This window comes from Paenibacillus hexagrammi (assembly GCF_021513275.1).
GTDB classification, from domain to species: Bacteria; Bacillota; Bacilli; order Paenibacillales; family NBRC-103111; genus Paenibacillus_E; species Paenibacillus_E hexagrammi.
Genome location: NZ_CP090978.1, coordinates 115,343 through 173,013, shown reverse-complemented (window position 1 = coordinate 173,013; position 57,671 = coordinate 115,343). Strand labels below are relative to the sequence as shown.

The following is a 57,671-nucleotide window of genomic DNA, read 5'->3' as shown; positions in this document are numbered from 1 at the left end:
GGCGGCGCGATAGGATCATGTCCTGCTTGATCCTCGATATGAACCTCAATTGGAGTGCCTAGCCAGCACGACAGCTCTTCTTCCCATTTCATCGCCTTCACCTCTTCTGTAAGCGGCAGCAGCCCGCATCAATTTTTGGAGTCACCTGCACTTGGTAGCCTTGAAGATGGTCCCAGCAGTCCTGCACCGGCACTGTATCACGGCTGCTCTCTCTGAAATCCTCGATATACCGCAAAACCTCTTCCTCCGATTCCCAAGCCGCCAAGCCTTTGACCTCAGCTACGGCAATGTCTAGCCCAGCTTCTTTTCGGCAATCGATATACCAGGTTCCGCGTCCGGCGAATAGCTTCCGAAGTTCCCCCTCGATTACATCTTGGAAAGGTTCAGGCGCATGCTCACGAATGAAGCAGAGATCCAAGGAGAATTCACACGGCATCGGTCCATCTTCCTTCCTGCTGTAAGCCTCTTTGCTTGGTAATATCGCTGAACATGCCCGCGTAGTACACCACGTCTCCAGCGTCATTTCTTACTGCGCTTATGGTCAGCCATTCCAGATAAATCTCGCCGCTTTTTTTGCGATTCCAAATCTCACCCTGCCAGAAGCCTTGCCCGCGCAGCGTATCCCACATCGTATCGTAAAAGACGCGGTCCTGCTTTCCGGACTTCAGCACGCTTGGCGTTAAACCAACCACTTCATTCGCTTCATAGCCGGTCAGCTCGGTAAAGGCCGCATTGACCGAGCGGATATTACCGCTTAAGTCCGTAACCATGATACCTTCTACAGTGTTCTCAATAATTTTGGACGATAAACCCAGCTTCTCCTGATAATACATCCAGATGATGAGGATTAAGCTCGCCAGCGCCACTTCGGATAACGCCATGAAACCGATGGCATAGTGACCTGTCAGCTTGAACAGGAACGTGAGCATTAGCGGCGGGAAGAAGCCTCCGAGGCCTCCCATGGCGGAAATAATACCGTTGGCAATACCTGCTTGTTTCGTAAAGTACATAGGGACCAGCTTGAAAACCGTGCCGTTACCCGTTCCCGCGCATACAGCGATGGTCAAACAGCCCACGGTATACCAGGTCATGGAAGGGGCGAAGGATAGCAGCACTCCGGCTGCTGTAAAACCGGCAAACAAGAACATCAATATTTTAAAAGGATTGAATTTATCTCCCAGGTATCCACCGATTGGACGCATCGCTGTGGCGAGAGCAATGAATCCTGCTGTGCGCATGCCCGCATCTACCTTGGATAGGTGAAAGCTGCTGACCATGAAATTCGGTAAGTACACCGTAAAGGCTACGAAAGAGCCAAAGGTCAGGAAGTAGAATAAGCATAAGAACCAAAGCTTCGAGTTTCCGGCTACTCCTTTGATCTGTTCAACAAGAGAAGCTTTAACCGACGGTTCTTTGCGGTCTCCGGCAAAAAAATTCAATGCCGCCATGACAACCACCAGCACGCTGTATACCAGAACTGTTTTGGACCAACCAATTTGGTTCGCAACAATCGGCGCTCCAAACGTAGAAATCGCAGTTCCCAGGTTACCGACGCCGTAGATTCCGTTCACAAAGCCGTGCCGTTCTTTTGGGTAATATTTCGGCAATGATGTTACGCCTACGGAAAATACCGCTCCGCCGATACCAAGGAAAAGACCACCGATGATTAGATCCATGAAGGAATCCGCCTGGCTGACCCAATATATAGGCGCAAGCAGAATCACGAAGCTAATCGCGAACAGCTTGCGTGCACCGTACCGATTGGTCCAGTACCCGATGGGAATCCTCATTACAGAACCGATCAGAACGGGAACCGCTGTAACCCAAGTAAGCTGCGTTGCTGTGAGATGAATCGTTTCTTTAATAAACGGCATTAGGGATGAAAGGATGACCCATACCATGAATCCGGCTATGAGACTGACCGTTTGCAGCGGTAATTGTATTTTTTTGATCGTATTCATTGAACATCACGCTCCCGTTGATAGATCCATAAGGCGATTGGAAACAGCATAGCATTGCAGACAGCATAGAAAATGACGGTGCGATAGTGTTCAAAATAATAGGCATTTACTGCCTTCTGGGTGCAGATAATGTTGAGAAACAGCACGACGCACAGCAGAAGAACACCTAGGTAGCTACGCTTCATAACGCTTCACTCCTATCGCATAAATCGCGCCGCTTTCCTGCTTCAGCAGCACCTCGGGCAGAGGGCGCTTTGGAGGTCCGGCTGTTGGAATGCCGGTTCTTGCATCGAAGATACCGTGATGGCAGGGGCACACCATCTCATCCTGCTCCTTGCTCCAGAACACGGGGCATTTGAGATGCGTGCAGGCATTTTGGTACGCTTTATATTCATTGTCACCGAGCCTGATCAGCAGCGCCGAATCATGCTCGCCCGGATACGCAAACTCCACTGCGTCCCCAACCTGGAGGGAACGGATATCGGCGATCTTGAGCTTCGGGTATGCTTTCTTCTTAAGACCTGTAAGCTCCCGTGCAGCCAAAGTTCCCCAAGGGAGCGTGGAAACGGCGAACACGCCCGCCGCTCCTACCAGCGTCTTCATAAATCCGCGGCGATCCAGCTTTCTCTCATCGTTCTTGCGAATATTATGCGTATAATTATCTTCCTGAAAGGGACTGTGATTGTTGTCGCGCTTATGGCCTTGTTGATGTTCTTGTAGATGTTCTCGTTGATGTCCTTGTCCTTGTCCCAGTTCCTTTTCCTGTGGCATACAGGTCACCTCGCCTTCGGTAAATTAGAATAACTTTTGCTTGCCTTGCAGAATGCCCGGCAGGCTGATCTTCACATTCGTTTCCCCTTCGAGCGGGTCAAACGGCTGATGACTGGCCGTCCATTTGCCTAACTGATGGGCGGCTTTCTTGGCTGCGAGTTCTTCGTCCGTTAACCATTGCAGCGTATTCGTCGGGCAAACGGAGGCGCACATGGGGAGGAATACCCTCCTTGGTACGGTCGTAGCACAAATCGCATTTATACATCAAATTCTGTTCTTCATCTGAATTTTGGAATACCATAAGGGCAAGCGATCGTGCAGTTCTGGCAGCCGATACACTTCTCAACTAGCGCCGAGAGAACGGCACCCTCTTCTGTAATTTGGATCGCTTGAGCCGGACAGCTCCGAGCGCAAGCCGATCACGCAGTGCAGACACATCAGCGGGGATGGTCTGCCGTGACACGAAAGGATCTACCTCGTACACGTAATTGCGGTTTCTTTCGTCATGGCCTCCGCACTGCGTGCAGGCAGCCAGGCAGCTGCGGCAGCCGATGCAGTTGTCCATTTCAATATAGAGATGCTGTTTCATCGGGTGCTCATCCTCTCCGGTTGCTTTTCAATTTGAGCTGCGCAGGCTTTGAATTCCGGCATGCGGGACATCGGGTCCAGCGCCGGGATCGTGAGCAGATTAATGGATTGCTCGTGTCCGAAATGATACGGTACAAACACCGTATCTTTGCGAATCGCTTCGATGATTTTCACTTTATAGAAAGCCTCGCCGCGGCGAGTGAACAGCCGGACGACTTCATCATGCTGAATGTTGTACTTAGCCGCTGTTTCAGGGTGAACCTCCACATAAGGCTCCGGGCACATGTCCCGCAGAAAAGGAATTCTTCTCGTCTGGTTCCCGGACAGATAGTGATATACAACCCGGCCTGTCGTCAGGCGCAGCGGATACTGCTCGCAGGGCTCCTCGGCCGGCGGTCTGTAAGGCAGCGCGCACAGCTTGGCCTTGCCGTCTGGGTGGTAGAACTTGTGATCGAGGAACATATGCGGCGTTCCCGGGTCTTCCTCACTGCGGCACGGCCAGAAGACGCCGTCTTGCTTCTCGATCTTCTCCCAGGTTGCGCCGTAGTAATCGGCGTAACCGCCTTTGGAACGAGCGAGGCGGAACTCGTCAGCTACGTCCCTGGCGCTCTTCAGATACCGGAAGTACTGTCCCCGTCCAAGGCGCTCCGCCAGCTCAACCTCGATGAGCCAGTCAGGCTTCGATTCGCCGATCGGCTCCTGCGCCTTGTTGATTTTAATAATCCGTCCTTCGAGATTCGTTACCGTCCCTTCGTCCTCGGACCAGGTGACCGATGGCAGCACAACATCAGCGAATTCAGCCGATTCCGATAAGTAAATGTCGGCGCACACCATGAAGTCGAGCTTCTTGAGCGCTGCGCGCACATAATTCTGATTCGGCGCAGATACCGCCGGGTTCGAGCAGAGCAGGTACAAGCCGCGAATCGTCTGCTGCTCCATCAGCTCGAACATCTCATATGCCGATACGCCGGGCTGAGGCATCTCTTCAGGGGTGATGCCCCATACCTTGCACACTTCCTCCACATGCTTGGGATTCGTCAGCTTGCGGTAACCAGGAAGCAGGTCGGACTTCTGTCCGTGTTCTCTTCCGCCCTGGCCATTGCCTTGTCCGGTGAAAGTCGCCACGCCCGCCTTCGGACGGCCAATCTTGCCGGTAACGAGGCACATATTCGTGTAAGCCGATACATTATCCGCTCCTTTATGCTGCTGCTCGATGCCCCGGGCAAACATGACGATGGCATTGGGCGCTTTGCCGTAAATTTCGGCAGCGCGGATCAGCTTTTCAGCGGCGACGCCAGTGATTTCGCTCGTATATTCAGGTGTGAATTCCTTCACAACCTCTTTTAACTCTTCAAAGCCGTTGGTGTGGTCGGCTACAAATTTCTCGTCGGCATACCCGTTTTGAATCAGCAGGTTGACCATGCAGTTGGCCAGCGCCAAGTCCGTACCCGGTCGCAAATCCAGATGGACGTCCGCACGGCGGGCAATCGGCGTCTCACGGGGATCTGCTACGATCAGGTAGCCGCCCCGGTTCTGCACTTCCCATACCCGAAACATCGAGGTTGGGTGGCATTCAGCCGTGTTGCTGCCGGCAATAAACAAGCAATCCGTCTCGTGCAAATCCGTCCATGGCAGCGTCGAGCCTCTGTCTACGCCAAGACTGCGGAGGAAGCCTGCAGCGGCACTGGACATACAGAACCTGCCGTTGTAGTCGATGTAGCGCGTTTGCAGAGCAACCCGGGGCAAATTTGCCGGTCAGGTAGCATTTCTCATTCGTCATCGAAACGCCGCTGAATACGGACAGCGAATCCTTGCCGTGCTTGTGCTGCAGCTCTTGAAATCTTTTCACGATCAGGTCGTATGCCTCTTCCCAGCTGGCTTCCCGGAAACCCTCCTTCGTTCCTTTGAGCGAAGCGTCATCACGGATCAACGGGCGCAGCAAGCGGTCATCGTGATTGGTCTGTTGATAGGCGGTTACGCCTTTCGGACACATTTTGCCTAGGGTAACGGGCCAGTCATATCTCGGCTCAACGCCGATAATGGTATTCGTTGATTTATCTACACGAAGGTTCATCCCGCATTGCATCCCGCAGTAGGAGCAGTGTGTGGGAACCAGCTCTTCATTCGGATGGTTTTTATTAGCGATGACTTTAAAAAATTTATCCTTTGGCATTCTGGTTGGCCTCCTTGACGCGAATCTGGTGAGTCGGAATTCCGGTAAAGCGAGACATTCTGTATTTGCGGCGGCATGGCAGACACAGTTCAGCCAAATGGAAGCCTTCTTCGGTCTTGAATTCGATATCGTTAACCTTCAGCACGTTGATTACGTCATTGGACTGCTCCACCGAGACGAAGCCGTTGCCGCATACCTTGCAGCTTTTGGTCGCTTGCTCTGCGTAATGCTGACGGTAATTTCTTGCTAACACGCTCATGGGACGGAACGGGATATGCGCCAATTTACCGAAAGGAATATAGATGAGCGTCACGATCACTGACCATTGATGAATCAGCGTCACAACCGGATGGCCGTAGCCATGCAGGAAGATGTTGCAGAAGGTGAGCGCTAGCCCCGTAACACTGACAAACAGCAGCATATATAAAGGAAGAAAATCATAAATCAGCGTCTGCTCAGCTCTCGCCTGCATGTTCTTGATTCTGCGGTACAGCGCCATACATACACCGCCGATGACCATGAAAGCCGTAATGTTCAAAGCGTTGTAGAACAGAAATCCGAGCATGCCGTCCGCCTTGATTTTCATGATGTTGATGCCAAAGCCCACAACCGTGTAGGTTCCGTTCTCGCTCATCGTGAAGTACATCCAACCGAATACGAGAGGGAAGGTGACGAATGCCGATAGCACACAGCCCCATCCCAGCAGCACGTGCTGCGTCCAGCGATACCAGCCGCGGTTCCAGATGAACCGGTACGTGAGCAGATGCTCTGTGGCTGTCTGAGGAGTGCTTTTGCGAAACAACAGCTTGATGCCTTTTTTCAAAATAATCTTGGTCGGGGGACGCTCTCCCCACGCGATAAAGCGGTAAAAGAACCCGCATACGAACACAACCGTGCCTACCATGTATCCATACAAAGCCAAATCAACATGCGTAAACATTCTTGATCCGATGCCCATCAATATGACTAACCCGCATACGGTGAGGAACACGCTTTTGGCGAATTTTGATGCGAATGCTCGATCCATACTTATCATTGCTCCTTCGCTGATTGATCATCTGTATGTATTAAACCATGGGGAGGCGGTACCGCACTGTGAGGGAAAATCACTGTGGGCGCGGATAAATTTGGAAGTAGTGTGGCTGAGGTATAAAACGTAGATGATTCGAGCCATAACAAAATGGCTCTCTCCAGATCCACTCAGATCTAGAGAAAGCCATTATCATAAAACCGCGGCGCAGCGCGCATCTGTTCAATTATTCGTCCTGACACTCGTTCAAAATTTCCTCCGCAACCGGCAGCACCGTCTCTTCTTCCGCTAGCAGATGATCCTCCACAACGGAGCATGCCACACAGAGCAGCGAGACAGCCTTCTTCAACTTAGGCAGGCTTGCCGTCTCACACTGTTCCGCATAGGCCAGAAACGAGCGTACGAATCGCTCCGTCTGCTTGTGCTCCTCCTCCAAGACCCAAGCTGATGTCAAAAAGCTAGGCTCCAATCCCTGGGAAGCATACCCGGCCAGCACGGGCAGCACTTCCGCCTCTTCCCACTCCTCATGCTCTTCCAGCTTACACAACAGCGTCTCCATCTCCTGCTTGATCTCTCTCAAGAGCTTTCTTGCTTCTTCGGTGCCCAGCTTGGCTGCCATATGACCGGTTAGTTCCTGAACGTGCTCCAGCTCTCTTTTTAACGCAACATGCTCCTGCTTCAACCGTTCCAACACTTGCTGAAAGCGAGCGCTATGCGCTTCTTCATACGAATATTCCATATCCATGATCATGGTAGAATGCCTCCTCCAGTCTGCTAATGGCACCATTGTAAGTCTTCCTTGCCGTTTGCACTGTGAGATCCATCACAGGCCGCGATGTTGATTTCGTGATTTACATCACTGCATGAGGTACGCGGGGGATTTACACTAGTAGGGGTCCAACTAACTGAGATGGAGGTCTTTACCGTGAATCCTATAGAGAAGAGCTCTTCCGATTCGGATGCGTACATGCTGAACGCTAAATTTCTACTGATTCTGCTTGTTGTCATTGCCAACTTCATCGAGCCATTGATTCATCAACATACAGCCCTGCATACCTTATATCTGGGCATTTACACGTTTCATATTCCGATGTTCGCCATGGTGACTGGCTATTTCTCCAAAAGCTTTCACCTCGACATCCCCGGGATCAAGCTTGCAGCATATCTTCTACCACTATCTCGTGTTTCAGAGCTTGTACTCCCTGCTCGATGTGCTTATCTTTCATGCACCGGGCGTCCGGTACTCGTTCTTCATGCCTTACTCACTGCTCTGGTTCCTGTTCAGCCACTTCTGCTGGAAACTGCTTCTACTGATCTTTGCGAAAATAAAGCATCCTTTCATCGTGTCCGTCCTAATGGGAATCGCCGTCGGTTACGCTCCTTTTATCGGAGCATGGCTGAGCTTTTCGAGAACCTTTGTCTTCTTCCCATTCTTTCTAGCAGGCTACTATTTTCGGTCAGAAATGCTTCCAACTGCATTAGCGGCCAAAATAAAATGGGCAGGCGCAGTAGGCACCGCTGCGTTGCTACTATTCGCATACGTGCATCCGATCGACCCCAAATGGCTTTACAGTAGCTTTACATTCCGCGAGTTGGGATTCACCGCCTGGTATGCCGGTATCTACCGATTGGGCGTTTACGTACTTGAGGTCTTTGCTTCCTTGTGCTTCCTCAGTCTGGTTCCCCTGAGAAGAGCCACTATGACCGAATGGGGCAACCACACTGTGTATGTATTCCTGCTTCATGCCATCATTACAAAGACCGCCATCGCAACGGGAATCTTTGCTCATATTCAAAGCCCGCTCCAAATCGCGGCTGTCTTCCTGATGGCCGGTCTGCTGACCTGGGTGCTGCTGCAGGAGCGTATCCGCCGACTAAGCCGTCCGCTGATCGAGCCGGATTTAGCCTTCTGGGAGCGCTGGACGGTGAGCAGGCATCGGATGTAGGGGCTGTACAACCGAAAACCTCCTGGTCTGTTTTATGACCGGAGGTTTTGTACGGTCAGTGCTTTCGTCATGATCCAATCTATTTGCTCCTCATCACCCATATAAAAAGAGTGAGACCCCGTTGTAACAAATCCTTTCTTTGCATAAAAGTCAACAGCATTTCGATTCCTTTCCCACACTCCTAGCCAGATCATCTTTTTGTGCTGCCTTAGAGCTACTTCCTCTGCTTTATTGATTAAATAATTACCGAGCCCTTTTCTTTGGAATTTGGATTGTATATAAATCCTTTCAATCTCAAGCGCTTCTTCCCCCATAGCTTCTGATTGGGCATCATCCGTATTGACCTTCAAATAACCGGCAAGCTCATCATCCGCATAGATGAAAAAGAACTCCGAAGCGCTATGGGACAATTCTGTTTGCAGCTGCTTAAAGTTAAATGCCTTGTCCAAGTAAGCTTGCATATTTTCCGCCGAGTTCTGCGCTTGGAAGGTATCGTTGAAGGTTTTCACGCTTATTTCTTGGAGTGCCTGCAGATCGTCTAAGCTGCATGATCGTATTTGTATGTTCATCTCAGTCCTGTAGCTCCTTTATGTCACATTCATATATTCGCTTGTTTCCCTTTTTTACGTAGTCCCAATCTTTTTCAACGTTTTTTCTGACTCTTTGCAGCAGTTGGAAGACGGTTTCCACTTCACTTTCGGTGAATCCGGATAGGGCAACCCGATTGGAGTGATCATGTTCTCCTTTGATAAAAGGGTACACGGATTTCCCATGCTCTGTGGGAAAAAGTCTCTTAATTTTCTTGTTATCCGGGTCATCCTTCTTTTCAATAAACCCGTTCATTTCAAGCTTCTTGATAGCACGCGCAGCTGTAGTTCGGTCTACCTTTATCAGTTCAGCCAGCTTTTCTTGAATCATTCCCGGAAGCTCACAAATGCGGACTAGATACAGATACTGTCCTTTTGTAAGATCATATTCTTTGAACTCTATATTGCTGATCGAATCTAGTGCTCTGGCAATCATTCCGATCTCACGTAGGATTTCTTTCATAGATGCAGCTCCATTTATTGAATATTGAATTGGTAACAAGATCTTATTAGATTTTTGTTGTATTTGCAACAAAAATTATCTGAAGATAACCATACACACTCCTTAGTGCGGCTATATGCTAATACGTGAAAAAAGATCGCTAACCACCTGGCCAGTCTGGCCGGGTAGGGCGATCTCATACATGCTAGATACGACTTATTTGATAATTTCTACGATAACGCTCATTCATCACTTTTCCTTAATGTCTCTTCAACATACGTACTAACACACGGCATTTGCTGGCCTATAATTTGAAACAAGTTCAATAAATTTATCCAAGTTGGAAAATATTATTTCTTCATTTGGTGTGTAATCTAATGTATCCCACCCCAGCTTGGATTTTGCACCTTCTATAACCTTTATTAGGAAATATTTTTCATTCTCATAATTCGCATACTCCCAAGGGATATCCTCGATATCAAAACCACCGCACCCAAGACCTCTTACTTCAATATCGTGTTCCAAGAGCCATAATATTAATTCTTTTTCTTTTGTTGTAGTAGCTAAAATAGAACCACTCAATCCCAAAACCGTAAGAAATACAGTAAAACCTCCATTACTCATTTTTAAATCAATATTCTTCGACCGATTGCAAACGTAATTACCCACCTATAATAACCCCCTTAATCTCTACCTTATCTCTGTGGTAAAGCATTAACGCATTATAGTCTTAAAACAACAAAAAGCCCCCATAGTAGACTATTTTAGAGGGCTTTCTCTGCAGACCAGCTATCAATTTGTTTTTTTACATTCAACAACACTACAGGTTGCAACTTCCCGAATTTCTTGATCACAATAGACTGTGACAGCGTATATATTTTATCCGCACGAACTGCTGAGATGACTTTAAGCTCGCCTTCAGTCATGTCTTCATTGGTTATGATAACCTGATACTCACGATCTGCAACATTAGATGTAATAGCCGCAACGATAACGTCTTGGTATCGCTGATTATAGTCACTGTTTGATAAAACCAAAACAGGTCTTCTTTTTTGCGAGGTCAGATCACTGAAAGGGATGGGAATCAGCACGATATCGCCTTGACTAAGCATCGTTCCAAACCTCGTCGTCGATATCGTTATGCCAAAAATCCAAGCTGCTCTCGGCTGCTTGACTAAGCTCTCTCAGCATGATGTTTTCCCTCTTCATTTTCAAGTATCCGATAAAGTCCGCAACTTCTTCCATGTCCTGCGGAGGAATATCTGAGATGAGTTTATACAGTGTTTCCTTAGTTACGCTCATATCCTTCACGCTCCCAGCGTAATTACTTTGGGTTCAATCTAACGCAAATATAGCCTTATTATATCATATGCAGCAGCACATATGAATCAACACGAGCATTTGTAATGAGCTCATTCATATTAATCACAACCCCCACTCGTCGCTTTACCACTATCGATGATACGGTTCTCCATAACGGGGGATCGGCGAAAAATGATCGAGAATTGTAAATAGACAAAGACTGCCGACATTTTGTCGACAGTCTGGAGCACCAATTGAACGCAGGAGACCCACTTCGCATTTTTCATGCAATCAACCTTGCTTATGAGTAATCGACTCTTTCAAGACCTCTCCGAAACTTTTCGGGGACCTGCCGATCAAATGAGCCAGAGCAGGATCGACTTGAGCGAAATCACCCTGACGGCTAGCTAGAAACATCCCCATCCGCATATTTATACTCGCTTCCGGCACACCCTGAGACAGCATGCGCTCCCTAAACTCTTCGTCTGACACAATAGTTCGACGGATATTCCGCCCCAAGACTTCGGATGCAATTGTCGCAATTCCCTCCATGTCAATGGCTTCGGGTCCCGTTAGATTGGGGGTCATACCATACCATTTCTGCTCACTTATGATCGCCGCTGCAGCTTCGGCTAAGTCGGAGTGGGCAGTCCAGGCAACTGGACCGTCCACTGGAGCGATCAATTCCCCTGTTCTTATTGCTCCATCGATCATCATTAGTGCCATTGAGGCGTAATAGCCATTACGGAGCGACGTGAAGGCAACTCCTGAATCCTCCAGTAGTTTTTCGGTGGCCGCATGGTGAATCATGGGGGCGAAGTGTGATGTTGGGGAAGAACCCATGTGACTAGTGTATAGCACCCGACTAGCCCCTGCCTTCTTTGCCGTGTCAATCGCGGTTAGATGCTGCTGAATACCATGCGGGATTTCAGCTTCGCCCATAATGCCGGACGAAACGATGAGAACCTGCGACGCCCCCTCAAAGGCATGGTGCAGAGTCCCGGCATCGTCAAAGTCGCCCCGACGGACACGAACTCCACATTCCCGAAGCTCTTGTGCCTGATTCGGTTCACGGACGCTGACACCGATCTGCTCAGCAGGAACACGCTTAAGTAACTGCTCTACCACGGCCCGCCCCAATTTCCCGTTAGCTCCGGTAACGATAATCATAACTTACAACATCCCTTCTTTATGTGTGATCGTGTTTATACGCGAACAGTCTTACCGTTTCTAAATTGCATATTTGGAAAAGAAGCGCCGGCGATCTCCTGCTCTGGGATCGCATCTTCAATTTCCATGACATCATCTTCAGTCAGATGAATATCAAGTGACTGCAAAGCTTCTTGAAGATGAGCCGTCGATACGGTACCGATAAGCGGTATGATGTCATCTCCTTTGGATAACATCCAGGCAAGCGCCAATTGGGATAACGTCATTTGTTTTTTTACGGCGATCTCACCCAATTTATGAGCCAAAACAACGTTTTTTTCAATATTCTCTTCATAAAACAACGGAACGTAGCCGCCTTTGCTCCTTTGGATTCGCTCGTTTGTCCAATGACCGGCAAGAAGACCATGAGCCAACGCCCCAAAAGCAATAACGCCGATACCCAGTTCCCTCGAAGTCGGCATAATATATTTCTCGATGCTTCGGTTAAAAAGTGAGTATTCGACTTCCACCCAGCTGATCGGATGCGTGGCATGTGCCCTTCTCAACGTCTCTGCGTCAACCTGGCTGACTCCGATCTGCCTGACATAGCCGGCCTTAACCAGTTCGGAAATGGCGCCGATCGTTTCTTCAACAGGGATACCCAGATCGATTCTTGCGGGCTGATAAAGATCAATATAGTCAAGATTGAGGCGTTTGAGCGAATAGGCGAGGTAGTTCTTAACATGATGAGGGGAGACGTCCAGTCCGTACAAGGAGCCGTCCGGCGTATTCAATGCCCCGAACTTCAGCGATATAAAATAGTCATCCCTTTTGTACCCCTTTAGTGCTTCGGCGATAACCATCTCGCTTCGGCCTGCGCCGTAAAAATCCCCTGTGTTGAGATGATTGATTCCACTATCAAAAGCGGCATGAATGGCGGCAATACCAGCACATTTGACAGCTTCATTGACATTTGACAAATGAGCGCAGCCGAGTCCGATTCTGGAAAGCTTCAGTACGTTATGCCGATTATTCAACACGACCAGCTCCTAAACTTATTAATATTAAATCATGTAGCCATCTACCTAATTGTTTAAAAAAAGATTAACAGCCGCCGGTAACTTCATCACTTCGAAAGCTGTTTCTCGACATTCTCAAAAGCACGGATCAGCAGAGAAGCAAACATGGCTTTTTCGGCATCAGACATCCCTTGTGTGATCAATTCTTCGGATTTCGAGAAGGCATCACTCCTCTCAGTAAGAAATTGTTTGGCTTTATTAGTGATTTCAATCCGGAGGTTGCGTCCGTCGGCAGGATTGCTTCTGCGCGTGATAAAACCGGATTTCTCCAGACCGTTTAATAGATTGGTCACAGAGGGACCGCTAAGTGCCATCGTTTTCTCAAGAAACTTCCGGTTGATTTCGATGTGCTCCTCTATGGATTGATGAATATGAGACAGGAGAATCGCTTGTGAACTGTTCAAACCATGATCTTTCAGAAGCTGATCGATGATTTCCCGGACCCGTTGTGCGATAAGTTTAATGTATAGGCTATAGGGGTACATTTCGAAAACACTTGGCATATATTTTTCCCTCACATTATGTAGATGTCTACACTATAAATTGGTTGTTTTATTTTGTCAATTCCAAAAAAAACAATATTCTTTGTTGGACGATTAATCTCAACATAGTCTAGAATTTATATGCGTCACTTGTAATACGGTTCCCCGCGATGTATGTAACGGCAAGTTTTAAGGCCATCCTTTTACGAGATGGCCCTTTCGTTGATTCGCTTTTTCAACTATCGTATCCACACGAAAACTTTATGGTACCGAAGGATCTCCACCGTCACCATATTAGCCGGAATGCCTGCCGAATTGCGCGGACGGCTCGGATACATCGACGTCAACATGCAGGTACTCGCTTTTCAACAGGGGAATGATCTTTAAGCGTAAGATTGCTCGCGAGATGAATATCGCCCGTTATCCGCGATGGTTGTCGAGCTGCTTCTCTAAGAGCAGCTCCGCAGCATTCCGGAAATAGTCCGGATCAAAATCGGACTTATCCAAGTATCTCTTCATGACGAATCCGTCATACAACATCCTCAGCTGCGCAGTCAGCTCCTCAGGCTGTCGTGCCCCGCCTTCCCCTGCAAGCTCTTTAACCCTAGACCAGAAGCTCCGCTGAATGCCCAACAATTTGACGTGGGCGGGGTGATCAGGATCCGGGAATTCGACCGCCGCATTCAAAAACGGACACCCCCGGTAATTCGGCGTCTTCATCTGTTCGGTCACATCGCGAATGAGGGCGTCGAGCTGTTCCTTAGGGGAGCTCGGATACATCTGCCTCATCTTCTCCAGTTTTTCTACTTTCAGTTCATCCCTAGATTCGAGATAAGCAACCATCAGGTCATCTTTCGTCGCGAAACTTCGATAGAAGCTTGCCTTGGCTACGCCGGATTCCTTAATAATTCGATCAATACCAACCGCCCGTATTCCCTCCATGTAAAACAATTCAGAGGCGACCCTCAGTATACGATCTCTAGCCGATTCTTTGTTCATCCCAGACCCCCATCTCTATATGAATTTGGAAAAAGGTGTATTGACATGAGACAGATCTGTCTGTATCATTTTATCGTGATGAGACAGATCTGTCTCATCCATTATATGAAATCCTCTCGCCTCCAGTCAATCGAGCGAGTAGTGAGAAAGGGGAACTTTCTATGCCCAATACACTTTCGGACGCTTCCGCCCAGTTGGCCCGGTCTCGTGATCCCGTCTCCGAAGGGAGACGGACGCAGATCGCGTCTAATGCTGCCGGCTCTGCTTTTGCCTGTATTTATGGCAGTATCGAATGCGTTCATCGTGAACGTAGCCACGCCTTCGATCCAGAAAGGGCTCGGGGCCAGCTTCGCCGATGTACAATTCATTCTCACCGGGTACACGCTAACGTTCGCCGTTCTGCTGATTATCGGCGCCCGGCTGGGTGATCGGTTTGGACGCCGCAGAATGCTGTTCATCGGAGTGGCCTTATTCACAATCGCTTCTCTGTTATGCGGCTTATCTAGCCACGTTACGATGCTCATTGCGTCGCGTGTTTTGCAAGGCGTCGGCGCCGCTCTGTTTATGCCGCAGGTTTTATCTCTTATTCAAGCCAATTATACTCCGGAACGTCGAGGTACGATCTTCGGCATATATGGTGCTACCCAGGGAATCGCAGCGACGGCCGGGCAGATCATCGGCGGGCTGCTTCTCCGCATGCATTTGTGGGATCTGGATTGGAGAACGGTGTTCCTGATCAGCGTCCTGCTCGGGGCTCTGATATTGGCCCTGATTCCGTTTATTCCGGAGTCCAGCTCGCCGGACCGCGCCAGACTGGATTGGATTGGAGCCGCACTCGCTGCGGCCGGCCTGCTGATGCTCGTCTATCCGCTCGTGCAGGGACAGCGTGAAGGATGGCCCTCCGGCCTCGTCGTCAGTTTGCTCTTGTCGGCCCCTGTGCTGGTTTTGTTCGCCTGGTACGAACGGCGGCTGTTGCGCCGCGGTCGGCTCCCATTTATGAATGTCGATCTCTTTAGACATAAGGTGTTCACGTTCGGCATTCTCGTCGTACTGCTATTGATGTCATCGCAGGGCGCCTTCTTCCTTGTCACCGCCTACATGCTTCAGCTTGGACTTCATTTCTCGGCTCTGCAAGCAGGTCTTGTAATTGGGTCGATGGGAATGGGCTATTTCCTCGCATCGCTGTTCTCTTCCCGAGTCGCCGCGAAGCTTGGAGCCCATGTGCTGACCGTCGGTTCCATCTTGACGACAGCAGGTTACCTGCTGCTTAGCTGGGCGGTCCGAACGACCGGAGTCTCTTCCGATATCGGCGTATGGATCCCGGCTTTAGCTGCACTCGGTATCGGTCAAGGCTTCGTCGCCGCGCCACTGACTAATATCGTTTTGGCGAAAATCCGCACAACGGACATCGGCTCCGCATCCGGTGTCATGACAACCAGCATACAGATCGCCTCTACGATCGGAATCGCCCTGATCGGCATCGTTTGGCTTAGCGCTCTTGGAGCACATACCGGGTCGGTCTCCGCCTATCCCGACGCGTTTAACATTTGCCTGTATGTGCTGGCCGCCGCCACTGTGCTCATCCTGCCGCTGGCATTGATGCTGGCTGGGCGAAACGGTGTTCGTCGATCGTGAAAGAAAAGAAGCCCACCGTGCAACGAGGCCACTGAAGATTTTGCTTTCTCTTGCCATCGATCGCTAATGGAGATTAAAAAAAGGACATCCGCTTTCAGTTTACAGAGCGGATGTCTTTTGTTTTTGGCATTTATCGTCTATTTCGGGAGGTTCAGCACGAGCAACTCACCCGACGCAAAGCCGAAGTCGAGCGGCTAAAGGCAGACAGCACATCCAAACCCATCTCGACAAAGAGCCTTTCCAAGCCTACAGCGAGATTTTCCGAAAAAACTTGCTGTTACACAGACCCTTACTTATTCCTCCGCTGAAGAAGGCGGCAAACGTTGTAGACAGCGTAGGAGAGATTCTCAGAACCTGCTGAGAGCGCCTGCTCCAGTGATGAGGACTCCCGCAAAATTCCGATTATCGCCGTAAATCCACGATCGTACAGCGGTTCCACTCCTTCGCCAACCCGGCCCGCAAAAGCAATCACAGGTACATCGTGGGTAGATGCGACGGAAGCGACGCCCAACGGCGTTTTTCCGAAAAGTGTTTGTCCATCGATACTGCCCTCACCGGTAAATACGTAGTCGGCTCCCACGATTTTCTGCTCCAGCCCGGTATACTCTATGACCAGATCGACGCCTTTCTTCAGTTCAGCTTTCAAGAACGCCATCAGCCCAGCTCCAAGCCCCCCTGCCGCACCCGCGCCGGGCGCCGAGGCGATGTCGATACCGAGAAACTCGTTCATTTTCTTTGCAAAATGGACAAGACTCTGCTCGAGAGCTGCGACCATCTCCGGTGTCGCCCCTTTTTGTGGCCCGAATACAGCCGATGCTCCGTTAGGACCGGTCAGGGGGTTGGTGACGTCGCAAGCGACTTCAAAAATTACATCCTGAAGTCTGCCATCCAGTCCGCTGACATCTATGGTTTCCAGTTCTCCGAGCGCCCCTCCTCCAAAGGGCAGTTCCCTACCCTTCGAATCACGGAATGAAACACCCAGCGCCTGCAGCATGCCGGCCCCCCATCGTTGGTCACACTGCCGCCGATCCCCATAATCATTCGTTTAACTCCTCGATCGAGCGCGTGCCTGATCATTTCGCCGGTTCCAAAGGTCGTGGTGATCAGAGGATTTCGCTTCTCTTTTTTAACCAAACCAATGCCGCTGGCACTCGCCATCTCCATAATCGCCGTCTGACCGTCTCCAGAGAGTCCGTATGATGCTGTAATCCTGTCGCCAAGAGGACCCATGATTTCGACGGATACCATGGAGCCGTTCGTATAATCGACCAGTGACTCCACCGTTCCTTCTCCTCCGTCGGCCATCGGAACGAGGACGCATTCCGCTTCAGGAAACACCTTGCGGATTCCGCGTTCCATGGCCTGAGCCGCCTGCCTGGCGGTCATGCTCTCCTTGAACGAGTCTGGTGCCAGTATAAATTTCATATGATTTTCCTGCGTCATCATGCGAACCCATACCTCCATTATTTGAATACATGCTCGATCAATTCTCCTACATCATGAATAAATTATAGTAATATAAATGGGGCGTGGTTGCATCAAGAATTGTGTTATCTAAATCCACTCCGATGTGCATATGATCAAACCCTTTCTATTTTGAAAAATGAACGAAGCTTCTCATTAAAATGAACCATTTCCGCAGGCTAACAAGTTCCATGCTGCCAACTGAGGGATCGACCTACTACGCATATCCGAAGGCGTGATCGCACAAATTTGTTTAGGCTTACCCCATTTTCCGAAAGTAAGTATAGCTCTGACCTCCAGGGGTTCCCCGTCGATCTCGAAAACCAGATTTGCATGACCCGTACAATAACAACCATCATCAAACTCCGCATGAACATTATTGAAGGAAATGAGCCGAACCCCTACCTCCCCGGCTAACCGAGCCCATGCGCTCACTTGGTTCCCTTCTGTTTTCTCTCCTTCCCACCCCAACATTGCTGCTGCTTTCTCATAATTTTGCTCTTGAACCGCACTAAGGAATGTCATGGTTTGCCTCTGTAATCCAATTGGATTCCAAAACAGTGTGACCTTGTACAGAAAACATGCTGCAAAGAACACAACTAATAAATACCCTATAGTTTTTATCAACTGAAGCCTCACCGACATCCCCTTCCAATTACATACATTTATTTCCATTATATCATGAATAAAATCGATTCCCGCAAACGCAAAAAAGCCGCCACTTATCAAGTGGCAGCAGCTTGTCGATATAGTTCGGTCCATTTTAAGATTCCGTAGATTTTCTCCTACAGCTGTTCCAGATCGGGGCTTCGAAGTACTTCTAGCCTTGTCTATTCCTAACCTTCGGAAGCTTCGTTAGCTGCCCTCTCCCCCACCAGCACAACATCGCCATCTAGCCGCAAAGGATACACGCTCACTCGTCCGGTGTCCGGCAGTTGAACCTCTCCGGTCAGCAGGCTGATTTTGCAATCGCGAAGCGGACAGTAGACGTACTCGCCGCTGACGAGTCCTTCCGCTAAAGGACCGCCTTTCTTATGGCCGGTCCGATTCTCCAAAGCGTACAGCGTACGTTCCGCTACCCGAAAAACCGCAATCTCGGGACCGCCCTCGATGTGGACGACTTTGCCCAGATGCAGAGGGAAATCCTCCACATTACCCACAGAATGGTAGCTCACCTGATTCTCTATTTTCACAATCTCCATACCGTTTCCCCCTTACTTCACTTGAAGTGTTTCATATAGCTGATGCTGCAGACCTTCCTGCTCGACGACTTCCTTCCATGGGTCATGCAGCCCTTGCAGCGCCTGCTCGATCCGTTCAACAAGCTCTTTCCGGCGCTCGAGATTGTCCACGATTTCCTGGATAATCGCTTGCAAGCCGATCCGCTCAATCCAATCTGAGGTGCGCTCGCCGTATTTCCCGGTTTCCCGGTAAAATTGGATAAACGCGCCCGCCAGCTCGATCAGCTCTTCGTCTGTCTTCACTTTGCACAGCAGGTCTGCCGCTCGCAGCTTCACGCCGCCGTTACCGCCAACATAGATCTCCCAGCCGCCATCGTTGCCGATGATGCCAAAGTCCTTGATCTCCGCCTCAGCACAGTTGCGCGGGCAGCCGTTCACCGCCATTTTGAATTTGGCGGGCATCCAGAGACGTTCGAATTTCTTCTCCAGCAGGATTCCCATGCTGATCGAATCTTGTGTACCGAATCGGCAAAATGTCGAGCCGACGCAGGTTTTCACCGTACGGATCGCCTTGGCGTAAGCATAGCCTGAAGGCATGCCCAGCTCCTCCCAGACGTGGGGGAGATCCTCTTTTTTCACACCTAATAGATCTAGTCGCTGTCCGCCCGTCACCTTGACCATCTTCACCTCATACTTGTCGGCGACATCAGCGATCTTACGCAGCTGTTCAGGTGTCGTAACACCGCCGTACATACGAGGAACAACTGAATATGTGCCGTCCTTCTGGATGTTGGCATGCAGCCTCTCGTTCACAAACCGTGAGTCCTTCTCATCCTCGAATACTTCCGGCCAGACCATGCCGATGTAATAATTGATCGCAGGGCGGCACTTCGTACAACCCTCCGGATTGTGCCACTCCAGCACGTTCATGACTTCCCGCACATGCGTCAACCGCTTATCCCGAATGGCCGCGATGACATCCTCCCGGCTGTGGGTCGTACATCCGCAAAGCGTCTCTACTGCGTTCTTGCTGCCTTCGTACCGATCCCCAAGCGTGAGAGCAAGAATTTGCTCCACCATCGGCTTACAGCCTCCGCATGAACGGCTTGCTCCCGTGCAGGCCTTGATTTCGTCCACCGTGCTAAGCCCCTGATCAGTGATGGCTTGAACGATCATGCCTTTGGTTACACCGTTACATCCGCACACAATTTCGTCAGCAGGCATCGCGGTGACAAAAGCCAGCGGATCGGCTCCCTCAATATGTGCGGAACCTGTAAGCTGCTCATGAATCTCGCGGGTCATCGCCTCTTCCGCCTTGACCCATTTAAACAGCTGTGCGGAATCGTGAACGTCACCGAACAAAACACAGCCGACAATGCGATTGTCGCGGAGCAGAACCTTCTTGTACGTTTTGCTCCAATTGTCTTGTGTGCGAATCACGTCAAGACCGGGCGCATCCTGGAACTCACCTGCGGAAAAGACATCAACGCCGGATATTTTCAGCTTGGTCGAGACAACCGAGCCTTGGTACGGCTCCGTAGGCACACCGCACAGATGCTTCGCAAGTACGCTGCCCTGCTCGAACAGCGGCGCAACCAAACCATAGCTCACACCGCGATGCTGGTTGCACTCGCCTACCGCATACACATGCGTATCACTCGTTTGCATGTAATCGTTCACGATGATCCCTCTGGCCGTCTCCAAGCCGCATTCACGCGCGAGCGCAGTATCGGGCACAATACCGGCCGCCATCACAAGAAAATCCGTTTCCAGCTCGGTGCCGTCTTCAAAACGTAAGCTCTTAACTCGTTCATCGCCGCTAATTTCGACCGTCTTCTTATTCATCAGAAAACGCAAGCCCTGGCCTTCCAGCTCAGCTCTCAGCATGGTGGAAGCCGTCGTGTCCAGCTGCCGCTCCATCAGATCGGAGAACAGGTGCACGACCGTCACTTCCATCCCTAGCTTCAGAAGTCCCTTTGCCGCCTCGAGTCCCAGCAGCCCGCCACCAATTACCGCTGCCTTCCTGCAGGTGCTTGCCGCTGCCTTCATCCGTTCACAGTCCTGCACATCTCGAAATCCGACAATACCTTCTTTATCTATGCCTGGTATAGGCAGCATGAACGGCTTGGAGCCTGTTGCGATAAGTAATCGATCATAGCTGACGGTAGTTCCGTCACTCATGTGAACAAACTTCGAAGCTAAGTCGATCCTCTCAGCTGCAATACCTGCGCACAAGGTAACACCATTACGCTCATACCAGGAATAATCGTTCAAAATCATTTCATCAAACGTCTTGCTTCCTTCCAATAAGTAAGACAACTGAATCCGATTATAGTTAGGGTGCGGCTCCTTGCCGATCACCGTTATTTCATACTTATCCGGGTCCAGCTTCATGATCTGTTCAATGGTGTTCATGCCGGCCACACCGTTACCGATCAGCACCAGCTTTTCTCTATTTGTCATCTCCATACCCATCTTTATTGTCCTCCTCGTAAAGCGAACTGAAAGAGCTTATAGTCCTATCATATAGCGAGCAGAAGAATACCGAAGTGAGAAACATCACACTGATTGTTGTCAAATATGAAGAAAAGAAAAGACAGCCTCGCCCATTCACGGGAAGACTGTCTGTACGTTCATCGGCTGTTTCTACGCTGTTGTGATTAAGCCGTAGGTGCCGTCGCTGCGGCGGTATACCAGCTCCGTCTTATTGGAATCACTGTTGAAAAACAAATGAAAATTGTGATCAAGCAGGTTCATTTGAAGAATGGCTTCCTCAATGTCCTCCGGCTTGTGAGGAATGGTTTTGATTCGGGCTACCTCAAACTTGGGTTCGTTCGTTTCCTGATCATCGCTGAAGAACTCCGCTTCTTCTAGTACGCCGGAATGACGGAGTTTGTGCTTGATCTTATCCTTCAGCTTGCGCGCCTGTCTTTCCAGCTTATCTGCAACCACATCGATAGAAGCATACATATCGCTTCGTTTTTCTTCTGCCCGCAGCACAACTCCGCTGCCAACGACTGTCGCCTCCACGACGTGAAGCTGTTTATGGCCTTGAAGAGAAAGCGTAACATGCAGCTCGCAGGTATCTTCGAACCACGTATCGAGACGTCCCAGCTTGCGTTCCACGTATTCGTGAAGAGCAGAAGTGACGGTAAGATGTTTTCCATGAACGATTACTTGCATAACCTCATCCCCTATGAGAAAAATAATTCAAGATCCGTTAATACTTGCTCCGTTAGAGGAAGAATCATTTGTTCTTCCATCGTAATATGGTCATTCAGGATCAAGCAGGCCTGCACCAGATGGGAAGCCGCTTCGCCCAGACGTTTTTTTACAATTAAAGGTGACAGCTCGATAACGGCCTCATGAAAGGATTGAATGAACGAAACGCCTAGCTGATGGTCTTTCTCGAGCACCCAGAAGGAAGGCAGGATAGACGGTGCCGATTCCCGGCGGAAATAATTCATAAGGAAAGGAAATAGCTCCCGGTCCTCCCACTGAGCATGACGCTCCAGTTCGTCCATTAACTGAGCCGTCAGTCCTCTCAGCTGCCCTAGTAGCTGCAGTCCTTTCACTCCGTCATCAAGCATCATCACTTCCTTGGCGCTGGCTTCCAATAATCTCAATTGCTGGCGCAATTGCTGGTGCTCTTCCTTCAGGCGATCGGTTGCTAAAGATAGCACATCCGGGTTGGATGATGCGAGGCCCATGCAGTAGCTTTCAGCATGTACTTCCATGTCGCTTCCCTCCCAAGTTCTTCACTCTTCAAGCTTGATGTCTTCAGTATAGCTCTGTAAAAGGAATGCCGCTGTGCGATACATCACACCAATTGCTTTCAACTGCGCCATTTTTGAGTTGTATGCGTCCAAACAACCCTCAATCTTTAAATGTCAGTATTGTGAAATTTATCACATGAAGAACCGTAGGAAAAGAGTATGATGAAATCAAGAAGGAGAGGAGAGATGATTATGACGATCCCGGCTAAGATTGCAACCAAGAATCTGGAGGATTTACTACGTGATGAATATTGCTGTGAATATGGGCAGGTATTCGCGGAACGCGCAGGCGGGTTGACGATTCTTAATGAGGATGCCACGGCTGAGAAGCAGGAGCCTGTAGGAGAAGAACATTCGAAAGCGGAGCACATTGAATATTTGCACCGCATTGGACTTCAGGAGGAATACCTGCTGTGACACGTTCCTGTCTAGCTGTTTATGAGTAGTGCCGGTGATTGCGCCGGCACTATTTGTTGTTCGCACAAAGCTGCATGTTGGCAGCGTGTTCATTCGTACCCCCTGCCGAGTGGATTAGGACTTCCCGATTGCTGGCATAACCCCTCACGCCAGACGGTTTGTTGTCTCGGGTGTTCGTCCCCCTTCTCTTCAACTGGATAAAAGCGAGCGTACATTAACCCCCTGACAGGACAAAAGCCTTCAATAGAAAGACAAGTATCCGCCCAAGTAGCGACCGGGCGGTATGAATTTCAAATTATTTAGCTTTGAGGTTCTTACCATTTTAGCAGGGCGCTTCAGGGTGTTATAAAATTTCACGGAATTTTACGGGTTTTCACGGTCTTTCAATGACATCTAACAGCGTTTCTCAACGATATACCGTTTTACACCATTTCACACTGTTTCATGCTCATTCTGCGCTGCCTGTATGCCCTGATCAATGATCATCCGCGCTCTGGCCACGTCCCGTTCCGTCGGCTCCGGGCATTGATCCAGCGGATACTCCTTGCCCATCTGCTGCCACTTGTAGACGCCCATGCGGTGATAAGGCAGCAGCTCCAACTTCTCTATATTGCTAAGTGAGCCAATGAATTTCCCCAGCTCGGATAAATCCTGATAGCTGTCCGTCCAGCCCGGCACAAGCACATGCCGGATCCACACAGGCTTGCCGATCTCGCTCAGATGCTCCGCGAAGCGCTTGATCCGGTCGTTCGGCTGCGCGGTAAGCTCAATATGCCGCTGCGGATTCAGCTGCTTCAAGTCGAGCAGCACCAGATCGGTGACCTCCAGCAGCTCACGCGCATGGCTTGGCTCGCAGAAGCCATTGGAGTCCAGCACCGTGTGCAGCCCCCAACGCCGTTTGCACTCGGCAAACAGGCGGGCCAGGAACGGAGCCTGCAGTGTAGGCTCCCCTCCCGTTACCGTAATGCCCCCGCCCGAACGGCGGTAATATTCAAGAAACGGCTCGATTTCACTCAGTATTTCCTCTACATCCATTTGTCTGCCTGCATTCATCTCCCAGGAATCGGGATTATGGCAATACTTGCACTGCAGCATGCACCCTTGCATGAAGAGGACAAAACGGATGCCCGGACCGTCAACGGTGCCAAAGGTGTCGAAGGAATGTATGCGTCCTTTCATCGGTCTGCCCCCTCTCTAACGTGATATCCGAGTGACTTATCTGAGTGCTGCCACTTTGATATCACGTTGAATGTTGATTCTATCTATATAGAAGCTTTCTAACTTACATCGTTCCGTGGAACGTACGGTGAATGACATCCAGCTGCTGTTCGCGAGTCAGCTTGATAAAGTTAACAGCATAGCCCGAGACGCGAATGGTAAGCTGCGGGTACTGCTCCGGATGCTCCATCGCATCCAGCAGTTGAGCCCGATCAAACACGTTGATATTAAGGTGATGGCCTTGATTAGCCATATAGCTGTCCAGCATGGCCACGAGATTGGTGATACGCGCTTCCTCTTCCCGTCCAAGCGCCTTCGGCACGATCGAGAACGTGTTCGAAATCCCGTCCAGACAATGCTCGTAAGGGATTTTAGCCACGGATGCTAGCGAAGCTAACGCTCCTTTGCGGTCGCGGCCATGCATCGGGTTCGCTCCCGGCGCGAACGGCTCTCCGGCTTTACGTCCGTCAGGTGTGCTGCCTGTCTTCTTCCCGTACACGACGTTCGAGGTAATGGTCAGCACCGACATGGTTGGTGTCGCATTCCGATACGTCTTATGCTTGCGGATCTTGTTCATGAACGTTTCGGTTAATTGAACGGCGATCGCATCCACGCGCTCGTCATTATTGCCATACTGCGGGTACTCGCCTTCAATTTCAAAATCTACGGCAATCCCCTTCTCATTGCGGATCGGACGAACCTTCGCGTACTTGATCGCACTGAGCGAATCCGCCACAACCGATAGACCGGCAATACCGGTAGCCATCGTACGGAGAATTTCACGATCGTGCAGCGCCATTTCCAGACGTTCGTAGCAGTACTTGTCGTGCATGTAGTGGATGACGTTCAGCGTGTTGACGTAGAGCTTCGCCAGCCACTCCATGATGATGTCGAATTTCTCCGTCACCTCTTCGTAGTTCAGCACCTCCGATGTGATCGGAGTCAGCTCAGGCGCCACTTGGATGCCCAGCTTCTCGTCGACACCGCCGTTAATGGCATAGAGCAGTGCTTTGGCCAAGTTGGCGCGGGCGCCGAAGAACTGCATCTGCTTACCAATGCGCATGGCCGATACGCAGCACGCAATACCGTAGTCGTCTCCGTAATAAGGGCGCATCAGATCATCATTCTCGTACTGGATTGAGCTGGTCTCCGCCGAAACCTTGGCGCAGTACTTCTTGAAGCCTTCCGGCAATTGGGTCGACCACAGCACCGTGAGGTTCGGCTCAGGAGCCGGTCCGAGATTGTAGAGGGTATGCAGAAAGCGGAATGAATTTTTGGTCACACGCGCTTTACAGTCAGGCCCATACCGCCAATCGACTCCGTCACCCAGGTAGGGTCTCCGCTGAACAGTTCATTGTAGTCCGGTGTGCGAAGGAATTTGACGATCCGCAGCTTCATGACAAAATGGTCAATCAGCTCCTGTGCGGCTTCCTCTGTCAGTGTGCCTTCCTTCAGGTCCCGCTCGATATAAATGTCCAGGAAGCTGGACACACGGCCCAAGCTCATCGCGGCACCGTTCTGTTCTTTAATGGCAGCCAGGTAGGCAAAATACAACCACTGCACTGCCTCTGCAGCATTTGCTGCAGGTGCGGACAGATCATAACCATAGGCCTTCGCCATTTGCTTCAGCTCGCCCAAGCTGCGGATCTGCTCCGACAGCTCCTCTCGAAGCCTGATCACATCTTCCGTGATCGAATCGACCTCCAACTGGAGGAGGTCGTTCTTCTTCGCCTCGATGAGCTTATCGATACCATAGAGAGCGACGCGCCGGTAATCTCCGATAATACGGCCGCGGCCGTAAGCATCCGGCAGGCCGGTAATAATGGCCGCTTTACGCGCGGTCTTCATCTCTGTAGTGTAGGCATCAAATACGCCCTGATTATGCGTCTTACGGATGTCCGTAAACAATTGCACGATTTCTTGCGGAAGCTTATAGCCATAAGCCTCACACGCATCAACAACCATGCGGATCCCCCGAAGGGCTGAACGGAGCGCTTCAGCGGGGCGTCGGTTTGCAAACCGACGATCTTCTCTTTATTTTTGTCGATGTAACCGGGAGCATGTGCTGTAATCGTAGAAATGGTGTTCACATCTACGTCCAGTACACCTCCGTTCGCTCTTTCCTGAGCCGTCAGCACGCTGATCATCCGCCACAGCTCGGTAGTCGCTTCCGTAGGACCGGCGAGGAAGGAATGATCCCCAACATAGACAGTCATATTTTTATCGATAAAATCTTTCACATCTACGCTTTTCGCCCATTTTCCGCTGGTAAAGCCTCTCCAGCTTCCCATCTTTACATCTGATTCTTGTATGGCCATAACGGCAACCCTCCTGAATGTAACTTACTCAAACTTACCGTAAAAAGCGTTCCGGTAGATGTCCGCCAGCTCTGTAACAAGCGGCATGCGCGGATTCGCGGTTGTACATTGGTCCTCGAAAGCCCGGTCCGCCAGATATTCGACGCGTGTTTCGAACTGTTCGGCTTGAAAGCCTAGATCTTGGAACTTCTCCGGAATACCGAGTGTCCGGTTCAGCTTGCGAATCGCTTCGATTAAGCTGTTCACGCCTTCTTCGGTTGTTCTAGCAGGCAGCCCCAGCATGCGGGCAATCTCAGCATAGCGCTGATCAGCCACAAAATGATCGTATTTCGGGAACGAAGTGAACTTCGTTGGCTTCTGCGCATTGTAGCGGATGACATGCGGCATGAGAATCGCATTCGTACGGCCGTGCGCCGTATGATATTCGCCGCCCCATTTGTGCGCCAAGCTGTGGTTAATGCCCAGGAAGGCGTTGGCGAAAGCCATACCGGCAATGGTCGAAGCGTTATGCATCTTCTCTCTAGCAATCGGGTCAGCGGTCGCGAACGACTTCTCAAGATTCTGGAACACCAGCTGGATGGCCTTCATCGCCAAGCCGTCGGAATAATCATTCGCCATTACCGAGACATAAGCCTCAATCGCATGTGTGAGAACGTCCATACCGGTATCGGCTACGGCCGTTTTTGGCAGGCTGTATACATAATCCGGATCAATGATCGCTACGGCCGGTGTCAGCTCGTAATCGGCAAGCGGATACTTGGTATTGCCTTTTTGTTTGTCAGTGATGACGGCGAATGAAGTCACTTCCGAGCCTGTGCCTGATGTCGTCGGAATCGCGACGAACTTGGCTTTGCGTCCCAGACGCGGATATTTGTACACCCGTTTGCGGATGTCCATAAATTTTTGCTTCAGCGCATCGAAGCTCGTATCCGGATACTCATAGAACAGCCACATCGCTTTAGCTGCGTCCATAGGGGATCCGCCGCCCAGGGCAATGATGCAGTCCGGTTGGAAGCCTGCCATTTGTGCACGGCCGCGTTCCACCGTGTCCACCGAAGGATCGGGCTCCACATCGGAGAACACTTCAATATACACCGGAAGCTTCCGCTTGCGCAGGTAGTACTCCACTCGCTCTACATAGCCGAGCTTCACCATCATCGGATCGGTGACAATCATGACGCGCGTAATGTCGGGCATTTTCTCCAGGTACTGCGTAGCGCCCTTTTCGAAATAGATTTTTGGCGGTATTTTAAACCACTGCATATTCACGGTCCGGTAAGCCACCCGCTTCACGTTAATCAGGTTGACCGCACTTACGTTCGAAGTCGTGGAGTTATGTCCATAGGAGCCGCAGCCCAGCGTCAGAGACGGCAGGTTTGTATTGTAGATATCCCCAATCGCCCCGTGTGTAGAAGGGGAATTGACGATAATGCGTCCGGTTTGCAGCTTGTTGGAAAAAGCTCGAATGACCTCTTCATTCTGGGAATGAACGACGGAGGAATGCCCCATGCCGCCGAATTTGACCACTTCGACCGCTCGATCGATGCCCTGCTCCGCATTTTTCACTTTGTAGCAGGCCAGTACAGGGCTTAATTTTTCGGCAGATAAAGGAAACGCCTCGCCTACACCGCCTAGCTCTGCTACAAGAATCTTCGTTCCAGCTGGAACCGTAATGCCAGCCATTTCAGCAATCTTGACAGCGGATTGACCGACAATGACGGCGTTCACCGCGCATTTGTCAGAGTTAATGACGAGCTTGGAGACAGCCGCTGTCTCTTCCTTGTTCAAGAAGTAGCAGCCTTGGTCCGCCATAAGCTTGCGTGTATCTGCAAACACTGCCTCTTCGATAATGACAGCCTGCTCGGAGGCGCAGATCATGCCGTTGTCAAAGGTTTTGGACAAGATCAAGTCGTTCACGGCCTGCTGCAGGTTGGCTGATCTTTCAATGAAGCAAGGCACGTTACCGGGGCCTACGCCCAATGCCGGCTTGCCTGTGCTATAGGCCGCCTTCACCATGGAGGAGCCCCCTGTCGCGAGCACCAGCGCCACATCCGGGTGGTTCATCAGGAGCTGCGTGGCTTCTACAGATGGATGCACGACCCACTGAATGCAGTGCTCAGGCGCCCCGGCTTTCACGGCCGCTTCAAGCAGTGTTGCCGCTGCTGCCGCGCTGGATTGCTGGGCGGATGGATGGAAGGCGAAGATGATCGGGTTGCGCGTTTTCGTTGCGATCAGTGACTTGAACATGGTTGTGGAAGTAGGGTTGGTTACCGGTGTAACCCCTGCGATAATCCCAACTGGCTCGGCAACCATTTGGTAATTTTCATAATGATTTTCTTCGATAACCCCAACGGTTTTATTGTTTTTGATACTGTGATAGATGTACTCGGTTGCGAACAGATTCTTCGTGATTTTATCCTCGTACACGCCGCGTCCGGTTTCTTCTACAGCCAGCTTAGCAAGAGACATGTGCCGATCCACGCCGGCCAGCGCCATCTGCTGCACAATATAGTCAACCTTCTCCTGATCCAATTTCAGAAATTGCTGCTGAGCCTGCCTAGCCCGTGCCACCAACTGATTGACCTCTTCTTGAGCCGTCAATTGTTCGTTTACTTTCGCTTCCTTCATCGCCATTGATCATCCACTCCTTCATAGGGTTCCGTGCTGTCTTTGTCTGCGAGTTCATGCTTTTAGCTTAAGCCGATTCCAGCTTTCCAACTATGAGAAAAATCACAGCCCACTCCTATTTTATTGACCATATTGTGAATGTTTTCACAATCATTATGGAAGAGAAGGCGACAGCTCCAAATCTTGAATTCTGCCGCCTTTTTATTCACTTTTTACCACGTGATAAAGCCCTTCGAACCTGGTGTCGTGCTGGTGATCATATCCATCAGCGGAATCGTATACGCCACTAGAATGAGCAATACAGACAAACTGATCCATAGGCGCCAATGGTCCAAATAAGCTGGCGTTGCTTCCGCCGATTCCATCGCCTCACCGAGCGGATATTCCTCCACGCCTTTCGGGGCGCGAAGCAGCGCGAACACGTTGTATACCATGAGCAGTACGCCGATGAAGAGAACCGTGCCTCCAATTGCCATGAACACATAATACGGCATCCAGGCAGCCGCATCGGCATTGCCTTCGTACGTCGTAAATGCCGTTCTTCGCGGAGCTCCGAAAAGACCTACCAGATGCATCGCACCGGACATAAAGAACATGCCGACACACCAAATGATCGTTTGAATGATACCCAGTTTATTCATCCGTGGGGTCAAAACGCGTCCTGTTACTACTGGCAGCAGCCAATAGGTGATACCAAAGAACGTAAGCGCCACACTGGTTGCCACCGTTAAGTGAAAGTGACCGGTTACCCAAAGCGTATTGTGCACAACAGCGTTCATTTGGTTACTAGCATTGATAAGTCCCCCGGCCCCTGCCGGAATAAAGATCAGCATCCCCATGAAAGGAGCGAAGAAGCGCACGTCCTTCCAAGGCATGACTTTTACCCAGCCGAACAAGCCTTTGGCTCCTTTGGCACGGCCGTTCAATTCGAAGGTTGCGAACAGGGAGAACGCCGTCATGAGAGATGGAATCACAACCATGAACGTCAACACGACCTGCAAGTACTTCCAAAACGAGCTGATGCCTGGCTCCATCAATTGATGATGGAAGCCTACCGGAATCGAGAACAGCAGCAGCAGAATGAAGGAAAGTCTAGCCAGCGCGTCGCTGTAGATTTTGCCTCCGATGATCTTTGGAATAATGACATACCAGCAGATATACGCAGGCATGAGCCAAAAATAAACAAGCGGATGTCCGAAATACCAGAACAGCGTGCGGCTCAGCATTACATTGATGGTTTCCACCCAGCCGAAAGACCAAGGAATCAATTGAATGAGTACCTCAGCAGCTACACCGATGGTGGCGATTTGCCACATCAAAAAAGTAACAACAGACATAAAAGCGAATAAAGGAGTCAGCTTGCCCTGATGCGTTTGCTTCCAATATTTATACTGCCAGAAGATACCCCAGCCGCTAATCCAGCTTCCGACCACCAACAAGGCTAATCCGATGTAAAAGTAGGGCGAAGCCTTCAGAGGAGCGTAGAAGGTATACAGTACGCTGGCTTTTCCTGTTAGAACCATGATGACACCTAGCACAGTTCCTGCCGTCATGAAAGCAAACCCGAGCCAACTCATCCGATGGACAATCGGCAGCAGCTTGCCGCCCAGTGTATAAGAAACACCGGAATAGAGGAAGCCTATAATAAAATATGTGGTAAAGACGATCGCCATCAGTATGCCATGTGCTGTCAGCAGCTCGTAATATCCGATCCCGTAAGGAAGCTTGACGGTTCCGCTCTTGACCATAGTCTGCAGCAGACCGGCGATGCCACCAATCAGCAGCGCGATAAATGCGACAAGGATATGGGCAACGACCAGCTTGCCGTCCTTCAGATCGAATCGATGATGGTTTGTTCGGTTTAAATCCAAATTCACTGTGACCCCCTGCCTTTCTTCGAATATACGTTATCTCACCGTAATCGTCGTTTTCATGTATTCGTGAGCTCCGCCGCAATATTCATTGCAGAGAATTAAGTACTCACCTGGCTTTGTAAATGTATGAGTGACATGGCTAACCTCACCGGGGACAATCATCATGTTCACATTCGTTCCGGGAATCGCGAACCCGTGCACAACATCCTGACTTGTGACCGTAAAATTCACCGTAGCTCCGAGAGGGATTTCCATCTTGTCGGGAGCATAGCCGAACGTGAACGCCGTCATGACGGCTTCATATTCATTGTCACCAATTTGATGGAGTCCCGGGTTATCAAAAGGCGCCGTCTCCTGTACCTTGGCCGGATCCAGTTGGTGATGGTGCTCACTAGGCGGTTTGACACCCATCGCAAACGCGGATACGCCAAGTATGGCTAAAAAGACAAATAACATCGTAATGCCGATCGTAAGCCAAATTTTTTCAAGTTTATGAATATGCATAGAACCCCCACCTTCTTTCAAGCTGATCTTTGCTTATTGCCTTATTGCCTGGATAGAAACAGGATAAACACGGCTCCCCAACTCCCCACTAAAAATAGCCCCAACAGCAGCACCGCTGCAAACGTACCGCTGAGTACCGGCTCTTTGTCCCCGTTTTCCCGATCTGTCCCTTGTGATACTCTTCTCTGGCTGTTCATACCGGTCACCTCCTGCAAATCTGATCCATTATTTGAGACCATTGTACGGCATCATCTGCTCCGTCCACTGTGATCTTCCTCACAGCTTCACACTCAAATCCTGAACAACTCGTTACATTACACAGCCTTCAGCTTCATAGCTTCGTAATCTGCCAAGGTCTTGATGCTGGACACAAAGCTGAGATCCACACCATTTTCATATAAAAATTGATCCCCCAGCTCACACCAAAACATGTGCCTCAGCAGCACAGAAAGCTTGCTTTCGCCCTGGCGCAGAAGCGGCTCGATCGCGGCAGCGCATGCACGATCATAGATGCCATGCAGCGGATATAGCTCCCCTGCCACAAGGGGAACCGCTGCCTCAAATCCATCCAGCTTCCTGTTTAGCAAGAGCTCGGCCGCTTTGCTGGAGATGAACGGCATGTCGCAGCCAACCGCCCACACGGAGGAATACTTGGCCAAAGACAATGCGGCATGCAAGCCGCCAAGCGGTCCGTGACCTTCGAAAAAATCGGAAATAATCCGGACGGATCGGTCTACGATAGGCAAATAAGGCCTTGGATCGTTCGTCACAACAATAAGTTCATCGCATACTTCACTCATCCGCTCCATCTGCCGCACAATCAACGGTCGACCGGCAAATGGAAGCAGCGCCTTCAGTTCTCCATTCATCCGGCGATTCTCTCCACCCGCCAAAATAACTCCTGAAAGCATGGTCATCACTTCTCCTTTTCTGATTCGTATACATCCAATTTAGGACGAATGACGGAGCGTGTAAGTGAAGAATGTCACACGGACTAATGGGGATACTGTGATATAAATCACACCTCCACGTTGCTTGCGAAAGATACATGCTCCGTATACTGGGCTTAGAGATAGACGTTCTATAATTATCAAATCACAGAAGTACAGCAAGCAGCCGAAAGCAAAAACACCTGCTCCCTCTCCTCAGCAATGAGTAGAACGAAGCAGGCGCTCCATGTTTATTTTTCATCCATTGGTTCCTCTTTATCTCAGTCTTGGTTTGGCATGAAATCTTTCAACTGCTTTATCAAACCACTTGTGAAGGTAAGGCAAAATCAAGTGGTCCACGCCAAATTTACCGGCATTCGCGCCTGCCGCAATGATGAAAAAATCCGAGGAACGTTAACCATGGGTTCGTGCTAACCGTACCGGCAAACATGTACATGAAGTTCATCAACAAGCCGAAGAAGATCGCTGTTGTCGTTAATGCGCCAAGGATCAGACCAAGACCGACAAGCAGCTCGCCCCATGGGACCATAACATTGAAGACACCGACGTGAGGCAGCGCGAAATTTTTCAGGAAAGCTACATAGTTGCCGTACACCATGTCTGTCGTTCCAGTCTCCAGCACCGGCTTGGTGATAGCGCCCTTCAGGAATCCTGTTGCATCAAAGGCCTTCTCTCCGGTAATCTTGTGCCAGCCCGCCACCATCCACTCCCAGCCAACATACAGCCGGACCATCGTCAAAATAATTGCTGCGTAATTGTTTTCTCTTAACCATTTCATCATGTGAACCATCTCCTCTGTTCTTTATGGCTTTATTGTACCTCCGATAAATTCGTCTGTATGTGAAATAAATCACATGAAGATGGTTTTTTAAGATAACTTTTATGAAGCAAGGCCTATGCTCATCTATACCGATGCTATCCCCTATCATCAGAAAGGCAGGCATTCACCTGTATGAAATGTCACAGCAGCAGCTCCTTCGGTTCCGTTAAGATAAAGCTACGTAAGACCCCTCAAAGCGAAACTTTGCATTCGTGGAAACTTCAGGCACTTTGCGGGCCGGGGAGCCCCCATTTTAACACAGGAGTTGAATCTGTTTATGAAAAAGGAAATTTCCGTACACTTCAAGGTTATCCACAAGGACCATAGTTCAATATTAAGAGGTATCTTCTTCTTGGAAGAAAATCAACAGCCTAGCTTGCTAGATTATGAACAGTGTCTGCGGGATTGCGGTCATGATGTGATGCTGATCGACAAAGAACATGAAATCTTCAAAGCCTATCGGCCTGGCGAGGAATATCTTATCCATATTCTGCATGAAGAGAATGATCCGATCCGGGATGCTGCGTTGGAGAATATGGCGAGGAGCTTGATGAGGTAGCCTAGAACCCGTAATCCAGACAATCCGCAGACCATTGCAAGAGAACACTTTCCCCTTTCAACATCCAACTAATTTGCTGTCCATAAGAAAACACTCTTTAGCCCTCATCCGAGTCATGAATCGCCTCGATGTTGGTGCTAAAGAGTGTTTTTGATATCTTTATGGCTTAGGCGGATAATTGCCTTCCAAGCAAATAATGAAGTTCATCGCAACAAAGGGCTGCATGTTATTATGAGGCTGCGACGCGCCCGTAACTCCCAGCGCCAACGGGCTTAGCGGAGTATCGATATTCATGGAATATATCGCTTGTCCTCTCCCTGCAGCTGAGCTTGCCCACACCGCTTGTGTTGGACTAGCTCCAGTCGGCGTGAGTTCCGCATTGATTGCGTGGGTATGATTTGGAATCTGCGTCTCGTCAAGCGTTACTGTCGCCGATCCGCCCAATTCTCCGACTGTACGAGGCGTTAGTCCAGGACCTGTGCCTTGATGCACCGGAGCGGCTCCGCGGAAATCTGGCAGCGCAAAAGTTGTAGTACCGTTTCCACCGTATATAGCTCCAATAATCGAGAAAAGTGCCGGATTCTGTGAAACAGGCAGCAGACTTCCATCACACAGCGCCCATCCACTTGGTGCGTAATTACCTGCAAATATGCGAATTTCTCCAAGATAAGGATCCATAAACCTTCATTCCCCCTAGTTAGCTTCTTGGCGGGAAGATTCCCGTTAATGCGATACAGTAGTTTAATGTCGTATACGGCTGCATGTTACTATGCGGTTGGCTGCCGCCGCTTACTGATAAGCTGGAAGCACTCATTACATCATTGGCTGTAGCTTGATACAGATTATAGTCGTTTGAATTCGTCCCCCATGTTGCACCAGTTGGCTTAAAGGAAATTGCCGTATCGGAGCCGCCGGTTGCTTGGTGCGTATGCATCGGCATTTCATTAACCGTCAACGTATGGGCAGCTTCGCCGCTATTTGTTCCATAAGGCACACTACTGCTTCTGTGAATCACTACCTTGCCCTGCAGGTTTGGAAGAGCGAAGGTCGTTCTGCCATCTCCTCCGTATGTCGTGCCGATGAGTGAAAACAATGCCGTATTTTGCTGGATAGGCAGTAACTGCCCATTGCACATGGCCCAGCCTTTAGGTGCGAAATTAAATGAAAATGCCCGGATTTCAGCCAAAAACGGTTCCATGGTACTCCCTCCTTGTTCTCAATTAATATTGGCTTGGAAAAACGCCCTCAGTAGCAATCATGAAGGTTACCGTCAAAAACGGCATCATGTTATCATGAGACTGATTGCCCCCTACGGAGCTGATTGCTGCCGGATTCATTGCCGTGTTAGGCGCTGTCGTAGAGTACGGCGTCACGTTGCTAGCAGAGCTCGTCGCCCAAAAGGCGTTCGCAGGGCTTGCAGATGTCCCCGTTACGTTGGAAGCATTAGGAATGTGCGTATGGACAGGCATTTGATCTGAAACTAATGTGACCTTCTCCGTCCCTGCCATTTGCCCAAGCGTGTATCCATTGCCCATGTGAATGGGAAGTCTTCCTCTAAGATCAGGCACAGCAAATGTGGTTTGGCCGTCCCCGCCGTAAGTAGTCCCAATTAAAGCAAATAACGCCTGATACTCATTAATATTCAGCAGCTGGCCATTGCACATTACCCATCCCACAGGGGCATAGGTGCCACTAAACATGCGAATTTCTCCTACATATTGATCACTCATAACACTGCTCCTCTCATAACCGTAGAATGGGACAGCTCACTGCCTGCAAGCTTGTCAACAAATTCGTTTTCTTTATCGACAGTCTTTGGCAGCTTACTCCCCCTGTTTAAGCAAGTTAAATACAGCCTCGTACGTATAACCCTCCGTATCTTTGCCAACCGGAACAAGCATCCAATCGACCGCGCCTAATGTCTCGTGTTGAAGGCCGTACAAATTCTGCTGAAGTGGAGCGGCTAGCGGACCTCTGAACAATAGGGAAAATTGTTCCACCCAATCATTCGTGCCCCTGTCCTCAACTTCCGTTAACTGCAAAGTCAGAGGCTCTCCCTGCGGTCCAACTAGCTGGAAGCTGCTGCCTCGCAAATTGACGGCCGCGGACAAAGATATCATTCAACACTGCCTCCCTTCTCAAGGTATGGATTCCGGATCATCTCTCCGCTACCTGTCATTCCAAACCATAGAAAGATAAGGAAAGCGCTCTCCATCCATCTGAAACCCTAGACGGGCATACAGGTGCTGCGCTGGATTGTGCTGGAGGACATGCAGGCGCATCTCTTTGCTAATCTCTCTGGATTTCTCTTGCAGGTCGGTAATCAATCGGGTACCAATTCCTTGATTGCGATAAGCCGGCAGAAGAATAATATCGACCAGAACAATCGCTTGTGAGGTTACAGCACTGGATATCTGACCAAGCCTTTCAGTACCTCTGTATATCACCTGCTGCTGCAGATCCGTGTACTGTGCGCGATAAGAACGCTGCTGAGTGTCAAATTGCATCCGCAAAAATGCATGCTGCTGTGCTCCGTCCCAAGCCAGAGCACTTAGCTCTTCCCGCCTAGATTCTGCGTACAACTCGTACAGAAATAACTCATCGCCCGCTGTGGCTGGCTCCAATCGAAGCATAGGGTCTCCCTCTCATTCACTTGATTTGCTAGACAATAGTAGCAGGTAATTAATGCCAAAGTCCTACATTCATATTGATGGAAAGCGCGAAAGTTGTCAATTATCTGAATACAAACAAAATCGTGTAAAAACCGGAAATTACACACATCCCCCAGTTTTTACACGATTCATGTTAGATTAATTCAGCTGCTTGCAGCATTCTTTTAACTAAGGCTGCACTTTCCGCCCGGGTGATATTGTCGGTTGGGCGTGCAAGCCCGCTACTGCCTTCAACGATACCCAGCTGGGCACATAGCGCCGCCGCGCTTTTTGCCCAATCTACAAATTCATTCTGGTCACTAAACTGACTAAGTTGAGCATTTACCCGATCTTCCGTTAATCCGTTGGATTTACCTGCGATCTGAAGCGCCCTTTGCATAATAACCATGGCTTCCTGACGAGTAATAGATTGATTAGGACCGAATTCCGACACGCTGTATCCTTGAATGAGGCCATATTCCTGTGCAATGGATACTGCCGTGTAGAACCAATCGTTTGGTGTCACATCCGTAAATGCAGGAGCTTCATGAGACTGTCGCAGTCCAAGTGAACGTACAATGATTGCTGTAAATTCAGCCCGGGTGATTTCTTGATCCGGATTAAAATGCGTATCATCTACGCCGTTGATCACCAGTCTGGACGCCATGTCATCGACATCTGCTTTCGACCAATGCTGCTCTACGTCAGCAAATGTTTTGTTATTGTAAATGACGGAATAAACACTGTTGGTCAAGCTGTTAATGACGGCATAATACTTCCCATTTGTATGGATAACCTTGGTTGGTACATGAACGAGTGTCCCGTCGGGCATTGCGACAACACCTGTTGTTATCTTTTTCGGATCCACACCATCCGGAATCTCGATGGTCCTCTCCACGAAAGCATTGAATTCACTTATCTCTACCTGCTTGCCCTTGTAGCTGCCCGTAAGCTTAAATTCTACTGGAGGAGCAATAATCGTCAAGCCGCCGTTCTTTCTATTCATGTTGACTACGATAGGCGTACTCAAAGATAAATTGTTTATTTCTACTTTTACTTCGATATCCTTTAGTGCCACCTGACTGCCAAGCTTGGATGAAATCTTATCAATCTTGATTTCTTCTGCGGGGATCGAGTAAGATGCGCTGCCGGTATCAACCTGTAGAATTGCCTCTTGATTCTCCATGTTTTTGACCATTTGACCGTTGAGAACCCCGAATACTTGATCGGAATCCTTCGTGAAAACAATTTTCACAGTAGATTTTTTTCCTTCGTGCTTGAGCTTCTCGTTTAATTTCTCTTCATCTACTGTAATCGTGGTGACTTTTCTTCCGGCTTCATTGGTGGTACTTTTCGCTGTAGCCAACTGGCCCTGTGGAACGCCGTTAACGATAATTTCAACCGAGTCGTTGTTTCCATTGTTTCCGTTGTTGCCGTTGTTTCCGTTGTTTCCGTTGTTGCCGTTATCAGATCCGTTTCCAGAGGAACCTGAGCCGCCCGATGAGTTTTTAATCCTGAACGTAACCGTTGTGCTGTTGCCAGCCGCATCGGTCACAACGAGTGTATGCCAGCCTTTTTGAGTGATTGTGGTTCCGCTTGTGAAAGGAGCATCGTCTAAAGTAGCTGTACCTTCATTAAAAGTAATCGTTGCTTCTCTATACGACTCTTGCTCAGCAACACCTGTCACCACCGGTGCTTTTTTATCAATTTCAAAAGCAACTGTCGTGCTGTTGCTCGCTGCGTCAGTCACGATCAGGGTATGTGTGCCTTCGGCACTCACGGTGCTGCCGCTTGTAAATGATGAGCCATCCAATGTAGCTGTAATTGTATCAGTTGTATCCATAAATGTGATCGTAACGTCGTGGTTATAGCTTCCGCCGTATACGACTCCTGTTACTGTTGGGACAGACTTATCGATCTTGAAATTTATGGTCGTGGAGTTTTCTGCTGCATCCTTTACGATTAATGTATGTTCACCTTCCACATTCACCGCATTGCCATTTGTGAATGGCGATCCATCCAGCGTTGCTGTGCCTTCATTAAATGAGATCGTTTGATCCACATTGTAAAGCCCATTCTCTGACACTCCGGTGACCAACGGCGCCGTCTTGTCGATCGTAAAGGTGTTCGTTGTGCTATTACCCGCCATGTCCGTTACGATCAACGTATACGTGCCCTCTGCGCTCACGGTGCTGCCGCTTGTAAAAGGGTTACCGTTAAGATCTGCGGTACCTTCGTTAAACTCGAGGGTTAGGTCACTATTGTAGTAACCTGATTCATAAACAAACCCTGTTACTGTTGGAGCTGTCTTATCAATCTCAAAGTTGATCGTCGTCGTGTTGCCTGCTGCATCTGTAACAATCAACGTGTGGGCACCTTCCGCGCTCACGGTGCTGCCGCTTGTGAATGGCAAGCCATCCAGCGTCGCTGTACCTTTATTGAACGTGATCGTTTTATCTACGTTGTACAATCCACTATCCGTAACTCCGTCAACAGCCGGAGCCGTCTTGTCGATCGTAAACGTGACCGTCGTGCTGTTGCCTGCCGCATCCGTCACAACCAGCGTATGAGAGCCTTCTGTGCTCACTGTACTTCCGCTTGCAAACGCTGAACCGTCCAACGTCGCTGGTCCATCGCTAAACGTGATCGTTACATCACTGTTATAGCTTGAATCGTAAACCACACCGGTTACCGTCGGCTTCGTCTTATCGATCGTAAAGTTTACCGACGTCGCATTGCTTGCCGCATCCGTTACGATCAGCGTGTGCGCGCCTTCCGCGCTCACTGTGCTGCTACTCGTAAACGCTGAGCCATCCAGCGTCGCTGTCCCTTCATTAAACGTGATGGATTTATCCACGTTATACAATCCACTGTCCGTTACGCCCGCGACGACAGGTGCTGTCTTGTCGATCGTAAACGTAATCGTCGTGCTGTTACCCGCTGCATCTGTTACGACCAGCGTGTAGTCGCCTTCTGCACTTGCTGCGTCTCCGCTTGCAAATGCTGAACCATTTAACGTCGCCGTTCCGTCACTCAGTGTAATCGTACGATCCGTGTTGTAGCTTCCTCCGTTCGATACACCAGTTACCGTCGGTGCCGTCTTATCGATCGTTAAGTTTACCGTCGTCGTGTTGCCTGCCGCGTCCGTAACGACCAGCGTGTGCGCGCCTTCCGTGCTCACTGTGCTGCTACTCGTAAACGCTGAGCCATCCAGCGTCGCTGTGCCTTCATTAAACGTGATGGATTTATCCACGTTATACAATCCACTGTCCGTTACGCCCGCGACGACAGGTGCTGTCTTGTCGATCGTAAACGTAATCGTCGTGCTGTTACCCGCTGCATCTGTTACGACCAGCGTGTAGTCGCCTTCTGCACTTGCTGCGTCTCCGCTTGCAAATGCTGAACCATTTAACGTCGCCGTTCCGTCACTCAGTGTAATCGTACGATCCGTGTTGTAGCTTCCTCCGTTCGATACACCAGTTACCGTCGGTGCCGTCTTATCGATCGTTAAGTTTACCGTCGTCGTGTTGCCTGCCGCGTCCGTAACGACCAGCGTGTGCGCGCCTTCCGTGCTCACCGTGCTGCCACTCGTAAACGCTGAGCCATCCAGCGTCGCTGTCCCTTCATTAAACGTGATGGTTTTATCCACGTTATACAAGCCACTGTCCGTTACTCCAGTGACGACAGGTGCTGTCTTGTCGATCGTAAACGTAATCGTCGTGCTGTTACCCGCTGCATCTGTTACGACCAGCGTGTAGTCGCCTTCTGCACTTGCTGCGTCTCCGCTTGCAAATGCTGAACCATTTAACGTCGCCGTTCCGTCACTCAGTGTAATCGTACGATCCGTGTTGTAGCTTCCTCCGTTCGATACACCAGTTACCGTCGGCGCCGTCTTATCGATCGTAAAGTTTACCGTCGATGTGTTGCCTGCCGCGTCCGTTACGATCAGCGTGTGCGCACCTTCCGCGCTCACTGTGCTGCTACTCGCAAACGCTGAGCCATCCAGCGTCGCTGTCCCTTCATTAAACGTGATGGTTTTATCCACGTTATACAAGCCACTGTCCGTTACGCCAGTGACGACAGGTGCTGTCTTGTCGATCGTAAACGTGATCGTCGCGCTGTTACCCGCCGCATCTGTTGCGACCAACGTGTAGTCGCCTTCTGCACTTACTACGTCTCCGCTTGCAAATGCTGAACCATTTAACGTCGCCGTTCCGTCACTCAGTGTAATCGTACGATCCGTGTTGTAGCTTCCTCCGTTCGATACACCAGTTACCGTCGGCGCCGTCTTATCGATCGTAAAGTTTACCGTCGATGTGTTGCCTGCCGCGTCCGTTACGATCAGCGTGTGCACACCTTCCGCGCTCACTGTGCTGCTACTCGTAAACGCTGAGCCATCCAGCGTCGCTGTCCCTTCATTAAACGTGATGGTTTTATCCACGTTATACAAGCCACTGTCCGCTACGCCCGTGACGACCGGAGCCGTTTTGTCGATCGTAAACGTAATCGCCGTGCTGTTACCCGCCGCATCTGTTGCGATCAGCGTGTAATCACCTTCTGCACTTACTGCGTCTCCGCTTGCAAATGCTGAACCATTTAACGTCGCCGTTCCGTCACTCAGTGTAACCGTACGATCCGTATTGTAGCTTCCTCCGTTCGATACACCAGTTACCGTCGGCCCTGTCACGTCGATTGTAAAGTTCACCGTCGTCGTGTTGCCTGCCGCGTCCGTTACAATCAGCGTGTGCGCGCCTTCCGCGCTCACTGTGCTGCTACTCGTAAACGCTGAGCCATCCAGCGTCGCTGTGCCTTCATTAAACGTGATGGTTTTATCCACGTTATACAAGCCACTGTCCGTTACGCCCGTGACGACAGGTGCTGTCTTGTCGATCGTAAACGTGATCGTCGCGCTGTTACCCACCGCATCTGTTGCGACCAGCGTGTAATCACCTTCTGCACTTACTGCGTCTCCGCTAGCAAATGCTGAACCATTTAACGTCGCCGTACCGTCACTCAGTGTAACCGTACGATCCGTGTTGTAGATTCCTCCGTCTGTCACTCCTGTTACCGTCGGCCCTGTCACGTCGATTGTAAAGTTCACCGTCGTCGTGTTGCCTGCCGCGTCCGTTACAATCAGCGTGTGCGCGCCTTCCGCGCTCACCGTGCTGCCACTCGTAAACGCTGAGCCATCCAGCGTCGCTGTGCCTTCATTAAACGTGATGGTTTTATCCACGTTATACAAGCCACTGTCCGTTACGCCCGTGACGACTGGCGCTGTCTTGTCGATCGTAAACGTGATCGTCGCACTGTTACCCGCTGCATCTGTTGCGACCAACGTATGAGAGCCTTCTGCGCTCACTGTACCTCCGCTTGTGAACGCTGAACCATCCAGCGTCGCTGTTCCATCACTGAATGAGATTGTGCGATCGGTGTTATAACTTCCGCCGTTCGACGCTCCCGTTACCATCGGCGCTGTCTTATCGATCGTAAAGTTCACTGTCGTTACGTTGCTTGCCGCATCCGTTACGATCAGCGTGTGAGCGCCTTCCGCGCTCACCGTGCTGCTACTCGTAAATGCTGAGCCATCTAGCGTCGCTGTTCCTTCATTAAATGTGATGGTTTTATCCACGTTATACAATCCACTGTCCGATACGCCCGTGACGACAGGTGCTGTCTTGTCGATCGTAAACGTGATCGTCGCACTGTTATTCGCTCCATCCGTCACAATCAGCGTATGAGAGCCTTCTGCGCTCACTACACTGCCGCTTGTGAACGCTGAACCATCCAGCGTCGCCGTTCCGTCACTGAATGAGATTGTGCGATCGGTGTTGTAGCTCCCCCCGTTCGATGCTCCTGTTACCGTCGGCGCCGTCTTATCGATCGTAAAGATCACTGTTGTTACGTTGCTTGCCGCATCCGTTACGATCAGTGTGTGCGCACCTTCCGCGCTCACCGTGCTGCCGCTCGTAAATGCCGAGCCATCCAGCGTCGCTGTGCCTTCATTAAACGTGATGGTTTTATCCACGTTATACAAGCCACTGTCCGTTACGCCCGTGACGACTGGCGCTGTCTTGTCGATCGTAAACGTGATCGTCGCACTGTTACCCGCTGCATCCGTTGCGACCAGCGTATGAGAGCCTTCTGCGCTCACTGTACCACCGCTTGTGAACGCTGAACCATCCAGCGTCGCTGTTCCATCACTGAATGAGATTGTGCGATCGGTGTTATAACTTCCGCCGTTCGACGCTCCCGTTACCGTCGGCGCAGTCTTATCGAGCGTAAAGTTCACTGTCGTTACGTTGCTTGCCGCATCCGTTACGATCAGCGTGTGCGCGCCTTCCGCACTCACCGTGCTGCCGCTCGTAAACGCTGAGCCATCCAATGTGGCTGTGCCTTCATTAAACGTGATGGTTTTATCCACGTTATACAATCCGCTGTTCGTTACTCCAGTGACAATCGGAGCTGTCTTGTCGATCGTAAAGTTCACCGTTGTCGTATTGCCTGCCGCATCCGTTACGACTAGAGTATGGGCTCCTTCCGAACTCACCACGCTGCCGCCTGTAAACGGCGAGCCGTCCAATGTCGCCGTACCCTCATCAAATGTGATTGTCCTGTTGTTACTGTAGCTACTACCTTCTGTCACCCCAGTGACAACAGGAGGCGTCGTATCCGTCACGCCTGCAATAATTAATTGCGGCTTATAGGTTGCATTTTCGTATGGATATATCGTAAAATATGCTTTCTTTTTTTGCGATGAGTTTTGAGGAATCCCTGTCAACAAGAAGGTAATATCTGAAACATGTTTGTTTATGATTCTATCCTTTACATAATCTGTCACATCAAAATTCAAGCATCCTAAAAGTGGGGCGTTAGTATTTGTATCTGGTATACAGCCTATAGAAGTTGTATCTACAGTAGATGCATCAATGGCACCTGTGTCGTATGCAACACGTTTTTCTGGAAGTGAATTTAACAGAACATCATTATTATTTGTCGGAAAGTTCGCTGGATTACCCCCGAGATCTACTGACCAAGATGTATTGTCTGATGCATCAACAGTTACATTAACCTCTTGCTTCGTAGCAGAATTCTGAATAACAGATACATAAGGAATGAAGACCCTTAACGTCACCGAAGTAATTGTAGACGGCATACCGTTATTCAATTGGTCAAAATTAATAGCTGTCTTCTGATTATCAAATTCATTATCAGGACCCACAGCGTTCACTTTAATATCTGTTCCACCTGGAACGAACTGTGCCGCACTGTACCCCCCTGGGTATGTGAAAGTATTATCAATAAATACATCCTTATTGGCGTACCTCACTACTTCTCCACTTGCTTGCGCCTTCTGTACACCCCATATAGGCTGTAGCAAAGTAAACACAAGCAAAAATACTATTATTGCAGGGAATCTCTTAAACATCTCTCCACCTCACAGCAAATATCACACATTTTAGACAGCAAAAAAATTTTTCACATCATGAATACATCCAAGGCCTTCTTGCCTTTACCTTGGCTTAAGGACTGGATTTTCTCAGAATAAATATTCATAAATCTAGTAGAGAACGCCAAAAAGGAAACTAACAAGCAGAATTCTAGTTAGGGAAGTCGTAGATGTTTAAGTACTGCTGTGGAATTTAATGCTTAGATAATTCGTTTACTTTTTTTGCTTTCATCCATAAAATTGTTATTCATTTCCCATATTCTTTGAAGGAGTTAACTAGTCTGGAGGGATTTGAGAGCGGGACATACGATGAAGGAAATTACTAAATTTGGACTTGCACCACGAATGATTTTATCGGCGATAGCTTTTGGGGTAGATTGCTAATCATTCTAAACTATGCAGGAAGCAGAAAAGAATTCATTCTGTTCATTAAAAAACTATCAATATACAATTTACCTCCAATTCATCTAATCTATGCCTTAAGTTCTACACCCAAAGAACTGCCTTTGGGACTATTATAACTCTATAAAAATAGAACGTACAAGAAAAAAACAGCATTTAAAAATGTTGTTTTAATATTACAAAAAATGGCTAGTTATTTGACCTCTTACCAAGGTTCTGTTGCTTCGAATAAACCATAGGCCAACAAATGCCGGCTAATTCTTAAAAGACAGCACCTTGTTATTATTCGACTTTTTTCGAGTTTGATATTCAAATTTCGACATATGATGACGATACTATATTCTGTTGCGTTTCAACTATTCCTAATAGAAAGGAGCCCGTAGTCAATTCAGGGACCAACTTAGAAGGCTCGGCAACAAACCGAGCAATTCATCATGAAAGGAAATGTATGTGGAATGTTTTCAAATTTTAAAAGACAGTTCAGCGCTGTACTAGTAACAGCATTGATGTTTAGTTCTGTACCGGCGGCCATCGCAACCGCTGCCACACCACCAACAGACGATACTTCAACACCTGCACTTATCAGTACAACAATTAGCATCTCAAGCATAGGCAGTCCATCCTTAGATGGAGAACCTGCTACCTTTATGGCGACAATATCGCCTCATGCTTGGGGTGATGTAACAGGTACAGTGACATTTAAGGAAGGAAATACTGTGCTAGGCACAGCTTCCATAAGCGGAGATCCAGGTCATTTTAATGAAGCTTATTTCGCTGCGAAAGGCCTGACTGTCGGAGATCATCAAATTACAGCTGAATATAGCGGAAACGGCTCGTACGGCCCTAGTACCACATCTAGCGCAATTACACAAACAGTAGCCACGGATGTAGCACCTACTACAGCAAGACCAACTGTGACAACAGTAGAAACTTATAATAACCCCTCCATGTACGGGGTACCTGTGTATATTAGTATCAAAACAGAAACAAATCCCCGGACTTCTGGAGAGATTTCCGGCGCTGTAGTGCTGATGGATGGCGACACCGAATTAGCTACGCTTGCCATGGAGCCGCAAGGTATTTCAAATGGATATGCGAGAGCTAGCTTTAATGCAACCAATCTAGCACCTGGAGACCATCCGCTCACAGCTAAATATTACGGTGATAGAAGAAATGGTACGGTTAATAGTGTCTCCGAGGTCTACGTACATACTGTACTAGGAAATGGTGGCCAAACAACCGGCACGGTTACTGGCCGCGTGTATGGTGAAGTAACCGGCTGGGTCTATGGCGCTACTGTTAAAATCGGTCAAAAGAGCACGACTACCAATGCTGAAGGTGCATTCACCTTAAGTAACGTTCCATCGGGGACTCAGACGGTTACAGCAAGTGCCTATGGATACGTGGACAGCTACAAAAGTGTTTCCGTACCTTCGGGTCAAAGCTACAATGCAGGAACGATCACGTTGTATGTTTATGGCGAGCAGCCCCCTAAAAAGAAACATTCATCATCTGAATCTGCCCCATCACCAGTGCCAACAGATCCAGAAGATACCAAAACAGAAGATGGTTCTAAAGCGCTAGAGCCTGCGCCAACAACAGTGGGCTCAGACGAATACCAAGACCCTAACGATATTTTCAGAAGTCGTGTTGTGAATAGTGACAGTAATGTGATCACTGGAGTTGAAGCTAGAACGGCTCAAATACTCAGCAAAGGCGGTAACCTAGTTGCGCTGAAGTATAATGACGTTGACCGACACTGGTCTCTCCCTTCCGTTGAAAAGCTAACAAAGCTTGGCGTTCTTAATGGATATCCTGACGGAGGCTTCGAGCCGGATGATCAGATCACACGTGCTGAATTTGCAGCGATGATCGACCGTGCTTTTGTTGGTATGGCTTCGCGAAAAGTAACTTTCAAAGAGGAAGATTTCGCAGCATTTAGCGATATTAACGGTCACTGGTCTACGAATAACCTCAAGAAACTAGTAGCTGTTGGGGTATTAACTGGATATGAGGACGGTACGATCCGACCGGAACAGACCATCTCCCGTCAAGAAATGGCCCTCATGATCACTCGTGTTTTGAATGCATATATCCTTAAAAAAGATACATCGAAGGTTCAATTTACTGATCTAGATGGAGCCTACGGTACAGAGGCAATCAAGAAGACAACTGCTTTGGGCATCTTTGACGGTACGAGTGATCATACGTTCGCCCCAAACAGCGGAGCAACGCGTGCTGAAGCCATCGAAACCATCATTAAGACTTATAGCTTGAGCCCCTCTATCAAAAAAGCATTAGAGAGCTTAAAGTAATTCACTTGATTTGTAGTTTAATTAAGTTTTCGGAAACCGCTAGCGAACCATATCGCTAGTGGTTTTTTGGGCATTCTCTCCTGTGTATGCCCAGACCCCCAAACGTTATTTCGCTCCCTTTTAAAATACCCCGTTTGGGTTATTTCGAAAGATTCTTCTTATGCTAAAATTATATTCATACCATTTCGGAGGAGGTGCTTACATTGTCAGAAGATAAAAAGACGGTTGAGCAAGACCACAAGACAGAAAAAGTAATCGAGATAAACGATCTTGAGCAAGAACTCTCTAACAAAGAGATGCAGGAAACTAAAGGTGGCGTCACTGTGAATAAAGGCCCACGGATACCCGTCTCTGATTATTCCAAATCAAGAGCAGCTCGCGGTCGGATAGGTTAATCACGCGTTTACCAAATGAATATACGACTGACATCCAGTCATTCAAACAGCGGCAGCCATGGACCAACAAACGTCCTGAACTGCCGCTGTTTTATGTAGCGATATCGTATCTTTAACGTGAGGTCTGCTTAAGATGCATCCTCATAATGGGGAGCTTCCAATCAGGTCGCACAGTCGAAGAAGCTTCTCCAATTACTACTGCCCCGAATCCTTCATAAAATCCCACAGCATTCGGATCACTCTTTATTCGAATATATGGAAAGCCGTTATCCATCGCTACTTGTATAGCGTGTTTCATCAAGCGTTTCCCGTAGCCCGACTTAATTGCATTCGGATCAACAAATAACCAACATAATTCCGCTTCATCATTTGAGCTTCCCCTTAACTCATAAAAACCTTTAATTCTGTTCTGGGCTTCGATAACGAAAACCCAACTCCCCGAAATGTTTTCTACCTTTATAGTTAAATCGTTCTTAGCAAGCAACATGTATGCCGAGTCATACCCCCAATATGCTTTTGACCTAAAGGCAATATCGCTTAGGGTATCCGCCTCTGCAGGTAGAGCCTTTCTAATTATTCCTTCCATTGATGGCCTCCCATCCTGGTGCCCAGTCATTCTTTTCTGATGTTTGCGTTCTATATACTTCTATTTTCATTTCGATCCCTCCTGCGTAATTTTTGAATCTCCCTATGAATTGGTTTAACCTAAACCTATTATTTATCCATAATTTATCACAATAAATGAAAGACACGGTTCAGATCGATCTCCATAACTGCATCCCTCTACGAAAAGGATATCTCCCTATAGCGGCGAATTGAATATCATCGTTTCACAGGAGAAAGGAGCAGCATCTCGTTGGCTATGCAAATGAAAAAAGGAATCGCGTTATCGATTCTTGCAGCGCTATGCATGCTTGAATTCATTCATACGAATTCCCCCGACCAAGATCCATACACGATAACCGATTACAGTCGTCTGCATCCAATAAAAGTAGAACGAGTAGTCAAAGGACAAGAAATTGAGCAGCTTGTATCGCTTATTAAGGAAGCCAAGCAAAAACATTTGACGATATCGATTTCCGGGCAGCGTCATAGCCAAGGCGGGCATACGTATTATAAAGACGGCATTGTCATTGATATGACTTCTTTTAATAAAATCTTGTTTATCGATCCGAATGCTAAAAAGATTCAGGTTCAAGCAGGTGCCACCTGGAATGATATTCAGAATGCGATTAATCCATACGGGTTAGCGATTAAAACGATGCAATCCCAAAATATTTTTACCGTCGGAGGATCGATCAGCATTAACGCCCACGGCCGGGACATACGTAACGGTTCGATGATCAAGAGCGTAGAGTCGTTTCATTTGTTGACTGCAGACGGCCAAATCAAGCGGGTAAGCCGGACGGAAAATGCGGACTTGTTTCCGCTAGCTCTTGGCGGGTACGGGTTATTCGGAATTATTTTGGATGTCACCCTAACACTTACGGATAATGAAATGTACACCACGAAAGTAGACAAAACGAACGTTGATGAATATCCTGCCTACTTTATGAATCAGGTTAAAGCCAACCCCGACATTCACATGCATATCGCGCGAATTTCCGTGGCTCCAGAGAGCTTTCTTACCGATATGTACGCGATCAATTATCAAATCGATCGCAATGTCCCCTTGCAAGGTCATGATCAGCTCAAAACTCGAGAAGAGTGGGTTACCTTGACGAAGCTAATGTTTAACATCAATCGCTCCTTCTCTTGGGGGAAAAACGTGTTCTGGAACTTACAAGAACCCATTTTCTCCAAGCAACAAGGCAGCTCCGTCAGCCGTAATAATGCGATGCGTTCCGAATCTGCCTTTATGGAGTATACGCAACCGGAAAAGAATGACCTTCTTCAGGAATACTTTATCCCCGTTCACGAGTTCTCAGGCTTCGTTGACGATATGAGGACCATTTTGCGTGAGGAGGACTTAAATCTATTAAACATTACGGTCCGGTACGTGAATCAAGATCAAGAAGCGACGCTGTCCTATGCAACGGATAATATGTTTGCGCTGGTTTGTTTGTTCAATGTTCCGCTCTCGGATCAAGGACAGGATCAGGTTAAACATAGCATTCAACACATCTTGGATAAGGTTATCAAGCATCACGGAACTTATTATTTGCCCTACGCTGCTTATCCAAGCCTGCAGCAATTTCGCTTGGCCTACCCGAATCAAGAGTTGTTTTTCAGGAAGAAGGACGAGTACGATCCGACTCATCTGTTCATGAATTATTTTTACGAGGATTATAAAGGAGAGTAGGCCTGCATGAATGCAAAATGGCTGATTCGATCACAAAGTATCGTTACGTTGGCAGCTGGAATGATTTATCCTTACTATTTGCTGTTTTTAAAAAACTTAGGTAACAGTTACTCCAAATACGGGCTTGCATTTGCGGTATTTACGGTTAGCTCCGCTGCGGCAGCACAATGGCTCGGGGCGACGCTGGATCGGCATGGGATACGGATGCTCATAGCAAGCTCACTTGGTATGATGGTGACGATGTTGGCTTTTCCTATGGTGATGTCCTATACGTGGGTGCTTGTCCTTCAATTGATTATGGGCGTCTGCAATGCTATGCAAAAGATGAGCGAGCGGCTTTTAATCGCCGACCGGACAGAACATGGTTCGCGGGGACCGTTCATCGGATCTTTTCACTTCTGGACTTCCGTCGCCTCAGGATTTGCCGTCATTGCCGGTGGATATTTAATCGATTGGTTGACGATTGACGCCTTATTTTATACAAGCGCACTGCTCTACGGGATTAGTGCTTGGGCAGTATGGCGGTCACAGAAAAGGGGGAAAGCAAAGAAAAAGAACATTCATTCATTGGACATGAATTAAAATCACACCGCACCATCCCCCCTACATCGTCCTGTAAACCCCCGGCGAAACGGAACAGTAATTTTTAAACGCGCGCGTGAATGAAAATAAGTTCGGATAGCCAAGCGACAACGCAATCTCGGTAATCGTGGCGTCCGTATCCCGAAGCAGCCGCTGCGCCTTCTCCATGCGGATTTTTTGCAAGTAGCTGAGTGGTGATATCCCTACCTCTCGGGTGAAAACACTAGTGAAATAGGACCGGTGTACGCCCGCAAAAGAAGCCGTTTGCTGCACCGATACCCCTTCCGCCGCATGAAGCTCCATGAAACGGATGCATTCCTGAATCCACCCGGCAGGTTCGTCCTCCTTGATGGGCTCCTCTTCAGGCGCTGATTCGGCAAACAAGCGGAACAGCAAACTCTGCAGTTCCAGACAAACCGGGGCACTCCAGCCTCCCGCTTCCCCCATCAACACACGAATGCACTCCATGATCTCACCTATGCGATCTGGTTTACCTAGATGCGTATAGGGTTTATCCGCCCTCAGGCCTGCCAGCTCCAGAAGCCCTCCTGCGCGCGGTCCGTCGATCACGATCCAGCTTAGCCGAAGGGGAGAGGCTGGATTTGCGATCCCATAGTGGTAGGTAATCCCCGGAAATAAGCAAAACAAATCCCCCTCGACCAGACTTATCCGCTCCCCCTGATGCTCCAGCCACAGCTCCCCCTGGTGAATCTGATGCAGACTATAGCCATCGATCCGTTTTGGACCGACCCGGTAATTCGGATTCGCCTGGCTGCTTCCTGCGCGTACCGGCCAAATCTGGCTGTCCTTATCCAGCTTACGCGGCGTATAGTAGACAAAATGTGCTTGCTCATAATCGAAATCTTGCACCCAATTCACCTGCCAAATCTAACAAAATGATAAGCCAAATACAACAATATGCCATTCTATAATTTCCATATTTCCTATAATATCATAAGAGGAGGCGATTGATTACGATGAAGTCACCTAACATTTTGTTAATTACTAGCGATCAACAGCACTGGAATACGCTTGGAGCTTTCAATAAGGAAATTCAGACTCCCAATCTGGATCGTTTGATCCGCGAGGGCACCACATTCACACGGGCGTATTGCCCCAATCCTACCTGTACACCTAGCAGATCCTCGATGATCACGGGCATGTATCCGAGTCAGCACGGCGCCTGGACACTAGGTACGAAGCTGCTGGAAGACAGGCACACCGTTGGAGAAGATTTCGGAGCAGCGGGCTATCGCACCACTTTAGTGGGTAAAGCGCATTTTCAGCCCTTGAAATCTACGGAGGAGTATCCGTCGCTTGAAGCGTACCCGACTCTTCAGGATTTAGACTTTTGGAAAACCTTTCACGGACCGTTCTACGGCTTCGATCATGTAGAGCTGGCGCGAAATCATACGAACGAATCCCATGTCGGGCAGCATTATGCCTTATGGATGGAGCAGCAGGGCTGCACGAACTGGAGAGACTATTTCCTCCCGCCTACGGGCACGATGGATCCGTCACTTACTTACAAATGGCCGATACCGGAGAAATATCACTATAATACTTGGATTGCAGAACGTACGAATGCGCTGCTCGCGGAATACCAAGCCTCCGAGGAGCCGTTCTTCATGTGGGCAAGCTTCTTTGACCCTCATCCCGAATATTTAGCTCCGGAGCCTTGGGATACCATGTACGATCCGGATTCGCTCACGATTCCATCGATGGTGCTTGGAGAGCATGATCAGAACCCTCCTCACTTCGGCAAAACGCAAGAGGAGCACCCGGACTTCAGCGACCTAGCGGAAACCGGCTTCGGCATACACGGATACCGTTCCCATCATTATTATGAATACGGAGATAAGTTCCGGTTAACGGATGACGATAAGAAAAAGCTGGTCGCGGTCTATTACGGCATGATCAGCATGATGGACAAATATATTGGTAAAATCCTCGACCGCCTTGAGGAGCTAGGGCTAGCGGACAACACAATCGTCGTCTTTACGACCGATCACGGCCACTTCTTCGGACAGCATGGTCTGCAGGCCAAGGGCGGCTTCCACTATGAGGATTTGATCAAGCTTCCTTTCATCGTCAAGTATCCTGGGCATGTTCCAGCCGGCAAGGTATCCGATTCGATCCAATCGCTGGTCGACCTTGCTCCTACTTTCTTGTCCTTCTGCGGTATTCCTATTCCTCATTCGATGACGGGTGTCGATCAACGGGAGGTATGGACCGGAAGTAAAGATCAAGCACGAGACCACGCCATCTGCGAATTTCGCCATGAGCCTACGACCATCCATCAGAAGACTTATGTCGATGAGAGGTACAAAATCACCGTCTATTACAACCAAACTTACGGGGAAATCTTCGATCTTCAGGAGGACCCGGGCGAGCTGCGCAACCTATGGAACGATCCGGAGCATGCTGCCTTGAAATCTCAACTTTTGCTGAAATATATCTGGGCGGAGCTGGGCAAAGAACCGCTGCTGATGCCCCGCATTCATCACGCGTAAGCTGAGAATTTCTTTCGTGAATCGGTGTCTCATGTGACGCCAAAAGAGTCTGAATGGCTGTGATAGCCGGTTCAGGCTCTTTTTTTGTAACAGCGCAGCGCCGGGTTTTTGATCCAAGTGATTATCACTTGAAAATCTGGACACAATGGCGGATAGAACGCGGAGCTCATTCTATTCTGAAAGGAACATTTGTATGGCTGTTACACAGATACACAGTGAAGAAGCTGGATACCAAAGGCGCAACCTGTGGTCGGGATTTTTATTTGGCGTAGGTGTTGTTGCCTTTATAGATGAGACCTTGTTTCATCAGCTGCTGCATTGGCATCACTTTTACGATCAATCCACGACCGATATGGGCTTAGTCTCTGACGGTCTGTTTCATGCCTTCAGCTGGTTTGCTACTATTGGAGGCTTGTTCATACTCGCCGATCTTCGCAGACGAAACGCTTGGTCCGTGAAGCGATGGCTGGGAGGCATCTTGCTCGGTGGCGGGTTATTTCAACTCTATGACGGAACCGTCCAGCATAAGTTGATGCGGTTGCACCAAATTAGGTATGTGGAGAATATCATCGTGTACGATATCGTATGGAATACTCTTGCTATCGGTATGATGGTTACCGGCTTGGTACTTATAAATCGTTCCGGCAAAAAGCTGAAGGAAGCTGAGGGAACTTTTCGTGAACCCTCATAATCATGGCTACGGAGCTCTATCTATCTTCCTTTCCGCGCTCCCATTTGCAATAGTCATCCTTACATATAGGATTCTGGCAGTTATATCCGGAAAGCGCTATAAACCGTTCCCGCCACATCGTTATTTGTGCTGGATGCTCGGCATATGGTGTATAGCTTTATCTGTTACGGGACCTTTGGCAAGCCGGGCTCACACTGATTTTGCGGATCATATGATCATCCACCTATTACTAGGCATGCTGGCTCCACTCCTCCTGATGCTCGCAGCGCCAATGACTCTTCTATTCAGAACGCTTAGTTTGAAACAGGCTCGGGGACTATCCCGCTTGCTGAAGAGCAGCCCCTTTCGATTACTTCATAACCCATTCACAGCCTCTACCCTCCATATTGGGGGTCTCTGGCTACTCTATACAACCGACATATACAGTTGGATGCATCGAAGCACTATTGGGCATACGGGGGTACACGTGCATATCTTCTTAGCAGGGTATCTCTTCACAGCATCCATGGTCAGTATAGACCCTGCACCTCACCGCACAAGCTTTCTATATCGATCGCTGGTCTTGCTTATCGCCTTATCTGCTCACGGTATCTTGTCCAAGTACCTATATGCCCACCCGCCTTCAGGTGTGCCAGCTGCACAAGCAGAGCTCGGGAGTATGATCATGTACTACGGCGGTGACATCGTGGATATTGTTCTTATTTGTATCCTTTTCTCGAAATGGTTCCATGCCGCCCGACCTCGAAAAGCGCTAAACCCTGTAACGGAAAAATAAATAATCCCAATCAGCAGGCGCAGCTTCCTAGTTCTATGAATGGTGGCGACTACGCAGCCATGTCGAAAGGTCCCAGGGCAATCACGTGAGGTTGATTCCCGTATACAAAAAATCGCACCACCCCTTATCGGAATGACGCGATTCTCTCATGCTTATTGGGCCTCGCCCGTATAACGCAAGCCTTCCATCAAAATCAGCAGGGTTAACGCCTGCCCATAAGTCATCGGGGATATCGGGATGTCTTTATAGAACTGCGCGTCGTTGCCAACCGGCGTCCCGTAGGACACCTCCTGCACCACGCCATTCACGTCGATTCGCTCCAGGACAGCCTCCAGCGCCTTACGGCCAACCGGCAGGTACTCCTGTTCCAGGTATCCTTTACGCACAGCTTTCAATATGCCGTAGCCGAATGCGGCCGTACAGGATGTCTCCACATAGGACGACGAATCATCCAACACTGTATGCCACATGCCGTCCTCTGTCTGAAGTGAGGTGAGCGCTTGAACTTGACTGCGCATCGTATCCAGCAGATATTGCTTGATGCCTTCCTCCAGCGGGACCATGTCCAGAAAATCGACGATACCGCACGTATACCAGCCGTTGCCGCGTCCCCAGCGCACAGCTCCGTAATTATGTCTTCCATTGAAATCCCAGCCGTGGAAGAACAGCCCCGAATGGCGATCATACAAATATTTAATATGAATCAGGAACTGCTTCTTCGCTTCTTCCACATACTCCGGACGATTGAAATAGACGCCGGCTTTTGTCAGGAAAAGCACGGTCATGAACAGGGTGTCGATCAAAATTTGCCCATCATTCGCATCCCCTGTAATCATGTGCTGGAACGCCTGATCTCCCGTGCGGATCAAGCCGTTCTTAGGATCCATAATCCAGCGGCTCCACTCATCACATACTTGAATGTATGCTTCTTTCCCTGTCAGCTCGCACAAGGAGATCAGAGTCAGCAGCGGTGAGCAAGTATTGACGTTCTTCTCCGGCAAGCCTTCTTGAAGACGAGCATCAAACCAGTCCTGCAAAAATTGCAGCGTGCCCGCATCCTTCGTTTCCTCATAATACTGGTACATCCCGTAGAGCCCAACGCCTTGAGGCCATTCCCACAGATGAATATCGATCAGTCCGATCGGATAAATCTCGTCCAAGCCTTCGTTTTTCATAGACTTCATGGCACCAGATACACGCTTAATCGCACTTAGAATTGTCTCTTGTTTCATTTCGAGATTACCTCCCTAGCTTGGCGAACCAATCGGCCTTCGGCTCCGCAATTGCCAATTTCCACGATTTGACCATTCACGCGTAGCGGCACCTGCCAGCCAAAACGCACCTCTCCATATCTGGGATCCGTCAGCTGTACTTGCAAGGAATCAACCGAAACCTCACATGGCGCATTCAGCATGCTTGCCATAAACTGCTCGAAGGATTCGAAATCCTGTGCATCCGCTGCTGTAACCAGCCATACGTTGCGGCGACCTTTCGAAGTTAGCTCACGACCACGGTTAATTCCGCGCTGGGTCTCTTCAAGTCCTCCTGCAGCGTATAGGGCAGCGTAGGCCCCTTCTCGCTCCGCAAAAACCCATGATCCGCTGTATTCAATCCGGCTAAACGCATAAGTCGGGAAGTAGGCATGCGTATAATCGGCATCGTGATCTTCATGAATATCGAATAATAGGATTCCCAATCCTTTGTACTGCCCAACCTTCGGCAAATAGCCGTTGCCAGCCCAGAAGCTCGGACGTCCTGAACCGTGGGCGTAAATCTCGCCTGGATGATTGACCCAGATTTGCGCTTCTGGGGAGAACGCCAATTGCAGCACATGTTCCTGATAGCCTTTAAGACCAGCGCGGAAATCGGAGATACTCGACAAGACGAATGAGTCCGTACGGTAATGAATCAGCTTAGCGTAGCCGTCCTTACCTTGCTCTAATTGAAATTCGAGCTCCTCATGCGGGCTTAGCTTTTTCAGCTCTGCCAACTGCTGCGGCGGCTCGTACTCCGATAAGTAGACCGATACGTTAAAGGAGGTGCTGTTCACGTTGCCCACGCCATAGCCCACCCAAATGAGTGATGTCGTGCCCGCCGCATGGTTGCCGAGCTGCTCCTTCTCGTAGCTGCGCCCGAATGTAGAAGACAAATATCCGTCGTGCGCCTCTGCCATCATATATCTGTATAGCAGATCCATAGCCTTCTTGGCCTGCTCGCGCAGCACTGGGGAAGCTCAGCCAGATCATAAAGCTGAATCAATCCAAGGAAATCTATCGGGATGTAGGCACTGGAGTTCCATTCAGCCAGTCCCTCGGCCAAGAATCGCTCAAACCAGTCCGTCAACTGCAGCTCTGCCTTGGCTTGTCGTTGAGCCCCGGTTTCGCCGCTATTGCTGAACGTATCCTCAGGGAATAATTGACCTGCGAGCAGCTGGCAGGTGTGGAACAACAGCGCATGGTTTTCGCTGAAGAACCACATGACATCGTCTCCCGGCTCATCGATCCAATAACGGAATCCCAGCATCGTTTCTTTAACCTGAGCCCAGAAATCTTCGCCATACAACCCGCTATCGCGGTAATCCTTCCAAAAACGGAATAGAGCTACTAGATAGAAGTCAGCGCAGTCGCGTCTTTCTTGAATACCGACAAGTCCATTCAGAATCATCCCGCGGGATTGTTCCGGGGAACCCCCGGTTTTCAGATTCGCAATGGCCGTATGAATATTAGGAATACCGAGCGCTGCCACACAACCGAGAGCCATTTGCTTGCGTTCTTTAACTGTCATGGCTTCGCTATTTTTTGGCTGGAAGCTGCTATTAAACAGCTCAATGCCGAACAGCTTGCGGACAGCCGCTTTGCCCACAACCGTGCTGACTTCGAAGTATTTATAGTCGATGCTAAAATGATCGGTATGCCCCAGCACCAAGCTGGTTGCGCCTGCCCCAAGCTCCCGCTTCAGCGTGGATTTGCCGCTAAAGAAGCTGCTGTAGCTTACATCAAATGAAACCGGATGGGCAAAAGGCTTCTCGAACTGAATCGTGATCTCGCCGTCGGTTACACTGTCTTTCGGAAAGTAAGCCCGATGGAAGGCATCCTCCATGGCTAGTACCGCTTCGGCATTCTCCGTTTCCGTAAGCGGAATGCGGATTTCCAGCGATTCGGGGCCTGTATATTCAAGCGTATAATGATAGAGCGTATCCCGCTCAGCCAAGTCCTCATGGCAGACAATAAACTCATTTGCGCCAGCTGCCAGCTCGATTTCTACCTGCGTCTTCTGTTCTATGTTTCTAGTGAACGGTGTGAAATCGCATACCTGACGACCATTTACCCAGAGCGCTACGGAACCGCACGTTTTCAGGTTAAATACCGCTTTATGCGCAGTAGGACTTTCCACGACGGTGTAAGCGTATCTGAGCATGTGTGTAGGGACATAGTAGAAGCCGGATTCCTCTACCCGTGAATTTCCCCATGGGAAGTAAATGTCCCAGTTCGCCTCAGAGCTCCATAGCGACACGGTATCGCCAATGACCGGGGCCTGTGTGAACGGCAGCTCCGGTGAGGAAGAACGCCGAGCGTCGACGAATTCTTTACGGCAAGGATTCTCATGAATCGAAAATCCCTTGATTAGCCAATCATTGATATCGCCTTCCATCGTCATCGGTTCAAACCGAACATTGCGGGTTAAAATCCCGCTGATGAGCCAACGGTTGATCACCTGGTGCCGAAGTTGTAAAGGAGCATAAGCT

At 49.4% G+C, this 57,671-nt stretch carries 50 protein-coding genes and 5 pseudogenes (2 of these 55 running past the window's edge); 11 read left to right on the top strand and 44 right to left on the bottom strand.

Translation table 11 applies throughout. From position 1 onward, the window contains the following. From L0M14_RS00815 to L0M14_RS00770, 9 genes and pseudogenes are all read right to left on the bottom strand, one after another. Nucleotides 1-92, bottom strand: partial view of a hypothetical protein gene (locus L0M14_RS00815; RefSeq protein WP_235120232.1) — the start only. It extends 196 nt beyond the left edge of the window; 92 of the gene's 288 nt are visible here — the first part of the coding sequence; it begins with the start codon at nt 90-92; the stop codon falls past the left edge of the window. Nucleotides 93-97: 5 nt separating this feature from the next. Further along, a complete protein-coding gene (locus L0M14_RS00810; protein ID WP_235120231.1) occupies nt 98-436 on the bottom strand; it encodes a hypothetical protein in 339 nt (112 codons plus the stop codon). Then, nucleotides 426-1,961, bottom strand: a complete 1,536-nt coding sequence (locus L0M14_RS00805) for an MFS transporter (RefSeq protein WP_235120230.1) — start codon at nt 1,959-1,961, stop codon at nt 426-428. Before L0M14_RS00805 ends, L0M14_RS00810 begins: the two co-directional genes overlap by 11 nt. Continuing rightward, nucleotides 1,958-2,146, bottom strand: a complete 189-nt coding sequence (locus tag L0M14_RS00800) for a hypothetical protein (protein ID WP_235120229.1) — start codon at nt 2,144-2,146, stop codon at nt 1,958-1,960. The genes L0M14_RS00805 and L0M14_RS00800 overlap by 4 nt, the downstream gene beginning before the upstream one ends. After that, entirely contained in the window at nt 2,136-2,732 is a 597-nt protein-coding gene (locus tag L0M14_RS00795) for a Rieske 2Fe-2S domain-containing protein (RefSeq protein WP_235120228.1), read from the bottom strand. Before L0M14_RS00795 ends, L0M14_RS00800 begins: the two co-directional genes overlap by 11 nt. A 24-nt stretch (nt 2,733-2,756) precedes the next feature. Continuing rightward, nucleotides 2,757-3,321: pseudogene (locus L0M14_RS00790) on the bottom strand (4Fe-4S dicluster domain-containing protein). Then, nucleotides 3,318-5,493: pseudogene (locus tag L0M14_RS30830) on the bottom strand (molybdopterin oxidoreductase family protein). Before L0M14_RS30830 ends, L0M14_RS00790 begins: the two co-directional pseudogenes overlap by 4 nt. Next, nucleotides 5,480-6,520 carry a hypothetical protein gene (locus L0M14_RS00775; RefSeq protein ID WP_235120227.1) on the bottom strand — a complete coding sequence of 347 codons (1,041 nt, stop codon included), beginning with the start codon at nt 6,518-6,520 and terminating at the stop codon, nt 5,480-5,482. Before L0M14_RS00775 ends, L0M14_RS30830 begins: the two are co-directional and overlap by 14 nt. A 229-nt stretch (nt 6,521-6,749) precedes the next feature. Further along, nucleotides 6,750-7,274 carry a hemerythrin domain-containing protein gene (locus L0M14_RS00770; RefSeq protein ID WP_235120226.1) on the bottom strand — a complete coding sequence of 175 codons (525 nt, stop codon included), beginning with the start codon at nt 7,272-7,274 and terminating at the stop codon, nt 6,750-6,752. A gap of 403 nt (nt 7,275-7,677) precedes the next feature. Here L0M14_RS00770 and L0M14_RS00765 point away from each other — a divergent pair, with 403 nt between their 5' ends. Beyond that, the gene (locus tag L0M14_RS00765; RefSeq protein WP_235120225.1) at nt 7,678-8,469 is read left to right on the top strand and encodes an acyltransferase family protein; all 792 of its coding nucleotides are present in this window, start codon (nt 7,678-7,680) and stop codon (nt 8,467-8,469) included. Nucleotides 8,470-8,501: 32 nt separating this feature from the next. On the opposite strand, the gene L0M14_RS00760 is transcribed toward L0M14_RS00765, so the two are convergent. The 9 genes from L0M14_RS00760 to L0M14_RS00720 form a co-directional block, all read right to left on the bottom strand. After that, nucleotides 8,502-9,038, bottom strand: coding sequence for a spermidine/spermine N(1)-acetyltransferase (locus L0M14_RS00760; RefSeq protein WP_235120224.1), 537 nt, complete (start codon nt 9,036-9,038; stop codon nt 8,502-8,504). Between the two features lies 1 nt (nt 9,039). Then, a complete protein-coding gene (locus L0M14_RS00755) occupies nt 9,040-9,519 on the bottom strand; it encodes a MarR family winged helix-turn-helix transcriptional regulator (RefSeq protein ID WP_235120223.1) in 480 nt (159 codons plus the stop codon). 261 nt (nt 9,520-9,780) lie between these two features. After that, nucleotides 9,781-10,167, bottom strand: a complete 387-nt coding sequence (locus tag L0M14_RS00750) for a hypothetical protein (protein ID WP_235120222.1) — start codon at nt 10,165-10,167, stop codon at nt 9,781-9,783. A 95-nt stretch (nt 10,168-10,262) separates the two neighbouring features. Then, the gene (locus tag L0M14_RS00745) at nt 10,263-10,610 is read right to left on the bottom strand and encodes a type II toxin-antitoxin system PemK/MazF family toxin (protein ID WP_235120221.1); all 348 of its coding nucleotides are present in this window, start codon (nt 10,608-10,610) and stop codon (nt 10,263-10,265) included. After that, nucleotides 10,603-10,800: a DUF2281 domain-containing protein gene (locus L0M14_RS00740; RefSeq protein WP_235120220.1), complete on the bottom strand. Its 198-nt coding sequence runs from the start codon at nt 10,798-10,800 to the stop codon at nt 10,603-10,605. The genes L0M14_RS00745 and L0M14_RS00740 overlap by 8 nt, the downstream gene beginning before the upstream one ends. A 291-nt stretch (nt 10,801-11,091) precedes the next feature. Further along, nucleotides 11,092-11,970, bottom strand: coding sequence for an SDR family oxidoreductase (locus L0M14_RS00735; protein WP_235120219.1), 879 nt, complete (start codon nt 11,968-11,970; stop codon nt 11,092-11,094). A 35-nt stretch (nt 11,971-12,005) separates the two neighbouring features. Then, on the bottom strand, nt 12,006-12,986 hold the full coding sequence (locus L0M14_RS00730) for an aldo/keto reductase (protein ID WP_235120218.1): 981 nt from the start codon (nt 12,984-12,986) through the stop codon (nt 12,006-12,008). 89 nt (nt 12,987-13,075) lie between these two features. Continuing rightward, complete coding sequence (locus L0M14_RS00725) at nt 13,076-13,531, bottom strand: MarR family winged helix-turn-helix transcriptional regulator (protein WP_235120217.1); 456 nt, start codon at nt 13,529-13,531, stop codon at nt 13,076-13,078. A 399-nt stretch (nt 13,532-13,930) separates the two neighbouring features. Continuing rightward, a complete protein-coding gene (locus tag L0M14_RS00720; protein WP_235120216.1) occupies nt 13,931-14,509 on the bottom strand; it encodes a TetR/AcrR family transcriptional regulator in 579 nt (192 codons plus the stop codon). Between the two features lie 207 nt (nt 14,510-14,716). Between L0M14_RS00720 and L0M14_RS00715 the strand changes: the two genes are divergently transcribed. Further along, nucleotides 14,717-16,144, top strand: coding sequence for an MFS transporter (locus L0M14_RS00715; protein WP_235120215.1), 1,428 nt, complete (start codon nt 14,717-14,719; stop codon nt 16,142-16,144). A gap of 289 nt (nt 16,145-16,433) precedes the next feature. On the opposite strand, the pseudogene L0M14_RS00710 reads toward L0M14_RS00715, so the two are convergent. The 6 genes and pseudogenes from L0M14_RS00710 to L0M14_RS00685 form a co-directional block, all read right to left on the bottom strand. Continuing rightward, nucleotides 16,434-17,569 (bottom strand): annotated as a pseudogene (locus L0M14_RS00710) (glycerate kinase). Between the two features lie 195 nt (nt 17,570-17,764). Next, on the bottom strand, nt 17,765-18,133 hold the full coding sequence (locus L0M14_RS00705; RefSeq protein ID WP_235120214.1) for a hypothetical protein: 369 nt from the start codon (nt 18,131-18,133) through the stop codon (nt 17,765-17,767). Between the two features lie 311 nt (nt 18,134-18,444). Further along, nucleotides 18,445-18,810 carry a nitrite reductase (NAD(P)H) small subunit gene (locus L0M14_RS00700; protein WP_235120213.1) on the bottom strand — a complete coding sequence of 122 codons (366 nt, stop codon included), beginning with the start codon at nt 18,808-18,810 and terminating at the stop codon, nt 18,445-18,447. A 12-nt stretch (nt 18,811-18,822) separates the two neighbouring features. Beyond that, a complete protein-coding gene (gene nirB / locus L0M14_RS00695; RefSeq protein WP_235120212.1) occupies nt 18,823-21,264 on the bottom strand; it encodes a nitrite reductase large subunit NirB in 2,442 nt (813 codons plus the stop codon). Nucleotides 21,265-21,435: 171 nt separating this feature from the next. Further along, complete coding sequence (gene hpf, locus L0M14_RS00690) at nt 21,436-21,972, bottom strand: ribosome hibernation-promoting factor, HPF/YfiA family (RefSeq protein ID WP_235120211.1); 537 nt, start codon at nt 21,970-21,972, stop codon at nt 21,436-21,438. Nucleotides 21,973-21,983: 11 nt separating this feature from the next. Continuing rightward, the gene (locus tag L0M14_RS00685; protein ID WP_235120210.1) at nt 21,984-22,526 is read right to left on the bottom strand and encodes a hemerythrin domain-containing protein; all 543 of its coding nucleotides are present in this window, start codon (nt 22,524-22,526) and stop codon (nt 21,984-21,986) included. Nucleotides 22,527-22,751: 225 nt separating this feature from the next. On the opposite strand from L0M14_RS00685, the gene L0M14_RS00680 reads away from it, so the two are divergent. After that, a complete protein-coding gene (locus tag L0M14_RS00680) occupies nt 22,752-22,982 on the top strand; it encodes a hypothetical protein (RefSeq protein WP_235120209.1) in 231 nt (76 codons plus the stop codon). A 432-nt stretch (nt 22,983-23,414) separates the two neighbouring features. Here the strand turns inward: L0M14_RS00680 and pflA are convergent, their stop codons facing one another. The 8 genes and pseudogenes from pflA to L0M14_RS00640 all read right to left on the bottom strand — a co-directional run bounded on the left by pflA (nt 23,415) and on the right by L0M14_RS00640 (nt 33,255). Continuing rightward, nucleotides 23,415-24,161 (bottom strand): pyruvate formate-lyase-activating protein, encoded by a 747-nt coding sequence (pflA, locus tag L0M14_RS00675; RefSeq protein ID WP_235120208.1) that lies wholly within the window; start codon nt 24,159-24,161, stop codon nt 23,415-23,417. 103 nt (nt 24,162-24,264) lie between these two features. Next, nucleotides 24,265-26,518 (bottom strand): annotated as a pseudogene (gene pflB, locus L0M14_RS00670) (formate C-acetyltransferase). Nucleotides 26,519-26,542: 24 nt separating this feature from the next. Beyond that, nucleotides 26,543-29,152 (bottom strand): bifunctional acetaldehyde-CoA/alcohol dehydrogenase, encoded by a 2,610-nt coding sequence (adhE, locus tag L0M14_RS00665; protein ID WP_235120207.1) that lies wholly within the window; start codon nt 29,150-29,152, stop codon nt 26,543-26,545. Nucleotides 29,153-29,358: 206 nt separating this feature from the next. After that, nucleotides 29,359-31,017, bottom strand: coding sequence for a cbb3-type cytochrome c oxidase subunit I (locus L0M14_RS00660; protein ID WP_405031015.1), 1,659 nt, complete (start codon nt 31,015-31,017; stop codon nt 29,359-29,361). Nucleotides 31,018-31,053: 36 nt separating this feature from the next. After that, complete coding sequence (locus tag L0M14_RS00655) at nt 31,054-31,524, bottom strand: cytochrome c oxidase subunit II (RefSeq protein ID WP_235120205.1); 471 nt, start codon at nt 31,522-31,524, stop codon at nt 31,054-31,056. Between the two features lie 41 nt (nt 31,525-31,565). Continuing rightward, nucleotides 31,566-31,721: a cytochrome c oxidase subunit 2A gene (locus tag L0M14_RS00650; RefSeq protein WP_235120204.1), complete on the bottom strand. Its 156-nt coding sequence runs from the start codon at nt 31,719-31,721 to the stop codon at nt 31,566-31,568. 117 nt (nt 31,722-31,838) lie between these two features. Further along, nucleotides 31,839-32,435 carry a molybdenum cofactor guanylyltransferase gene (mobA, locus tag L0M14_RS00645; protein WP_235120203.1) on the bottom strand — a complete coding sequence of 199 codons (597 nt, stop codon included), beginning with the start codon at nt 32,433-32,435 and terminating at the stop codon, nt 31,839-31,841. A 294-nt stretch (nt 32,436-32,729) separates the two neighbouring features. Further along, nucleotides 32,730-33,255, bottom strand: a pseudogene (locus tag L0M14_RS00640) (DoxX family membrane protein). A gap of 316 nt (nt 33,256-33,571) precedes the next feature. On the opposite strand from L0M14_RS00640, the gene L0M14_RS00635 reads away from it, so the two are divergent. After that, entirely contained in the window at nt 33,572-33,853 is a 282-nt protein-coding gene (locus L0M14_RS00635; RefSeq protein WP_235120202.1) for a hypothetical protein, read from the top strand. Nucleotides 33,854-34,012: 159 nt separating this feature from the next. On the opposite strand, the gene L0M14_RS00630 is transcribed toward L0M14_RS00635, so the two are convergent. From L0M14_RS00630 to L0M14_RS00600, 7 genes are all read right to left on the bottom strand, one after another. Continuing rightward, nucleotides 34,013-34,531, bottom strand: a complete 519-nt coding sequence (locus tag L0M14_RS00630; RefSeq protein ID WP_235120201.1) for a phage tail protein — start codon at nt 34,529-34,531, stop codon at nt 34,013-34,015. 19 nt (nt 34,532-34,550) lie between these two features. Continuing rightward, nucleotides 34,551-35,051, bottom strand: a complete 501-nt coding sequence (locus L0M14_RS00625) for a phage tail protein (RefSeq protein WP_235120200.1) — start codon at nt 35,049-35,051, stop codon at nt 34,551-34,553. A 22-nt stretch (nt 35,052-35,073) separates the two neighbouring features. Next, entirely contained in the window at nt 35,074-35,583 is a 510-nt protein-coding gene (locus L0M14_RS00620) for a phage tail protein (protein WP_235120199.1), read from the bottom strand. A 93-nt stretch (nt 35,584-35,676) separates the two neighbouring features. Next, complete coding sequence (locus L0M14_RS00615) at nt 35,677-35,973, bottom strand: DUF6916 family protein (RefSeq protein ID WP_235120198.1); 297 nt, start codon at nt 35,971-35,973, stop codon at nt 35,677-35,679. Between the two features lie 48 nt (nt 35,974-36,021). After that, nucleotides 36,022-36,486, bottom strand: coding sequence for a GNAT family N-acetyltransferase (locus L0M14_RS00610; RefSeq protein ID WP_235120197.1), 465 nt, complete (start codon nt 36,484-36,486; stop codon nt 36,022-36,024). Nucleotides 36,487-36,658: 172 nt separating this feature from the next. After that, nucleotides 36,659-43,930 carry an S-layer homology domain-containing protein gene (locus L0M14_RS00605; protein ID WP_235120196.1) on the bottom strand — a complete coding sequence of 2,424 codons (7,272 nt, stop codon included), beginning with the start codon at nt 43,928-43,930 and terminating at the stop codon, nt 36,659-36,661. Nucleotides 43,931-44,753: 823 nt separating this feature from the next. Next, nucleotides 44,754-44,963: a hypothetical protein gene (locus tag L0M14_RS00600; protein WP_235120195.1), complete on the bottom strand. Its 210-nt coding sequence runs from the start codon at nt 44,961-44,963 to the stop codon at nt 44,754-44,756. A gap of 37 nt (nt 44,964-45,000) precedes the next feature. Here L0M14_RS00600 and L0M14_RS00595 point away from each other — a divergent pair, with 37 nt between their 5' ends. Together L0M14_RS00595 and L0M14_RS00590 are read left to right on the top strand one after the other, a co-directional pair. Next, nucleotides 45,001-46,668 carry an S-layer homology domain-containing protein gene (locus L0M14_RS00595; protein WP_235120194.1) on the top strand — a complete coding sequence of 556 codons (1,668 nt, stop codon included), beginning with the start codon at nt 45,001-45,003 and terminating at the stop codon, nt 46,666-46,668. 203 nt (nt 46,669-46,871) lie between these two features. Beyond that, nucleotides 46,872-47,063 carry a hypothetical protein gene (locus tag L0M14_RS00590; RefSeq protein WP_235120193.1) on the top strand — a complete coding sequence of 64 codons (192 nt, stop codon included), beginning with the start codon at nt 46,872-46,874 and terminating at the stop codon, nt 47,061-47,063. A gap of 112 nt (nt 47,064-47,175) precedes the next feature. On the opposite strand, the gene L0M14_RS00585 is transcribed toward L0M14_RS00590, so the two are convergent. Next, nucleotides 47,176-47,649 (bottom strand): GNAT family N-acetyltransferase, encoded by a 474-nt coding sequence (locus tag L0M14_RS00585; protein WP_235120192.1) that lies wholly within the window; start codon nt 47,647-47,649, stop codon nt 47,176-47,178. Between the two features lie 282 nt (nt 47,650-47,931). Between L0M14_RS00585 and L0M14_RS00580 the strand changes: the two genes are divergently transcribed. Next, nucleotides 47,932-49,365 (top strand): FAD-binding protein, encoded by a 1,434-nt coding sequence (locus L0M14_RS00580; RefSeq protein ID WP_405031013.1) that lies wholly within the window; start codon nt 47,932-47,934, stop codon nt 49,363-49,365. 6 nt (nt 49,366-49,371) lie between these two features. Further along, nucleotides 49,372-49,947, top strand: coding sequence for an MFS transporter (locus tag L0M14_RS00575; protein WP_235120191.1), 576 nt, complete (start codon nt 49,372-49,374; stop codon nt 49,945-49,947). A 21-nt stretch (nt 49,948-49,968) separates the two neighbouring features. On the opposite strand, the gene L0M14_RS00570 is transcribed toward L0M14_RS00575, so the two are convergent. Then, nucleotides 49,969-50,817 carry a helix-turn-helix transcriptional regulator gene (locus L0M14_RS00570; protein ID WP_235120190.1) on the bottom strand — a complete coding sequence of 283 codons (849 nt, stop codon included), beginning with the start codon at nt 50,815-50,817 and terminating at the stop codon, nt 49,969-49,971. Nucleotides 50,818-50,924: 107 nt separating this feature from the next. Here L0M14_RS00570 and L0M14_RS00565 point away from each other — a divergent pair, with 107 nt between their 5' ends. The 3 genes from L0M14_RS00565 to L0M14_RS00555 all read left to right on the top strand — a co-directional run bounded on the left by L0M14_RS00565 (nt 50,925) and on the right by L0M14_RS00555 (nt 53,926). Continuing rightward, a complete protein-coding gene (locus L0M14_RS00565; RefSeq protein WP_235120189.1) occupies nt 50,925-52,460 on the top strand; it encodes a sulfatase family protein in 1,536 nt (511 codons plus the stop codon). 193 nt (nt 52,461-52,653) lie between these two features. Further along, nucleotides 52,654-53,151 carry a DUF2243 domain-containing protein gene (locus tag L0M14_RS00560; protein ID WP_235120188.1) on the top strand — a complete coding sequence of 166 codons (498 nt, stop codon included), beginning with the start codon at nt 52,654-52,656 and terminating at the stop codon, nt 53,149-53,151. Further along, a complete protein-coding gene (locus L0M14_RS00555; RefSeq protein WP_405030812.1) occupies nt 53,138-53,926 on the top strand; it encodes a cytochrome c oxidase assembly protein in 789 nt (262 codons plus the stop codon). The genes L0M14_RS00560 and L0M14_RS00555 overlap by 14 nt, the downstream gene beginning before the upstream one ends. Nucleotides 53,927-54,078: 152 nt before the next feature. Here L0M14_RS00555 and bglB read toward each other — a convergent pair whose 3' ends face one another. The 3 genes in view from bglB to L0M14_RS00540 are tightly spaced (each overlapping or abutting the next) and all read right to left on the bottom strand, a layout consistent with a single transcriptional unit that may run on beyond the window. Continuing rightward, on the bottom strand, nt 54,079-55,158 hold the full coding sequence (bglB, locus tag L0M14_RS00550; protein ID WP_235120187.1) for a beta-galactosidase BglB: 1,080 nt from the start codon (nt 55,156-55,158) through the stop codon (nt 54,079-54,081). Beyond that, nucleotides 55,155-56,123, bottom strand: coding sequence for a hypothetical protein (locus L0M14_RS00545; RefSeq protein WP_235120186.1), 969 nt, complete (start codon nt 56,121-56,123; stop codon nt 55,155-55,157). The genes bglB and L0M14_RS00545 overlap by 4 nt, the downstream gene beginning before the upstream one ends. Then, nucleotides 56,099-57,671, bottom strand: partial view of a hypothetical protein gene (locus L0M14_RS00540; RefSeq protein WP_235120185.1) — the 3' portion only. The gene runs 23 nt beyond the window's last position; 1,573 of the gene's 1,596 nt are visible here — the last part of the coding sequence; its start codon lies off the right edge, out of view; its stop codon occupies nt 56,099-56,101. Before L0M14_RS00540 ends, L0M14_RS00545 begins: the two co-directional genes overlap by 25 nt.

Coding starts and splice junctions, on each gene's coding strand:
- L0M14_RS00810 (WP_235120231.1), bottom strand. CDS start 436: ATGCCGTGTGAATTCTCCTTGGATCTCTGCTTCATTCGTGAGCATGCG.
- L0M14_RS00805 (WP_235120230.1), bottom strand. CDS start 1,961: ATGAATACGATCAAAAAAATACAATTACCGCTGCAAACGGTCAGTCTC.
- L0M14_RS00800 (WP_235120229.1), bottom strand. CDS start 2,146: ATGAAGCGTAGCTACCTAGGTGTTCTTCTGCTGTGCGTCGTGCTGTTT.
- L0M14_RS00795 (WP_235120228.1), bottom strand. CDS start 2,732: ATGCCACAGGAAAAGGAACTGGGACAAGGACAAGGACATCAACGAGAA.
- L0M14_RS00775 (WP_235120227.1), bottom strand. CDS start 6,520: ATGGATCGAGCATTCGCATCAAAATTCGCCAAAAGCGTGTTCCTCACC.
- L0M14_RS00770 (WP_235120226.1), bottom strand. CDS start 7,274: ATGATCATGGATATGGAATATTCGTATGAAGAAGCGCATAGCGCTCGC.
- L0M14_RS00760 (WP_235120224.1), bottom strand. CDS start 9,038: ATGAACATACAAATACGATCATGCAGCTTAGACGATCTGCAGGCACTC.
- L0M14_RS00755 (WP_235120223.1), bottom strand. CDS start 9,519: ATGAAAGAAATCCTACGTGAGATCGGAATGATTGCCAGAGCACTAGAT.
- L0M14_RS00745 (WP_235120221.1), bottom strand. CDS start 10,610: ATGCTTAGTCAAGGCGATATCGTGCTGATTCCCATCCCTTTCAGTGAT.
- L0M14_RS00740 (WP_235120220.1), bottom strand. CDS start 10,800: ATGAGCGTAACTAAGGAAACACTGTATAAACTCATCTCAGATATTCCT.
- L0M14_RS00735 (WP_235120219.1), bottom strand. CDS start 11,970: ATGATTATCGTTACCGGAGCTAACGGGAAATTGGGGCGGGCCGTGGTA.
- L0M14_RS00725 (WP_235120217.1), bottom strand. CDS start 13,531: ATGCCAAGTGTTTTCGAAATGTACCCCTATAGCCTATACATTAAACTT.
- L0M14_RS00720 (WP_235120216.1), bottom strand. CDS start 14,509: ATGAACAAAGAATCGGCTAGAGATCGTATACTGAGGGTCGCCTCTGAA.
- L0M14_RS00705 (WP_235120214.1), bottom strand. CDS start 18,133: ATGACATTCCTTAGTGCGGTTCAAGAGCAAAATTATGAGAAAGCAGCA.
- L0M14_RS00700 (WP_235120213.1), bottom strand. CDS start 18,810: ATGGAGATTGTGAAAATAGAGAATCAGGTGAGCTACCATTCTGTGGGT.
- nirB (WP_235120212.1), bottom strand. CDS start 21,264: ATGGGTATGGAGATGACAAATAGAGAAAAGCTGGTGCTGATCGGTAAC.
- hpf (WP_235120211.1), bottom strand. CDS start 21,972: ATGCAAGTAATCGTTCATGGAAAACATCTTACCGTCACTTCTGCTCTT.
- L0M14_RS00685 (WP_235120210.1), bottom strand. CDS start 22,526: ATGGAAGTACATGCTGAAAGCTACTGCATGGGCCTCGCATCATCCAAC.
- L0M14_RS00680 (WP_235120209.1), top strand. CDS start 22,752: ATGATTATGACGATCCCGGCTAAGATTGCAACCAAGAATCTGGAGGAT.
- pflA (WP_235120208.1), bottom strand. CDS start 24,161: ATGAAAGGACGCATACATTCCTTCGACACCTTTGGCACCGTTGACGGT.
- adhE (WP_235120207.1), bottom strand. CDS start 29,152: ATGGCGATGAAGGAAGCGAAAGTAAACGAACAATTGACGGCTCAAGAA.
- L0M14_RS00655 (WP_235120205.1), bottom strand. CDS start 31,524: ATGCATATTCATAAACTTGAAAAAATTTGGCTTACGATCGGCATTACG.
- L0M14_RS00650 (WP_235120204.1), bottom strand. CDS start 31,721: ATGAACAGCCAGAGAAGAGTATCACAAGGGACAGATCGGGAAAACGGG.
- mobA (WP_235120203.1), bottom strand. CDS start 32,435: ATGCTTTCAGGAGTTATTTTGGCGGGTGGAGAGAATCGCCGGATGAAT.
- L0M14_RS00635 (WP_235120202.1), top strand. CDS start 33,572: ATGAAAAAGGAAATTTCCGTACACTTCAAGGTTATCCACAAGGACCAT.
- L0M14_RS00630 (WP_235120201.1), bottom strand. CDS start 34,531: ATGGATCCTTATCTTGGAGAAATTCGCATATTTGCAGGTAATTACGCA.
- L0M14_RS00625 (WP_235120200.1), bottom strand. CDS start 35,051: ATGGAACCGTTTTTGGCTGAAATCCGGGCATTTTCATTTAATTTCGCA.
- L0M14_RS00620 (WP_235120199.1), bottom strand. CDS start 35,583: ATGAGTGATCAATATGTAGGAGAAATTCGCATGTTTAGTGGCACCTAT.
- L0M14_RS00615 (WP_235120198.1), bottom strand. CDS start 35,973: ATGATATCTTTGTCCGCGGCCGTCAATTTGCGAGGCAGCAGCTTCCAG.
- L0M14_RS00610 (WP_235120197.1), bottom strand. CDS start 36,486: ATGCTTCGATTGGAGCCAGCCACAGCGGGCGATGAGTTATTTCTGTAC.
- L0M14_RS00605 (WP_235120196.1), bottom strand. CDS start 43,930: ATGTTTAAGAGATTCCCTGCAATAATAGTATTTTTGCTTGTGTTTACT.
- L0M14_RS00600 (WP_235120195.1), bottom strand. CDS start 44,963: ATGCTTGAGATGCTAATTGTTGTACTGATAAGTGCAGGTGTTGAAGTA.
- L0M14_RS00595 (WP_235120194.1), top strand. CDS start 45,001: ATGGCGACAATATCGCCTCATGCTTGGGGTGATGTAACAGGTACAGTG.
- L0M14_RS00585 (WP_235120192.1), bottom strand. CDS start 47,649: ATGGAAGGAATAATTAGAAAGGCTCTACCTGCAGAGGCGGATACCCTA.
- L0M14_RS00580 (WP_405031013.1), top strand. CDS start 47,932: ATGAAAAAAGGAATCGCGTTATCGATTCTTGCAGCGCTATGCATGCTT.
- L0M14_RS00575 (WP_235120191.1), top strand. CDS start 49,372: ATGAATGCAAAATGGCTGATTCGATCACAAAGTATCGTTACGTTGGCA.
- L0M14_RS00565 (WP_235120189.1), top strand. CDS start 50,925: ATGAAGTCACCTAACATTTTGTTAATTACTAGCGATCAACAGCACTGG.
- L0M14_RS00560 (WP_235120188.1), top strand. CDS start 52,654: ATGGCTGTTACACAGATACACAGTGAAGAAGCTGGATACCAAAGGCGC.
- bglB (WP_235120187.1), bottom strand. CDS start 55,158: ATGAAACAAGAGACAATTCTAAGTGCGATTAAGCGTGTATCTGGTGCC.
- L0M14_RS00545 (WP_235120186.1), bottom strand. CDS start 56,123: ATGGATCTGCTATACAGATATATGATGGCAGAGGCGCACGACGGATAT.